Here is a 55465-nt window from a genome sequence, read left to right on the forward strand (position 1 = left end):
TTTTTCCGTACTCGGTTTTTCCGTACCCGGATTTTTAGGGGATGGTTCTTCTGTACTTTCTTTTGGTATTACAACAGATTCAATATAATAAAGGTTTCTTGAGAATTGCCCTTTTTCATTTTTTTGTTTTTCTATATTGATGTAACCTTTAGTGATTAGTTGTTTACGATATTTATAATAAGTATCTTCGCTCATGCCTAAGTCTTTACATTGAATGTCTACACTTGGAAATGCTGTACGTTCTTCATTTGTATTCCCCCAAGCGTAACTACATAAGTAAGCATATATTAATTTTGCATTCTTATGTAATGAACGATCTCTCATGACATGCTGTGCTAATAAACCAAATCCTTTTTCGTAAACTGTTCCTCTCATTTGTATAACTGAATCTAACATAAAAAATCCTCCAATTTTTTTACCCCGACCAAAAAATGGGTGCAAGAAATTAGAGGATTGTAGTTCACATTTTTAAAAGTATATGCTATCATAGACGTAGCGATACACATTTAAATACGTTAATACAAACCTCGTTTTCTAATTTTCATCGGTTACTGTAGTCGGCCAAACCACTGAACCTTTGAAAATTCCGTCGGGGTTTTTTATTTTTTTAAATTTATATATTGTTTAAAGTTTAAATTCACATTTGCAATTTATGTATCTACTTCTTTATGATAGCAAAGATTTGTTAAAAAAAGAAGAGTAAAAGAGAAGACCGTCGTTTGATGGTCTTTTTTGTTATACTAAAACAAAAAGGGGATGTAATATATGCATATTTTTTTTGACAGTATTCTAATGTATTTAGAACACTATAATATTCCGTGTACATTTGTATTGAACAATGGAAAATCATTAAAGGGAAAAATAGTGGGCAGAGAACAATATATGATTTATGTTGAAACAGATGAGAAACAGCACTTTCTATTTAAATCTAATATTATGGACATCATTCCAAAAGAGAAGTTAGATTTACAAAAGGTAAAGGAATCAGTAAAAAATCATATATCAAAGAAAAAAGAGTCTGTTGTGAAGTAATACATAGAAAAAACAAGTTTTTTAAGGGTAGTTACACTTAATATGATAAACTATATGTAACTGTATATTGTGAGGGCGGGAGGTTGCTATCCTTTCTCTGATTTTAGAGAGAAGGGAGGTGACCGAATGGATTCTTTATTTAATTTATTGTATGACGCTGCTAAGGTATTCCTTACAGTATTTGCAACAGCTTGTGCGAATGAGCTTGCAAAAAAGATTAGCAATAAAAGAAATAAAAATACCGCCCCGAATGCCGGCAAGCGTAAGGGCGGTACTAAACGAAAATAACTATTAGCAACCGACCACCTTGCGGTATCAGTTACTGGAAGAGATGTTAGCGAATCTCTTCTTTTATTTTATGCGATACAGTTAGAAGTCATACTCTAATGACATCATAACAAATAATCAGAAAAAAGAAAAGACACTCAAATGAGTGCCGTTCTTCGACTTGATAACCACTTCAATTTTAATAATACACATACGAACTGGCGTCCAATAATAATTTTAACACATTTCCCGAAAATTGAGAGCGCATTCCTTAACTTACTTGATTACTTTGTCCATAACTTCTTTATATTTGTTAAATTGAGCATCTTCCATATCACCGTTCATTTGAATTAGGAAATTACCTTTTGCGTAAGTGTGAGAGAATAACATTTGATTGCCGTTACCTAAATCGTCATAGTACTTCTTAGCTTTTTCAAGATCTTCTTTGTTTTTAAACTCAAATACTCTCCCACCACTATCTTCACCTAATGCTGGTACAAGAATGCGTTTTGCTTCTTTTCTAGTATTTCCAAATTCTTTTTCTGGTAAATCACTAGGATTTTCAGCGTCTAATCCTGCAGCTTTAAATTCTTCAATCACCTTACCAACTGTAACATTACTTGTCATTGATTTAACGCTGTCACAAGCAGTTAAACCGAATAATAATAAAGCACCCATAAGTAATACTGCAAATCTTTTAAACATATTTGTTCGTTCCTCCTAATGTAAATAAATCCTTAGACATGATAACAAATTATTTATCTATATATTGTCATATATTGTCGAACGGAAGATAAAAAAGACGTTCACTTGAACATCTTTTTTATTTTTGGATTATAAGAGTACTCTTACATTTACGACAAGATATCTTCTTTTCTTTAGAAATTAATAGGTTTTCGGCATTACATCCTGGGCATACTGCTGCAAATGGTGTTTTTATATTCATATAGCATAAGATCGAAATAACTGCTAGGATCAGAGCAGGTACAAAAAGCATCATAATTAAGAAAAGAATTGCACAAATGCCTGTAATTATACAAAGTGGCTTCATTAGTTTTCTAGCAAAAGAATTTGCTTTGTTATCTTTTATAGTAAAAGGAGTCACTTTAAAAGTTTGAACATCTTTTTTTACGGAAGTTTTTGGTCTTGTATATGATTGTTCATTAGAACTAACAGCTTTTGACTTTTGGTTAGCTGATCTATTTGTGCTTTGTTTAGGCCCTTTTTTTCCTATACGTTGTTCATATGAGATTCCGGTGCCGGGTAAAGAAGTTGTAATTCGTGATTCGGATGGACCAGTACTAATACGCGCACCTTTTACACCAGCGGAAACACCGATACCTTTGTGAGTAACGTTAACTTTTACGCCAGGTGCAACTTTAATACCTTTGCGAAATTTAAACCCCATAATATCGTATCCTCTCTACATAAATAATCAGAATCCTTCACCAATTATAACAAATAATCAATCTTAATATTTTTATATAACGTAAAATAGAGTAAATAAAAAAGAAGAATGTTATTTTTAATAAACTAAAAAGTTCTCTTGTTTGTTTTTTGTTCTAAATGTTCAATAATAACCTTTTCTTTGCTTCCTATTAATTCCCCTATTAATTTATTATTCTCAACAAGAATACGATTAAAAACAGGGACATTAGTCAATTGAATAGCATTTGCTTTATTTTGTTTTTTTCTTCTAAAATCATCTAAGTTTATAAGCATTTATGATAAGCCTTCTTTCTTCAAGAATATACGTTCGATTGTTAGTTAAAAATAAAAAATCCAGAGAGGACTAAATTAAACAACCTTTTATTTTTTGATACTTTAAAAGTAATAAGTCCTCTGGAATTTTTGTGTGATGTGCTATTGCGTCGATAGTTTTAAATTCCTTTGCATAAACATGCCAATATTCATCAGGCATCAACAATTCGATTGCAAATAAGTTTGCTTGTTGTTCCAATTTCCCGACAGAGAAAAATGTATTTCTTCTTAAATGCGGCGTATTATCTCTTGTGTGCATAATTGCATGACCTAATTCATGGCAACATGTAATTTCTTTTTCTTTTTCACTAGCATTAGCATTCAAGATTATCCATTTATTATTTTGTTCATATTTATAAAACCCTAGTATATCAGGATGTAGATCCCATTCGACAACATTGATGTTGAGAAAATAAGCTAATTCATAGGGATTGTTAGTTTTGTGTTTTTTTACTAAGTTGTTTGCTAAGTCTTTTTCAAAGTATCCCATGTAGTATATTCTCTCCGTTCCTTTATTCTTTGTTACGATATTTTTTAGGGGTATATTTTTTATTAATAATTTTGGTTTGGGTAACAATGAATTCCATAGCTGACATTAAAGATTCCGTAGCTTCCTCGCTCATAGGTTCACCAGAAAACATTAAACCATCTGAATTCATCAAATCAGCTTTGATTTCCTCCATACGTTTCGCTATATCTTTTTGATCTTTTTGAGACAGGGTAGATATTACTGCTACTGTTGAATCATCTTCATTTAATAAGTAATCAACGGTAACACCGAAATAATTAGCTATCTTTTTTAGTTTATCAGCAGATGGATATGCTTTAGCCCATTTTCTAATTGTTCCGTTTCCAAAACCTAGTTCTTTTTCTAATGTAGATACATTTGTTTTCCTTTGCTCGCATAGATATCTAACCTTTTGTAATAAGTTCATAGTTATCACCTTTCGAAGCCGGTTAAATCTTTTTAGAATAAAATCTAATTAAAACGTTGACTTTTAGACTTTAGTCTATTATGATTTAGCCATAAGCTGTTTTATCAGCGGAAATGTCAGCAACAAATTAGCCTTTTCAAAAGCCAATACTCGCTGGGGGGCGCTAGTATTAATGGTTTTAGTTGCGGCTTATTCCGTATGCTTAAATATTAGCATACAGTCTAAATCTTAGTCAATAAATTAGCGAAAATTTTCTCTTTTTCTGTTGGAGGTGATTTTTTATGGAAAATAAGCAAAAACAGTTTCGAGTTAAGGTGCAGACAGCACTAGTTTTAAAAGAAACGACATTAACAGAACTTGCTAAACGTATGGGGATTTCAGTCTCGTATCTTTCTGACATTGTTAGAGGACATCGAGAAGGGAAGAAATACAAAGCTAAGATCGCGGAATTGTTAGATTTTACTTATGAAGAAAAGAAGGAGGTTTCATGAAAATGGATCAAATACAAACTATCCCAAAACCTGTTAGTGATTTTGTATTCATTGAAGGGAATAGGATAGTAACGGACAGTTTAACAGTTGCTCAAATGTTTGGTAAACGTCATGACCATGTAATGAGGGATATTGAAATTCAAATCGAAAAGTTAATAGAAGCAGGTGAACAAAAATGGGGTATCACCAACTTTGGGGAGACCCAATATCAACATCCTCAAAATAAACAATGGTATGACAAGTACAACTTAACAGAGGATGCATTCGCAATTGTAGCGATGAGTTACGTAACTCCTGAAGCGATGAAAATGAAAGTGAAATTCATCAAAGAATTCAAGCGTATGAAGGAACATCTTCAAAAGAAAACACCTTCATCAAGAGAACAGTTTTTAGCGACGATGCAGTTAGGGTTACAACATGAAGAAGACTTAAAACAGTTGAAAACTGATGTAGAGCAAATAAAAAATGATATTAACGAAAGAATGACTGTTGATTACAGTCAACAAACAGCGATTAGAAATGCTGTAAATCGTAGAGTGTATAAGCTTTGGAATGATGGAATTGTAAATAGAAATATCCATGATACCAGACGAAAAGTGTTTTCCGCACTTTGGAAAGATATTTACGCTTCATTTGCTGTTAATAGCTATCACAATATACGACAAAGAGATTTTGATGAAGTAATAGATTACATAAAGGTTTGGCGACCGCGTTTAGTGTAAAACGAAATAAAAATAGCATAGGAGAGAAAGAACATGTCGGATCAAAAATATTTAGTGATTAACCATAGCGGATTTGGTCCTACTTATGTCTATGAGTTTGAAACGTTGGATGGAGTAAGAGAAAAAGTAACTGAACTAATTGAGAACGGAGAAAGTCCTAGTTCAATCCGTGTGACACAAGAAATTCCAGTAAACATTAAAGTTAAAGTTGATGTCGATTTTTTATAAAACAAAGTATTTAGATGGGAGGTTTTACAAGTGAATATTGATTTAAATAGTTTAGCAGATGGTGCAGTTGCAGAGAAAGTGGATGCAGAGTTTCAACGTGTATTAAAAAATATGGCCGATCCAAACACAGATCCTACAAAGGCAAGATCAATTACATTGACACTTACTTTTAAGGGGAATAAAAATCGTGAAATTTGGGATTGTACTGCGAAAGTCTCATCGAAACTAGTAGCTGCAAAAGAAGTAGAATCTACATTCATAGTTGGTAGGGATAACGCTGGTGATATCGTTGGTCGAGAACTAAATTCTGGTGTTAAGGGTCAAATGTACATAGATGGTGATGGAGATGTGGCTACTGATGTAGGCGAAAAAGTACTTACAGAGGAAAAAACTAAAGAAATAGAACCCGCTCAAATTGTAGATTGGCGCAAACAAAAAACTAACTAATAACCGCAAAGGGGAACTTAAAATGATTGAAAAAGACGCTTTAAAATACGTAGTTGAATTAGGAAATGTAAAAACACAGGATATTAATGGTCAAATATTTTCAACGCAGCCATTACATGTAGTAGAAGAACCAACAGCAAGATCGTTTACTGTTCGTAGCCTATCAGGGCTAGTAGATTATGTGAAATCTGGATTTGATGTTAATGAGCCATTAATGATTCATGTAGCAAGCCCAACGTTAGTAACTTGCTTTACTGCTATCAACGGTAATTACAGTCGTAGCACTTTCGTTAGGACAGAAGCGTTAGTACCAGAATTTGATTTTGGGCATTGGTACAAGGTAGAAAAGTTTATTATTAGCCTTCAATCAGCGTTTGTTAAAAATGATGATCGTGATGTGATGTTAAGGGTTGTAGGAAATATAACAGAAGAAAATGTTAAGACATATGGTGATGATGGAGTATCGCAAAGTGTAGTGGCTAAAAGTGGTGTTGCAACAGTTGCAGAAGTTGCTGTTCCAAATCCAGTATCACTTAAACCATATCGCACATTCACGGAAGTAGATCAGCCAGAGAGTGATTTTGTATTCCGTATGCAGGATGGGCCTAGTTGTTCAATCCATGAAGCGGATGGTGGTGCTTGGAAGTTAGAAGCGATTGGGAATATCAAAAAATACTTAGTTGAGAACTTATCAGAAGAAATTGAAAGCAAAAAAGTATTTATTATTGCGTAACAGCAATTCATATATCTTTCAGCTGCATCCTTATCGATGTAGCTAAAATTGAGGTGAAATGAATGGGATTAGCTGATAGAGTGCTTCCAGAACATATACAGAGAGCTGGGAAGTTAGAAAACAAACTGCGTGAGTATATGAAAAATCGTAAAATCTTGCTGCGTCAATGCGATAGAGCTATGAGCGATGGCGAAATAACAGCTGCAAGAGAATTGAAGGCATTATGTAATCAACAAGCTGAAGAAGCAGCTGCAGTTGAAAAAGAACTAATTGAATTATACATGCAAAAACAGAAACAAGATCAATATCGTAGAAATAAAGAGCGGAACGATGTGCTTGGCGTAGCGGATCATCTTGTAGAAATAGGTGGGAATCCGGAAGTGGTTGAACAAATACGCAAAAATGCATAAAAAAAGACCCATCGCGAAGACGGGTACTCAATAAGGATTTTCGAAATAAATTTACATTTGCAAGTATATCACAATATATGCACAAGCGGCCATTTAAAAAGTGCGTATATAAAAATATAAAGATTAATAAATTTTAACTATAAAAAATAAAGTGGTAAGGAGTTGGAAGTAATGCATCATTCTTGGCTTGATAGCGGGGATTGGTGTGATATTTGTGGGAATACCATTCCTGCTTCTGATGTGAAAAATATGTATATCGACGGGTGCGGGAAAACGCTTTGTAAAAGCTGTCGCGGCGAAATAGAAAGTAAATTAAAAGTAGTTGATACATTAGTGCTTAAAGATATGCTAACGCTGATTACAAAAAAGTACGGGCAGCATAAAGTACGACAGTTTAATTTGGTTAAAGCAGAACAATATGTAAAAGAAAATAACATTTCTCTGGAGATTGAAAAGCGCGGTGGTAAATTCAATCAAGAAAAATTAGGTGTATTTGTAAAACTGTCTAACGATGAAGTTTTGTCGATTCTGCAATTCTTACAAAGAAAGATTGGTGGGCACTTGTGGATGCATGCAGCAATGGGGGCTTTGTTAGATAAACAGCTTGTATATACATTGCAATTAAAAGAAGGTGATCAACGTGACAGAGCAACTGACGATTTTTTCGGAGAATTTGTTTATTGATACACCCGTTATAACAAATATAAAAGATACAAAAGTTGTGATGCGCGGAGGACCTTTTGATATCAAGCAAGCTCACATAAAACATCGTCCGGGACATCCGGACTTTGTAGACGTCCTGGTGATTGTTCCTTGCGATGTGTGGAGTGCGGACGAGCTGCCGCGCTCGGTAAGACAGGATAATCACTTTGATATGTATATCGATTATGTAACAGCTATATGGCGTTATAACAGAGCGCACAATAGTAATTTTGATTGGGAAGCAGCAGAAGAACTTTGCAGGAAAGCAAGAGAATCCCAGGAGCCACAACAGATACGAATTTTCTTAGATAGTACGGGATTTAAACCGCAATTTGTAATTGAGTATTTATAAAATGGAGGAATTCGAAATGAAAATAGCATTAGCAGCCATTCCAGTACCGGTATTTATTAAAACGCCTTTTGAATTAGGTGATTGGGTAGCGTTTGAGTGCGAAGATTACACAACATTCGCGAGAGTTAAGTGCTTAGATATAGATTCAAAAACAGGAAGAATTAAGGTATATGGCGTTTGGGGAAATACAAACGTAATGAACGCAGGAGATAAAGGCTGGCAATATGCTGATCAATGTCGACTAGCAACAGAAGACGAACAGTATTGGGAAGAGCGCCGCAGAGTCTTCGCTTCCAAAAATAGAAGAAATAATGAATTCCATTCTGGTGATTATGTTAGTGATGATGTAAATGCTTCGGTAGTATTACATCAAGATAAGGAGACAGGGAAGGTTTCTATTATGATTATCAATTCTGGTAAACGATATGAAGTGGACCCGGATGAGTTAGAAATATTATTTTTCAACGAAGATAGAGCGGGTTAAATTGATATGAATCCGGATACGTTAATTATTTTTGTAATATTGGGAATTTTGTCCGCTATAGCAATTAGAGTATTCAATAAGATTCGGAAATGAAATGTGATGCAGGTGAAATAAGTAATTGCAGAAACAAGAGTTAATCGATCTGTTAATAGATTTGGAATGTTATAGAACGGAAGACCGTCAATTATGGGAATTGGACGAGCTAGAATTGGCGGTCTTATTGATTGTAACAATAATGAACAGGAGGAAATGTGATGAAAAGTCTGTATAAATTCCGTGTTTCTACAATTTTTCCACAATGGCGTTGTGAGCATATTGTAGAAAAAGAAAATGAAACAATGGCTAAATATCACTACTATAAACAAATGAAAAAGCTAGGTTATATAGATATGCCTTTCGAAATGTTTAAACGATTTATCGTTTGTGAATACAAGGATGTCGTTGATATTAGTACGCTTTTTGGTAAAGAAGAGACCTTTCGAAAAATGTGCCGTTACAGAAAAATCCATTTTGCTAAACGAGGGATGCGCGTTGAGGTACAAGGGAAAATGGGGACGATTGTTGGGAATTGTAAAAACGATTTATTTATTGTATTAGACGGAAATCCTCATAAGTTTAGATTTCATCCGTACTGGGAGATCGTTTATTTTGATGAACAAGGTAACATTATTAAAGACTTTCGTAAGGGAGTATATGCACAATGAGACATATATCAAATTTGCACGTTATCACCAAAGAAGAGATGGAACAAACTTTTGATATTACGGAACTGATTGAAATGCAAAAAGAACTAGACAAGCGTATTGCTTATAAAGGTACTGACAAATTAGATATGTTATTCCGTGCGTTGGTAGTAGAGATTAGTGAAGCATGGAATGAAACAAGAGCATTCAAAATGTGGAGTGTAGAATTCGGAACACCAAAGCAAGGTCTTCTTGAAGAATTGATAGATGGGTTTCACTTTCTTATGAATATTGTTATTGAGTTAGACCGGTATACATTGAAACGCAGAATTGTACCGCACTTTTGTTATCGACACATTATGAAAAATAATGTATCGAATGTCAATTTATTGTTCGAATGGTACATACAAGATACATTGGCTGCTAAGAAAGCCTGGTGTTACTACAAAAATCTTAATGTAGCAATGGATCGTTTGAGCAGAGCGTTCGGCATTTTCTTCCGTCTTTGCTACTTATATGGATATAAATACGAAGATATTGTGCGTGCTTATAAAGAAAAAAATAAAGAAAACTTTGTGCGTCAATCGAGTGGGTATTGAGATGTATCTATTTGTAGTTACATATGAGATTCCACCGATGAGCGGTGAGTTAAATGTAGATATCAATGCAAAAGATGAACATGAAGCATTATATCTTGTTAGAAACTTTTTACCGCGTGCTGCAGTAGTGCGCGGTGCACAACCAAAGTAAGTTTAAATGGGAGCAGAAAGCGGTGGGCATGACAAATGAGCGATACGAAGTGGATTACGCTAGTTTGGATAATCACTATTGCAGTGTGGTGGTTTGAATGAGAAAGAAGGATTTTGCAGTCATAGCGATAGCGTGGTTAATTATCACGCTCGCTATGTATCTCTTAAAGTTTGTGTTCAAAGTGGATTTGTAAAGGTTATACAATTTGAATTTTGTAAGAAAAGGAGCGATTAGAGTGAGTAATTCAATTGAAGTGGGAAAATGGATGATTAATGAACATGCAGATGGTATTTGGAGTGGTCCTTACTTTAATACAAGGGAAGAAGCAATTGAAGAAGGTAAAAAAGAGTATTTCAAATCTAGGGAAACGTTTTATGTAGGACAGGTTTCAAAAGAGGAAATCGCTATTGGCATTAATGTAGATTCAGTTTTGGATGACATTGTTATAAATGTGCAAGAGCAAGTCGGTGAAGTAGCTGACGATTACTTGAATCATGTTGATAAAGAGGATTATCAAGTATTAGAAGAACGACTTTTGGAAGTAGTGCAATCTTGGATGAAAGAGAGAGATTACGAGCCATCTTATTTTAAGATCGTTAACACGGAATGCATTGATAAATAAAACCGAACAAAAGCGTTATTTGAATGCAAAAAGGGGGAAATGGAAAATGGAATACATTGAAAAAGCAACTAAAGATATTAGAGAGAATTGGTTTGGAAATCATGTAGCTGAAATTCAAGGCGAAGAAGGATTACAGGTTATTTATTGGGGCAAGCCTGGAACAAACATGTATCGTACTAAATTTGTTCTTGCAGGATATAACGTATTTATTTCAGGTGATATTGGCGAAGCGGTGTATAGCCTTACATGTCCAGCGACATTAGAAAATATTAAAGGATTCAATTTAGGGTATTTCACTGAAAAGTTAACGGCTTTTTGTGAAGAACGTTGGAATTTTGATGAAGAAAAGGCAAAAAGGGAACTTGATGAATATTGGAAGGAATACGATATAAACGAAACAAGAGAAGACGGACAGGAAGTATATGATCGTATTATTTCAGCAATTGATGAGAGTTCATCTATGGAAGGTTACCATTTTTGGTTAAGTGACGTTTATCATAGCAGCTCATTAGATTCTGACAAGTTGGAAGACATTTGGAATTTCGGTAAAAGGTTTCCACGTCGTTTAATTGGTTACTGGTTAGGATTGCAAATGGCAATTGAACAATTAGAGAAAAGCAAACCTGCAGCAGAAGCAGTGACTTTATAACAAAATAGTTATTTTGGAGAAGGAGAGGAAAAGAAATGAATACAGTAACAGTTAATATTCAAGCAACGATTATTAAAGGAGCATTAACAGGAGTTTCTGGAAGAGTTGTAGGTTTTGATAGTGAGATGGATATGGTGAGCATTGAGGTTGATGAAGATACATTTATTGAAACTAAATCAGGGAACATTAAGCAAAATTAGTACAAAATTCTTATTTTGGAGGGAAAGAGAAATGGTTAATTTAACGCCTTTTATGTATAAACGACATTATCCTGAGACAGCTGAACCGTATCTAGTTTATTCGGTTGGTTGTGATAATCCAGAAAAAACTAGTGGTTGGATGCAAGGATATTGGGAATGCACTCATTGTGGGGAAGGTAGTCAATTTAGATTTTATGATGATACTTATTGGCCTAAATACGTAGCGAAGTGTCCGAAGTGCGACAAAGAGTTTATTGCAATTGATGATACTGATTACGATGACTAATTTATAACAAAATCCTTATTGGGGGTAGCGTCAGGAAAATGCGGATTTACAACGCTAAGATCACTCCCAAGATTAATAACCCGATTTTAACAACGATACGTGGAGGATTGGTATTTATTTTATCTGACATTGGATGAACTTGTTCCACGTTGATAGGGCTTGCTTTTCACCTCGTTATTCACAATTGACTGGATTTCATTCTATAACTAAGGATTCAATAAATATCTCGATTGCTTTTGTATAAAATTCAACTCTTGGAGTTATAAGTGAAAAATTTCGTGAGATTGGAAACCCATTTATATCAAGTAACTTCACTTTACCAAGTTCTAGTTCGTTTTTTATTGACGCGTGTGAGAGTATAGAAATTCCTAGACCAGCTTCAATAGATTCCTTAATAACTTGCGTACTCCCAAATGTCATATACTTCTTCGGAGAAAACCCCAATTGTTTAAATCCCTTTTCTTGCATTTCTCTCGTTCCAGAACCTTCTTCACGAACTAACCAAGTCTCTAGGTTTAATAACAAGGGGTCTATTTCCTTTTGTTCTGCTAAATGGTGATTTGAAGGGACTGTAATTGATAACTCGTCAAGAGAAAATGGTATAACCTTTATATTTTCATTATTAGCCTCTCCTTCGATTATCCCAACATCTACCTCGTGTTTCTTTATTAAATCTATAATTTCATTAGAATTTTTTATAGTAATGATTGGATTTAATAATGGATAGGATTTAAGCAAACTGGCAATTTTATGAGGAAGAATGTATTCTCCGAAAGTATAACTTGCACCAATAGAAAGAGGACCACTTGCAGTATGTTTTAAATCATCAATGAGTCTTTCCATTCGAGTATAGAGACCTAAGATGTCCTTGGCGTGATGAAATACTATTTCTCCAGCCTTGGTAAGTCGAACATATTTGTTTGTCCTCTCTAACAATTTTATCCCCATGTTTTTTTCTAACGTTTGTATATAATTGCTGACTGCTGGTTGTGTCATATGGAGAAGTTCAGCTGCTCGAGTAAAGTTCTTTTGTTCTGCAACTGTAGTAAATACAAGTAAAGATTGATCCATTATGAGTCTTCCTCCTTAGAATAAAATGGGGTCTAAGAAACTTCAATGATAAGTAATTTTATATTACAGCTATAATTATAATCTATTTTACTTATTATCAAAACAAATATACTCTTAATACAAGGAAGCAAATATAGGAGTTGTTAAAATGAATACATCATTAGCAAAACATAAAAAATCATCCTCGAGAGGACTTTGGTTCGGTGGTGTTGGATTTACCTTTATTATTGCATTAGTTGGTTTTGGATTATCACAAATACCCGGGTTAGATCATGTTGGTCAGCTCGCCTGTGCAATCATCATTGCAGTAGTTTATCGACAAATTTGGGGATATCCTGAGAAATTCCGTACTGGAATCCAATTCTCTGCCAAAAGGTTGTTAAGGCTTGCTATTATCCTTTTTGGGTTAAAACTAAACATTGATGTTGTTTTTCATCAAGGGTTAGGTTTGCTTGCAAGAGATGTTGGAACCATCGTTTTTTCAATCCTTCTTACAATGTTGCTTGCAAAACTATTCAAAGCGAATTCTTCCTTATCCTTGTTATTAGGAATTGGAACAGGGGTGTGTGGCGCTGCTGCAATTGCAGCCGTTTCACCCATTTTGAAAGCAAAGGATGAAGATACTGCTATTGGGGCAGGTATAATTGCTTTAGTTGGTACCATTTTCGCCATAACATACACTATCTTACGTCCGTTTCTCCCTTTGACAGACCTTCAATACGGTGTTTGGTCAGGTGTAGGTCTACACGAAATTGCTCATGTTGCCTTAGCAGGAGCGCCTGCTGGTCCAGATGGACTTGCTATTGCTTTGTTAGCGAAACTAGGTCGTGTTTTCTTACTCGTTCCACTTAGTTTTATTCTTATGTACTGGATGAAACGAAAAAATAAAGTTGAATCAGATTCTGATGCTAAAATTGAATTTCCATGGTTTCTCATAGGTTTTATTATCATGAGCTTATTTGGAAGTTATGTCCTTGGTCATTTGATTACCGTCCCAACTAGTGTCATGAATAGCATCTCTTTCTTCACTTCCTTTATCCTAACTATGGCTATGATTGGATTAGGTTTAAATGTTAGTCTAAAAGACCTTAGAACGAAAGCGTTAAGACCACTTCTAGCAATGGCTATTACATCTGTTTTGTTATCTGTTATCACATACTTCACAATGTAATTAATTGTAAATCAGGAGGTTTCTTAAATGAATAAAATATTATTTCCTACTGATGGTTCGGCTTATTCTGAACATGCCGCAAGAATGACAGGGGAGTTCTTGGAAGCTTGGCCAAATGCAACAGGTGTTGTGCTTTACGTCACGGTTAAAGAAAATTACGCCTATGATTTTGCAACTGAAGCAGTGGATCGATACGAAAAAGAACTTAGTAAACATATTGAAAAGAAAATTATGGAAGGAGTCCTTCAACCTTGGAAGGATCGTCTTGAATATAATCATCAAATAAGTCACCAAAGTCAAACCATTTGTCATGTTGCCCAAACAGAGGAAGTAGATCTTATTATATTGGGTAGTCATGGAAGAGGTGTTTTTGATCGAGTATTGGTGGGCAGTGTTGCTCAAGGGGTGTTACACCGGTCCGAAATTCCTGTCTTGATTGTTAAGAAGTAATTCTTCAAATTAATGGCTTACCATAAGGTAAAGCCCTTAATACTCCTATAATCCTTTAATTCTTTAATCCTTTTCATGTTTCAGATAATTTTCTATATAAAGAAGCTCTAGATACATTTGTAATTTCACAAATTTGATTTACAGTCATTCCTCCTTCTTTATATAGTTTAACTGCATAATTCATACCTGCGTGATTTTTATGATATTTCTTTAATCGACCTTTAAACTTTCCTTCTTTCTTTGCTAGCTCAATCCCTTCACGCTGACGCATACGAATAAGATCTCGCTCTAATTGGTTAACGCCAGCCATTACCGTAATTAAGAATTGGCTGTATGGATTATCTTCTGATAAATCTAACCATGTATCCTTGAGTGATTTTAAGTTTGCCATTTTACTGCGTATTAAATCAATCATTTCAAATAAATTCTGCGTACTTCGAGTGATCCGAGTTAAGTCTGTAACATAAATAATGTCACCTTCCTGTAAATCCTCTAACATTTTTTGAAGTTGCTCACGATCCTTTGTTGCTCCAGAAACTTTTTCTTCAAAAATGATATCCATTCCGATTTCGTTCAATTGCTGAAATTGCCTTGAAGGATTCTGGCTAGTTGAACTGACACGTATATAACCGATTTTTCGCATCATACCACCTCGTTTTTGATACAAGTCTTATGAGACACTCCCTACTATGATTTTATCTGTCTACTACACTTGTATCAATAGAGTACACTCTATTGATATATAATTGAACTAATAAATTGAAAAATACAGAAATGGGATGATATTGAATGAAAATTGCGAGAGGTAGAGAATTGCTTACACCGGAACAGAGACAGTCTTTTATGCAAATCCCTGAAGATGAATGGATATTGGGGACCTACTTCACTTTTTCCAATCGTGATTTAGAAATAGTTAATAAGCGAAGGAGGGAAGAAAACCGTTTAGGGTTTGCCGTTCAATTAGCTGTTCTTCGGTATCCCGGTTGGCCATACACTCATATCAAAAGCATCCCAGATTTGGTCATACAATATATATCGAAACAGATTGGTGCTAGTCCATCCTCGCTTGATCATTATCCTCAAAGGGAAAATACACTTTGGGATCATTTGAAAGAAATTCGAAGTGAATATGACTTTGTAACTTTTACCCTGAGTGAATATCGAATGACGTTTAAGTACCTTCATCAATTAGCTTTGGAAAATGGTGATACTATTCATCTACTGCATGAATGCATAGATTTTCTAAGAAAAAACAAAATTATACTGCCTGCTATCACTACACTTGAAAGAATGGTGTGGGAAGCAAGGGCGATGGCTGAAAAGAAGCTATTTAATACAGTTAGTAGATCTCTTACAAATGAGCAAAAAGAAAAACTTGAAGAGATTATTACTTCGCAGCATCCATCCGAATCCAATAAAACGATATTGGGTTGGTTAAAGGAACCACCGGGTCATCCTTCACCCGAAACTTTTCTAAAAGTAATAGAACGACTTGAATACCTACGAGAAATGGAATTAGAAACAGTGCAAATTAGCCATTTGCATCGTAATCGTCTATTACAGCTTTCTCGCTTAGGTTCAAGATACGAACCGTATGCGTTCCGTGACTTTCAAGAAAATAAACGTTATTCGATATTAGCCGTCTATTTATTACAACTTACTCAGGAGCTAACAGATAAAGCGTTTGAAATTCATGATAGGCAAATACTTAGTTTGTTATCAAAAGGCCGTAAGGCTCAAGAGGAAATCCAGAAACAAAACGGTAAAAAGCTAAATGAGAAAGTTATACACTTTACGAACATCGGACAAGCATTAATTAAAGCAAGAGAGGAAAAACTAGACGTTTTTAAGGTTTTAGAATCAGTTATTGAATGGAATACCTTTGTCTGTTCAGTAGAAGAGGCTCAGGAGCTTGCACGTCCTGCCGACTATGATTATTTGGACTTACTGCAAAAACGATTTTATTCACTTAGAAAATATACGCCAACGCTATTAAGGGTACTGGAATTTCATTCTACAAAGGCAAATGAACCACTTTTACAAGCCGTAGAGATTATTCGAGGAATGAACGAATCCGGAAAGCGAAAAGTGCCTGATGACTCACCCGTGGATTTTATTTCAAAACGATGGAAAAAGCATTTATATGAGGATGATGGTACAACAATTAATCGTCATTACTATGAAATGGCTGTTTTAACAGAACTTCGGGAGCATGTTCGTGCAGGAGATGTTTCCATTGTTGGCAGTAGACAATATAGGGATTTTGAGGAATATTTGTTTTCGGAAGATACATGGAATCAATCGAAGGGGAATACGAGATTATCAGTTAATTTATCATTCGAAGATTATATAACGGAGAGAACCAGCAGCCTTAATGAAAGGTTAAAATGGTTAGCTGCCAATTCCAACAAGTTGGATGGAGTTTCTCTTGAAAAAGGAAAACTGTCACTTGCACGCTTAGAAAAAGATGTTCCAGAAGAAGCAAAAAAGTTTAGTGCAAGCCTTTATCAGATGCTACCAAGAATAAAATTAACCGATTTACTCATGGATGTTGCTCATATAACAGGATTTCATGAGCAATTCACCCATGCTTCCAATAATCGAAAACCAGATAAAGAAGAAACAATCATTATCATGGCTGCCCTTTTAGGGATGGGAATGAATATTGGCTTGAGCAAGATGGCCGAAGCCACACCCGGACTTACATATAAGCAACTAGCTAATGTATCTCAATGGCGCATGTATGAAGATGCAATGAATAAAGCCCAAGCCATTTTAGTAAATTTTCATCATAAATTACAGTTGTCCTCCTATTGGGGCGACGGTACAACATCCTCGTCAGATGGTATGAGAATGCAGCTAGGTGTTTCATCACTGCATGCAGATGCAAACCCACATTACGGGACTGGAAAAGGAGCAACTATCTACCGTTTTACTAGTGATCAATTCTCTTCTTATTACACAAAGATTATACATACAAATTCAAGGGATGCTATTCATGTTTTGGATGGATTGTTGCACCACGAGACGGATCTAAATATAGAAGAGCATTATACAGACACAGCTGGTTACACAGACCAAATATTCGGACTGACTCATTTATTAGGATTTAAATTTGCTCCTAGAATAAGAGATTTATCAGACTCGAAATTATTTACAATAGATAAAGCAAGTGAGTATCCAAAATTAGAAGCCATTTTACGTGGACAAATAAATAAAAAGGTCATTAAAGAAAATTATGAGGATGTTTTGCGATTAGCTCATTCTATAAGGGAGGGAACAGTTTCAGCCTCCCTTATAATGGGGAAACTAGGTTCCTATTCAAGACAAAACAGCTTAGCTACCGCCTTACGTGAGATGGGCCGAATAGAAAAAACGATCTTTATTTTGAATTACATTTCAGATGAATCATTAAGAAGAAAAATACAAAGAGGATTGAATAAAGGAGAAGCCATGAATGGATTAGCAAGGGCTATTTTCTTTGGAAAACAAGGTGAGCTTAGAGAACGAACCATACAGCATCAATTGCAAAGGGCCAGTGCCTTAAACATAATCATTAATGCCATCAGTATCTGGAATACCTTACATCTAACAAAAGCAGTTGAATATCAAAAACAGTCTGGTAGTTTTAATGAAGAATTATTGCACCATATATCGCCTCTAGGTTGGGAACATATTAATTTACTAGGAGAATACCATTTTAATTCCGAGAAAATAGTCTCGTTAGATTCTTTAAGACCATTGAAATTTTCTTAACGTTGTTAAAAATGGGGGAATCGTCTCGAAAATGTGCTTAGCGTTGTAAATCCGCATTTTCCTGACGGGACCCCTATTGTAAAACAGAAAGGAAAATGACAAATGGCAGAATATGATTCTTTTGAAAATTTACGAGATGCGTTGCGGTGTTTAGATGATTATTTTACTGATAAATATGACACGTCTATTAATGTGTTAGTTGATAAGAAAATAGGTGAGGTGGCTATAACGGATAATCCGGCAAGCGTAATTCAACAATGGATAGAAGATTATGACTTTGATATGGATTGTGTCAATCACTTTGAAGTTTATCGATATAGAAAAGTTGAAAGACATGAAAACTGGGTCAGAGAGTTCAAATTATGGAAAAAGAGCTGTATTAAAGGATATATCAGAAGAAGTAGTAATATTGACGCCAATTTTGAATTAACAGTGAACGTTAGCTAATAAAATCGTTATTTGGGAGGAAAGGGGAATAGATATGAGTACAGTTACAAATCATGTACTAAGTCAGATTAATGAAGAATGGCAGCAACAGGGGAATGACGCTTATGCGTTTTTAACAAACGTTCACCTGTGTCCGTTTCTATACAAACAGCTTGAAGATGAGGGGATTTTAGAAAAACAAACAGATCAAGACGAAGAGTGGTTTGTTTTTAATCCGAATGAGTTTAATAGCATTGAGAATGGAAATTACTTTGAGATATTAATCTACAAGGAAGAGATAGACGGGCTAATATCTTATGAATTTGAGTGATTTCTAACAAAAACGCTATTTTATTAGAAAAGGAGAATGAAAATGGAAGAGATCTTAGTGCAAGGATTCATAACTGAAGATTTAAAAAGATTAGGGGTTAATGCTACGAGAACATACGGAAATGAAGAAACGTATTACCAAGTATATGAATTGTCCGATAAAGAATTTGAGAAACTTAGTGTCCTATGTATGAACGAAGATGATAATGATGAACATTGGCAAAATGGTGGATGGCGTTGGTGTAAAGGAAGTAATCAACCTATTCCAACCGATAAAGCGGAGGTCAATCATCAAGAATTAGTATGCTGGGTAGAAACATTGAATGATGGTGAAGAGACATATCGGAATGACTGGCATGTGAACTTACTAGAATATCTCGATATTGAAATGGGATGCACTGCTTTCACAAATGTATGTGCGGTAGCTAAAGACTTAGCAAAATACAACAATATGACAATGGCTGAGTTATTCCAAAAGTATCAGGGGTAATTCAAATAAAAACTTCATTTTAGTAGAAAAGGGGAGTTGAGTAATGAGTGTCATAACGAGTTCAAAGGAATACGTCGTTTATAAAGGCGAATCGCTCATATGTATTGGGACCATGATGGAATGCGCTCAACATATGGGCGTACTTCCTGAAACAATATACTTTTATACGACACAGGCATATCAACGGAGACTAGCAAAGAGAAAGAATCCTAGAAATTGTTTAACTGTTACGGAACTTGAGGAGGATGAAGAATGAGAGTTGATAAAACCTTATCCGAGTTATGGCATCTTAGAGGAAATACAGATTATTCATTGACTCGTGAAGAGTACGAAAAAGAAGCGCAAGATATTGCTTTTATGGCAATAAACACAATTAAAAAGCTGCAAAGGAGAATAAGTGAACTGGAATTAGAAAACGTTAAATTGAAGTGTAAAAATAAGTTTTCTTAATAAAAATTTCATTTTGTAGAAAAGGGGAATGGATATGGAAAAGTGGCCAGAGGAAAGAATCGAAGCTTATAAACGCTATGCAGAACAATCAATAAAAAATATTGATGACTACGAACGGAAAGCATCATATCACAAAAGGGAACATCAAATGTATTTAAAATTAGTCGCTGATCAAGAAGGAAGTTTATCTAAAGAACTTGGGCGATTAAAGGAGCAAGGCTGGGAATTGCGTGGTGGAGAATGGGTGCAAACAGAATAAAGAGCAGCTAGCAAAAGCTAACCGCTCGGTTCTCCAAGGGGGAACAAGGAGAAAGGATTATCATGGTATCTACAGTATTGACGGAATATTGAGTTTTATTCAAGGGAGGAAGGGAAATGGTTCGAATTTGTCCGATGTGCAATAAGGAAACGGTTGATCCAAATAATGAAGAAATTGATGTGGATTTCTGTGATAAATGCATGACAGCAGCAATTGAAGGGGTGGCATTGCCTATAGGTCTTCCTAATAGCGCAAATGCTTCCTTACCAATAGTAAGAGAGAAAATAACGATAAACTCATACGGTCATTTACATGAAGTTTATAAAGATGATTGGATGAGAGAGTTTAATAAGGAACGGGGATTTGGAATTCAGTCATTGAGAAATACAACAAAATAATCCTTTTGTATAAGAAAACAGTAATAACGAACGATAGAAAGAGGGAAAATCATGGGGTATGCAAATAGAGGGATGGCATTTGAACATCTATTAAACATTACAAATCGAATGTATAAATCAGCAATGGTAGCAGTAATTAATAAACGACCTACACCTGTAAAAGTATTAAAAACAAATAAGTTAGGACAAATAACGAAAAGCCGTTGGCAAGATAAATCTACAGTAGATTACGATGGTGTATATAACGGAAGAGCAATCTATTTCGAAGCAAAGTCTACTAAGGAAACAAGTAGATTTCCACTGGAAAATATTCATAGACATCAGATTGATTTTTTAAGGGATACGCATGAGAGAGGGGCTATTTGCTTCTTTTTAATAGAATTCAGAACAGACCAGGTTATTTATTTTACTCCTATCGAATTGGTAGCAGAATACTATGAAGCTATGCTATATGATAATGGTCGTAAATCTATCCCACGAGAAGAATTTGAAAAAAGAGCATATGTAGTGAAACGAACAAATCGAGCGCTAGTTGATTACCTGCAGCAAGTAGAAAAATTAAAATGGCCAATATGTGGTTGATGGAGGAAATCGGAAAATGGATAAGAAGGAAATCCGTATAAAGATTTTAAACCTACAGGACGAGCATTGTGCAAATTGTAAACAGCATGCAAATACAAAATATTGTTTAACAGTTTGTGAGATAGGGAAACGAATTAATAAGCTAGGAACTCATATAGGTGGTACATATGCAGTGGATGCTCCAAAGAGAAGAACAAAAGAAGAGTGGGATAAATTATGTGTAATGGCTTTATCAATGAGAGAAGAAGGATTAACCTATGCAGAGATTGCAAGAAAGATAGGCGTTAACAGTGGTGGGTATGTAATCGAGCAACTGCAGAAAAGAAATTTAAAATAAAAAAATTTCACATACCATACTATAAGGATAAATATAAAAAATGAAGTTAATAGTCCGGATTTAGAGGGCGTTGATTGTATATAGGAATGTAATTTTTCCTATTTATAATTCAGCGTCCTCTTTTTTATTTAAAAGGAGGAAATAGACCATGAAAATGAAAGAATTAATGAAAGAATACAGAGAAACATTGAAACAATTAGAGAAAGCGAAGGAGGATGCTGTAGAAGCAGATGTAAAAGTAATTAAAGAAATGATTAGTGATATAGAATATGCCTTGGAATGGATGCGTACAGCAAAGCAACCAGGAGCGAAAAGGGGTATTGAACGTAGAGCGGCATATGAGCGTGAAACAGCATGCGATCCGCTGTTAATGCAAAGATATTTCCGTAGTACGCCAACAAAATACGAATGGGATAAAGAAGAAAAAGAAAATGTAATTTCTGAATGGGAGCGAATCATGTTAGATGATGCGTTATCTACATTATCGGAGTCAGAGAGGGAAATATATATCATGTTTAAAGGATATTGTTTTTCTATGGGGGAAATTTCCATATTGATGAATAAATCGAAGTCTACTGTTCAAACGGTATTACGAAGAGCAGATGAAAAAATAGGAAAACAAATTAAAGAAAGTCTCTTCTGCATGGTAGGTTGAGACTTTTTATTTAAAAAACACTATTTTTGTCATACGAATGCCCATTATATATGAAGGGTTTCCGAAACCTTATATCTCTTGTTGGTTACTGATGGAGTAAACCCAGTTGCTTCATGAATTGACAGTTGTTTTTTAATACTAGAAGGCAATAAGATATAAAAAATCTCGTTGTTTTCCTGATTTCCTAGTATGTTTGTACACTCTTTAATTCTCATTAATTTAAATGGTCTAAACAGGAGAGCTTTTGGCTCTTCTTTGAGCTGATACGCCTACCTTATAGTGTCGGTTCAAAGAGGTGCGCAAAAACACCTCAAGAGATTACTCTTTGCCATTTGTTTTCTCTTTTTCTCCCATCCCCTTGAAAGCTGTCACTTCGGTGATGGCTTTTTTGTTATAATTGATGTAAAAAGGATGGTGATTATAGTGAAGGTGAAGTTAATTGAAGAGAAATTTACACATTCGTATAACGCCGGAGCGAATGCGATAGCTATTGATGCGGATGATAAGAAAATTAAGAAATATATACTAGAACATGCTAATTTGCATTATCTTGGAACTGGACTAGGCGATCCAGGATGTGATTGTGAAGATGGTGATTTCGAACAATACGAAATGTTGAGTATTCGAAATGAAGTGACGCCGGTTGACATATTAAGTGATGAATGGATTACAGTAACTATAGATGAAGAATTATATGCAGTACATAAACCATTTTTAGATATCATATATGATGGTGATATAGAATTGATTAAAAAAGAAATAGAAGAAAATTATGATGATTTTGTAGGATTTACTGTTGTTCGCTGCCCTAAGTGTAAAATATGGTCAGTATGTGATTGAGTCAAATATTTAAGATTAAGCATCCATAACGGGTGCTTTTTTCTTTGTTATATAGAAATTACACATTAACGAATGAATCAAACGTCTAATTAGGAAGGGTGATAAGAAATGAGTAAAGATAAGCTAGAACAATTAGAAACGTTAGCAAAACCTTTAGTCAACTTGTTAAGAGAGCAATATAATCCACACTGTCAGATTATCATCGAGAGCGACAGAGTACGCATTGTAGAGGATATAGTTAGCGTTCCAGTGAAAGAAAATGATTAAACCAATAGCAATTATAGCAGGTGCTGCCATGATCTTGGTGGCGTCTTGTTTGTTGTTAAGGAAAGATAAGAGCAAACGTGATGCGTTAAATAAAACAAACTCAACACAAACCAAATATTGTAAATAAGATTCAAAAACCATCTAATGTAACACATCATATATTTTGTTACATTAGATTTATAAAGAGAAATGCTGTTATATCAACGTTTTTGTCTATTTGTAAAAATAACTACCATATTTTATGTAACATATTGTATAATAAAGATACATTTAATGTAACATAACGTATGGAGGGGTAAGGAATGAAGTTTGTGCAACCAATTCGAGATAAGAAAAAATTAGAAGAAGTGAAAGAAGTTTTACGTCGTCAATCTTATCGTGATTTATTTTTATTTGAAATGGGAATCAATACAGGTCTAAGAATTAGTGACTTATTAAAGTTACATGTAAATGATGTGAAAGAAAGAACTCATATTGTTATTAAAGAACAAAAGACGGGAAAAGATAAACGTTTCATTATCAATACAGCGTTAAGAGAAAAAATAAATGAGTATGTAAGTGGAATGAACGAAACAGAATGTTTATTTGCTTCTAAAAAGACGGGAAAACCGATCACAAGAATTCAAGCTTATCGAATCATGAATGCCGCTGCTGAAAAAGTAGGGCTTGATGAAATTGGAACGCATACACTTAGAAAAACTTTTGGATACCATTATTATCAAAAGACAAAAGATGTAGTAATGCTACAAACAATCTTTAATCATTCTGCTCCATCTATTACATTACGTTATATAGGAATCCAACAAGATGAGATAGATAAATCATTAGAAGATTTCAGTTTATGATAAAAGCGAAGGTGATGAAATGCTAGTTTATACTGTAATGATGTATTTTCATGCCGATACCGATATAATGTTAGCGACTATTGATAAAGAACAAGCGTTAAAAGAATTCAAATCAGATTCCATGTATTCTTTGCAATGGGGAATTACTTATTGAATTATGGTGTAGAGAGCATTCTACACACTCCTGTACATATGAATCTAGTCGGGACTTAAACAGATACCCTGAAAAGGGGCAGCAGTTATTCAAAGAAATAGTAGATGCATTAAAGTAGCGAATCCGCTGCTTTTTTATTTTGTAAAGCGATTAGCGTGAGGTGGTGTAAGTGAAGTTACTATTATTTTGGATTAAAGAAATGGTAGAAGTGAAAAAGCACTATGCAAATGGACTTCTTTCTTATTTTATGCATAAATTAGGGGTTATTATAAGCCCGTCGCTGATTATTTTTGGAAGAGGAATAGATACATACAAATATGATTATTATCTATGCATTGAGTGTTTAGAGAAGGAAGCGCAAACAATTGGATAAGGGGGCAGGTGTTATGTAATTATGGCCAGACAACGAAGTCCAGACCGTAACAAAGCATATGAAATATTTAAAGAACATAACGGTGATATTACGAATCGTAAAATTGCTGAGTTATTGTCTACATCCGAAAAAACTGTAAGTGAAAAAACGGTTGGAGGATGGAAATCCAAAGATGGATGGATAGACAAATTAAATGGAGTACTCCATAAAAATGAACGGAGTACTCCAAAGAAAGATACGGAGTACTCCAAAAAGAAACCAGGAGCACCCAAAGGTAATAAGAATGCTGTAAATAATCGTGGTGGAGCCAAAAAGGGCAATAAAAATGCTGTTGGTAATTCCGGTGGCGCTGCTCCATTACGTAATAGTAATGCAGCTACCCATGGTTTATATAGAAAGTATTTACCGCAAGAAATATTTGATTTAAAAGAAGAATTAATAGAAGTAATTAATAATGATCCTTTAGCAATCATATGGGAAAGTATTATGCTGCAGTACACTCAAATCATTCATGCTCAACGTATTATGTTCGTTAGAGACAACGAAGACATGACCAAAGAACTGCGGAAAAATAAACTTACCGAAAGTGGTTTCGAAGAAGAGTGGGAGATTCAATTCGCTTGGGATAAACAAGCTAGTTTCTTGAATGCTCAATCGAAAGCAATGTCAACGCTAGTAAATCTAATTGAAAAATACGATAGATTAGCTAATACAGAAGAACAAAAACTACGAATTGAGAAACTCAAGAAAGAAATCGCTGCTATTAAAGTTGATGGTGATACTAATCAGAATACAGAAGACTGGAAAGAGTCTCTTATGAAGATAGCAGAGCGCAGACGTAAACAAAAGGAAGCTGAAGCTAATGAGTAATACAGCTTTTAGTGAATTTATGGAGATTATCGATGTTTATTGGGATGATCCAGTTGCGTTTGCCGAGGATATGCTGGGTTTTTATCCGGACGAATGGCAGAGGAAAGTTCTTATGGATTTGGCACAAAGTCCAAAGGTTTCTGTCCGTTCGGGTCAAGGTGTTGGTAAAACAGGACTTGAATCAGTAGTAGTTATTTGGTTTCTTTGTTGCCGACCAAATCCAAAAGTTATATGTACAGCACCTACAAAGGAGCAGTTATTTACTGTACTTTGGGCTGAAATAGCAAAGTGGTTAGAAGGCAGCGCAGTTAAAAATCTTCTTAAATGGACGAAAACGCGAGTATACATGATTGGTAGTGAAGAACGTTGGTTTGCTACCGCTAGAACAGCAACGAAGCCGGAGAATATGCAAGGTTTTCACGAAGACTATATGTTATTTGTATGTGATGAAGCTTCTGGTATAGCAGATCCCATTATGGAAGCTATACTTGGTACTTTATCTGGTGCAGAAAATAAATTGTTTTTATGCGGAAACCCGACAAGAACAAGCGGTGTATTTTATGATTCTCATAATCGTGACAGAGATCTATATAAAATACATAAAGTATCTAGCTTAGATAGCCCTCGAACCAGTAAAGACAATATAGAAGTGTTGAAAAAGAAATATGGTGAGGGTTCAGATGTTTGGCGTGTACGTGTACTTGGTGAATTTCCTAAAGCAGAAGCAGACGCTTTTATTCCGCTAGAAATTGTAGAGCAAGCAGCATCTTGTAAAGTGGAACCGACTGGTGAAACACTTGACTTAGGTGTTGACGTTGCTCGATTTGGTGATGATGAAACTGTAATTGCTCCAAGGATAGGGAATAAAGTCTTTAAATTATTAACTCAATATAAACAAGATACAATGGAAACTGCTGGCCATGTATTAAAATTAGCTAAGGAATACATGGCAAAGTACAAGCAGTTAAGAAGAGTTGATATAAAAGTCGATGATAGTGGCGTTGGTGGTGGTGTTACGGACAGATTGAAAGAAGTTATTAAATCTGAACGATTACCATTCAAGGTATATCCTGTTGTGAATAACGGGAAACCGCTTGATGATGAGCACTATGATAATGCAGGTGCGGAAGGTTGGGCCGTTGTAAGAGATTTACTTGAAGAAAATATGAAAGCATTTATACAGGGGGAAGAACCTACAATGGAGATTCCAAATGACGAAAAAATGATCTCTCAATTTTCTAGCCGGAAATATAGAATAACAAGTAGAGGTAAGATTGCTTTAGAGCGAAAAGAAGAAATGAAAAAACGCGGATTACAATCACCCGATAGAGCAGATGCAATAGTTCTAGCATTCTATAAACCAAGAGTAGTTATGGGTGGGAAAGTTAAAAGAGTGTAGTCGGACATTTATTGTTCGGCTATTTCTTTTGCTCTTTATTAATAGAAGAAAGGAGGACATACAGACGATATGTGCGATAAAAAAGCTATAAAGAATGTAAAAGTATTTAGTATTAATAAAGCTGCAGATGATCCGAAGAATAAGGTAGATAATAGCAAACAAATGACAGTTGACCCATTCGCGCAAATATATGGCGATAAGGGATTGGTTAAACCACCTTATGATATGAAAGCGTTGCTGGATATAAAGGAAAGTAATCCTATTCATTCTGCTTGTATTAGCGCAAAAGTAGATGATATTGCAGGTGTTGGTTTTGACTTTGCTCCTTTTGAAGAAGTGAAAGAAGCAAACCAGGAACAATATAAAATGTTAAAAAACTTTATGCGGAATTGTAATCCAGAAATGACAAGTTCTGAAATTATAAGAGCTGTATGGGAGGATTATGAAACAGTTGGATGGGGTATCATTGAAGTCGTTCGTAATAACAAAGGTGAACCGTCAGAATTATACCATATTCCAGCTCATACAGTTCGTGCCCATAAAGATAAGGTACGCTTTGCACAAATTGTAAATAATAAAGAACGTTGGTTTAAGAAGTTCGGTTATCCTGATGAATTTCGTCTTGCTGATGGTAGGCCGTTAAACGCAGAGGATATTGCAGAAAACGGAACAGAAAAAGCGGGGGAAGTAATTGTTATTCGTAAATTCGGTTCACGTTCCTCTTATTATGGGATACCAAATTATGTGAGTTCTATCGGTTCTATAGTTGGTTCGCAGGCGGTAAGAGATTACAACATTAACTATTTCACTGGAAAAACCATACCGGATGCTCTGCTATTTATTGAGGGTGTTGATGAAATAGATGATTCAGTAGAAAAAGAATTACAAGCGTTTTTTTCTGTTGAGGCAAAAGGTGAACACCATAAGTTAGCGGTTGTTCCAGTTCCACCAGGAGCACAAGCTAGGCTGGAAAAATTAAGTCCAGATGTTAAAGAAGGTAGTTTCCGTTTATATAAACAAGATAATGCAATGGAGATATGCGTAGCTCATCGTGTACCGCCTTACCGTATTGGTTGGGCTATGACAGGTTCATTAGGGCAAACAACTGCTGCAGAAATGAACGAAATGTATAAGCGTTCTATTATTGAACCCGGCCAAGAAATATTGGAGCATCGATTAAATACACAATTATTCCGTGTATTTTCCGAAAAACTAGGCGGTTTAGATTGGCAGTTCAAATTAAACGAAATTGATACGGATGATCGTGAAGCTGATATGCAATATGCAGCAGACGGTTATGAAAAACGTATATTAACACTTAATGAATCAAGAAAAGTAGTAGGTTATGAACCTGTAAAAAATGGTGATACATTCTTTGAAGGTGGAACAATTGATTCGCAATTCGAACCTATTGCAAAATCTGCAGACAATGAGCAAGAGAACATAATTGCTATTAATGCATTTAGGGAAAAACATGAAGAAGTAGAGAAGGCTATGCAAAAGAAGGTAGCTGATTTTTTTCCGAACAGGGAAATAGGCTCTTAAACCTACTTCCCGTAATTCGTATTAATAAAGCAGATGAAGACATTGATCTTGCAATTGCAGAAGCGGAAGTTGATGAATTTCTAGATAGTGTGGATTGGGATGAAGAACGACAAATGTTTGTCGATGAAGTCACGGACACATTGCAGGATAATGTGACAGAATTCATTCAAAGCGCTATAGCAACAAATGGATTAACCTGGATGGTATTAGATCCTATTGGTGACGTTGCTGCAAAATGGGTAGCTGCTTATGCATTCGAATTAGCAAAAGGGATCCATGAAACCACTAAGAGTAGACTAAGAGAAGTCATGCTAAAGAATCTTAGTGAGGGAATGGGTGTCGATGCATTAAGTGTATCCATTGCAGACGTAATGGCAGAGGCTAGTAATTACAGAGCGATGATGATTGCACGAACAGAAACAACATATGCAATGAATTATGGTAATTTAATCGCGTATAAAGGTGCAAATAGAAACAAAAAGACGTGGCTTACAGGTCATGATGAGCGTGTTTGTAATGAGTGTGGTGGTTTAAATGGTGAAACGGTAGATATTGACGAACCATTTAGTAATGGGAAGATGTGTCCGCCAGCTCATCCGCATTGCCGCTGTACTATGATTTCACAAGAATAAATATTCCTATAAGTTGGGGTTTCATCGTCAAAACGTATACGGTCGTGTACTTGGCTGCTATGCGTTTTGACACTGGAACCCCAATATTTATGGGAAAGGAGGTAAAACGATGGGGTACGAACTAAGAAACGCCAATATTAGCTATGTTTCATTAGTTGCAAAGGGCGCTAATGGTCGTCAATTTGCCATTATGAAAAGTGAATCTACTAAACAACCAAATATATCTAAACAAGTTCCAATCCTTAAAACAGAGGAAGAGAAGCAGCTTGTTACAGGTGTTGTATATGAACCACTAGTTGAAGATAGTCATGGGGATATGATGACTGCAGAGGAAATTGAAAAGGCTGCATATACTTTTATGGAAAATTACCAGCACATCGATAAACAGCATGATGAAATTGCTGGGAAAGGTACAGTTGTTGAAAATTGGATTGCTAAAAGTGATATGACGGTAGGCGATCAAGAAGTAAAAGCAGGAACATGGCTTATGACTGTACGTGTTGATGATGCGGACACCTGGGAAGAAATTAAAAAAGGTGAAGTAACTGGCTTTTCAATGGGTGGATTTGGTGAACGTGTAGAAATCACGAAAGCAGATGATTTTACTCATGAAGAGAAGGGGTTCATTCGTAAAATGATCGGTTATTTCAAAGGTGAAAAACACGATATTAAAAAAGGTGAAGTAAAAGATCGTTTTGTAGACGAAAGACAGAACCGTGATTTACGTGCTGTTTTTAATTTGTTCGAAGATGTGTTCTATTGGGAAATTTGGGAGAACAATCCCGATATCGACCGAATGACAGCTGCTCTTGATGATATGAAGGAAATTCTTGCTTCTATTAAAGGTGGTTATACCATCACGAAATCAGAAGATAATGTACAAGCAGAAAGAATTGTATTAGAAAGTATTAAAAAAGCTGGGAAAGTATTATCCCAAAAGAATCATGCAAAATTAGATGAAGCATTAGCTTTAATTAACGAAATAAAAGAAGATGCTTCACCACAGGAGGAAGATGAAATGAAAGCAGAAGAATTTGCAGATATTGTTAAACAAGCGGTAGAACCGTTAGCTACTAAGTTAGATAAGATTGAAAAACAGGTAAATGGTGAGGAGGTAGAACCAACACCAGAAGAACAAACGGACGAAGAGAAAGCTGCGGCAGTTATCCAGAAAGCGCTAGAACCAATTGCTAAACGTCTTGAAAACCTTGAAAATGCTGCTTCTATTCGTAAATCATTGGATCCAGATGATGATCCAGTACTTGGGCAACAAAAAATTAAGAAATCTAAATGGGCAGGATTAAACCTGTAAGAGGAGGACTACAAATATGCCAATGAATAATACAGAATTATTAAATCGTTTATCTAAAATTGAAAAGACTATCTCGACTGGATCCATTTCTTCTGGATTATTAAATCCGGAACAAAGTAAAGAATTCTTTAGAATGGCATTCGAATCAACTCCATTCTCACAGCTGCATCGAAAAGAAATGCGTAAGGCAAAACAAGGCGTAATTGATAAAATCGCTATTGGCGGGCGTATTTTGCGTAAGAAAACAGAAGATAAGGATGACGAGTACCGTGCAGGTGTGAAAACATCAAATGTTCCATATAATACAAAAGCAATCCGTCTACCTTGGGAAATTACAGAAGAAACTCTCCGCGAGAACATTGAAGGGGAAGGCTTTGAGGATACTGTAATGACTCTTATGGCAACTCAAACGGGTATTGATTTAGAGGATTTACATTGGAATGGCGATGAAGAATCATCCGACCCATTTTTATCAATTAACGATGGTTGGTTAAAGAAAATTTTAAAGTCAAAGGAATCACATATTGTTGACCACGCTAAACTAGTAACTGGTACAGGGGAAGCAGCGGCAGCTAATGGATTTGGTAAAGGTTCCCTCTTTGCGTTGTCTGGTGCAATGCCTAATAAATATAAGAATAGCAATCTACGTTGGATTATGTCACCGAATCGCAGAGAGAAGTGGATTGAATATTTAACAAATCGTCCAACAGGTGCTGGTGACGCTGCATTACTTGGGGCAGGAGATCAAGTTAATAAACCAATGGGATATGCAATCGCTACTGTTCCTTCTTTAACAGATGACGTAATTATTCTTGCTGATCCACGCAACTTCATCGCTGTAAATACTTATGAAACTCGTGTTCGTAAAACAACAGAAGGTAAATCTGCAGTAATGGAAGATAAACGATTCTATGTAATCCATTTTGATGATGATGCTATCATTCAAGAAATGGATGCAGTTGCTATCCTTACAAATATTCCTGATACGTTCGGTGCCTAATGGCCGGGCGTATTTTTATGGATTGAGGTGTAACTTATGAAAGTAATTAACCTTCTTTGGGGTGGTACTTATACTGCTTACGGGCAAACATTTAAGAATGGCCAAGAGGAAACAGTAGCAAATGATAAAGCTGATTATCTTGTAAGTACTGGTCATTTTGAACTTATAAGAGAAATCGATAAGAAAGAGAAGGATAAATAATGGATATTACCGTGCAGGATATCAAAAACCGCGTAAATGTGCAGAAAATGCCCGATACGGTTATTCAAGAACTAATAGATTACTATGCAGTTATTACAAGAAAATATTTAAGAGTCAAGCCAGCTAATCCGATGAAAGAAATCATCCGGACAAGCAAACTAGCTTGGCTTTCTTTCCCTGCTGAATCTGTAGAAAAAGTAACTCATGTCAGTTCTAAACAAGATATGACCGATTCTATTACTGTAAATGGACGTATTGTTTATGGTTTATCCGAAAATCAATTATATGAATTCGAATATAAGATACAAGATTATGATGATCTGCAGGTACTTATGAGGAAATGTATTATTGATTTGGTTATTTCTGCAGTAGTTCGTGCTAACTTACAGCGAAAGGGTATGAAGACTTCGGAAAGTATTGGGGATTATTCGTACCAGATTAGCCCAGAAACATTAGATGAACCTGCTACGAATAATAAGATACTCAATGCTTTAAAAGGGTTTAGAGCAAGAGTTAAGCCGGTGATGGCTACATGAATATGTACTTTGATGATGGTAGTATGGATGATTTATACATTCATGAAGTAGTTGTAAAACGAAAAACAAAAAAGAAACAATCCTCTGGTAATTATGCAGAAGCAGAAGAGGACATTTACGAGAATATGATTTGCCGTGTAACTACTAATTCTGCTACTGATAACGAGAGATTTAAGCGTGATAAGCAAAATTTCGATACAACTTTTAAGATTTATGCACCTGCTTCTTACAAAATTAAACCTAATGATCGTATTTATTTCAAAAACGAAGAATTAGGCGTTGATTATACGTTTGAAGTAAAAGGGGAACCACGTAACCCTGCATTTCTGAATCATCACATTGAAATTTATTGCGAAAAGGTATGATTCTATATGGCTAATTCAGTAGAAATTGAGTTTTCTAGTAATATGGAGCAAGTGAGAACACAAATTAATGCTATGTGTGTCCAAAAAGTCACCTCTGCATCGATTCACTTACAAAATCAAGTGAAGAAAACTCTTACAGGAAGCCGTAGCGGTAAACAGTACAAAATACCACATACAAGCCGGAAATATACCGCTTCTAAACCAGGTGAAGCTCCCGCTGTTCGTATTGGTGATTTATTGAACTCGATTAAATACAACATCAAAAGATCGCAATCAGAAGTGATAGGAGCAGTTGGCAGTGATTTAAAGAAATCAATTTGGCTTGAAAATGGAACAAGTAATATGCAAGCCCGTCCATTCTTGTTAAAAACGTTTGAAAAAGAACGTATGGAATTAAAAAGAATGATGGGAGGATAATTGTATGTCTAATGCTATTGCAGTTATTAGAAATATTGTAGAAAACGATAAAATAATACAGGCTAATCTATCGGAATATGGTGAAGAAGAGGACAAAGGTCCTGCTCTTACATTTCAAACTGCACAAGATGACATGGAAATGCCTTATGTCGTTATGAGAATTGAAGCAAATAATCCGGATGATGTTGAAATTATAGATCGAATAATTCTAAATTTCGATGTGTACTGTGATAACGGGAATTATGATAAGGCAAAGTTGATAGCTGCACGTATTGAAAAATTGCTAGATAGAGAAGTTGGTTTAAAGGATGATGGGATACTTTCTATACATCGTGCAGGTAGTCTTCCTGTACCAGATGAAGACCCGTCTATCATTCATATAAATGTAAAATTCCTTGTCCGAACCATACGAACGGACTTGTATTAGGGGGTAGAGCAAATGAGTTGGAAAATGATTAATGGTGTTCGCGAAGGAACAACCGATAATTTTGTCATTGGACCTGGTGTAATCTATAAAGGTTTTAAGAGTGTAAAAGATTTAGGCCAACTTTTAGGAGCGACCACAGGCGGTACAAAGGTCGGTTTTGATCGAGAGTATTATGATGCTGATATCGATGGATTGCTTGGTAAGATGGTCCGCGGTAAATGGCTTTTAAAAGATGAACCGCATGTAGAAACAACATTAGTTGAATTTACAAGAGAGAATCTACAATTAGCTTTACCTGGTATGGTAATAGACAGTGAAACGGATGCAGATTATGATATCGCTCAACCTACTAACGATATTCCAGATTCAAATTACAATGATATCGCTTTAGTTGGTACGATTTCCGGTAGCGATTTACCAGTAATTTTTGTAATTCGTAATGCCATGGTAGTTTCGTCTATTGAAGTAGATCTAAAAGACGGTAAAGGAACTGTCGGATTGAAGTGTAAATTTATCGGTCATTATAGTGAATCTGCACCAACCACACCACCATATGAAATTTATTTACCGAAGAAAAAGAAAACAGCAGCAATAACTAAAGCACCGGCTACCGCATAAAAGGTAGTCGGTTTTCTATTACATAAAACAGGCTAAATGCTAAAAGGAGAGAACAAAATGGCTTCTATTTTAGAAAAAATGATGAATAACGGTACAGAAATTACAATCATGGGCGAAACAGTAACAATGCGACGATTAAATGTAACGGACGTTTGGCGATTCGCTAAGATCATTTCAAAAGTCGGACGCAGCGCAATGGCTAACTTTGCTGATTTCGGTAAGGATAAACAAGAAATGGATGAACTAACTAAAGCTGCTGAATCCCTTCCAGAAGAAGAAAAACAAGTGCAATTAGCTGCGATTAAAGAGAAGCAGCAACAAAAAGGATTAGAGTTTGCTTTCCGTGTTTTAACAATGATTCCTGCTTGTGAGGATGATTTTACAGAGTTCTTTGCTAGTTTATTAAAAGTAAAAGCAGATGAGTTTCGTCAATTCCCTCCAGAAGCAATGGTTGCTGTTATAAAAGGCTTATTAGAAAGTGAAGACTTAATGACTTTTTTCAACCAAGTCAAGGGGCTCGTGAAAATCCAAAGCGAGAAATGGAGCAAGTCAGCAGTAGCTCCAATCCAATCATAAACGAGGATACAGATGAATATTTAGAGGAAGCTGAGCAAAATATGCTGCGTGCTTTCGATAAGATTCAAAAACGGTATGGATGGACAGATGAATATGTCTTATCTATACCGTTTTCGCGTTTAATGGACCTATTTTCTTTCATCACAAAAGAAGAGCAACGAGAAGAGCTGAATGAGTGGAAGAAGATGGCGTTCATTGGATTTCAAACTCGTCAACTTGAAGAAGGTACCACTTTTAATGATTACCTTCAAGCTTTTGGACTCACAGATACTCTTGACGATGAAAATCAATCTGCTGAAATCGCAGAAGTATGGTCAAAAGAACAATGTATCGAACATGCTAATAAACTAATCGCTCAATTCCAAGAGGAAGAAGATGAAGAGTGATAGCCTCATCGAAGGGAGGTGCGTAAATGTTAGCAGAAATATTCCAGTTGTTCGGAACAATTGGTATTAAAGCTGAGGGTGCATATAAAGAATTACAGCAATTTGAAGATCGTGTGCAAAAAACAGCGAATGGAATGCATGATAAATTCCAAAAGGCAGGGGAATCCATTAGTAAAGTTGGTAACAAGATGAAAGATGTTGGTACTAACATGACTACTGGTCTTTCTTTACCTTTAGCTGGTATCGGGGCAGCTGCTGTTAAAGTAGCTTCTGATTTCGATACTTCACAGAGGAATATCCAATCTTCACTTGGTCTCAGCGCAAAGGGTGCGGAAAACCTTGGTAAGATTGCAAAGGATACATGGAAAGATGGGTTCGGACAAAGTCTTGAAGAGGTAGATCAGTCTTTGATAAAAGTCTATCAGAACATGAAGGACGTTCCTTATGATGAATTAGAAAGTGCCACAAAAAGTGCCATGACACTGGGGAAAACATTCGACACTGATATCAATGAGGTAACACGTGGTGCAGGTCAACTGATGAACCAATTTGGTATTGAATCAAAAGAAGCGTTTGATTTATTTGCCGCAGCAGGACAAGAGGGGCTTAATTTTTCTAACGAAATGTTTGATAATGTAGCTGAATATGCGCCGCTATATAAACAGGCAGGATTCTCAGCACAAGAAATGTTCACCATAATGGCGAATGGAACCCGTGATGGAAGCTACAATCTTGACTACATTAATGACCTTGTGAAAGAGTTTGGTATCCGTGTACAAGACGGATCGAAAGGTGTAGCTGATGCTTTTGCTGAAATGTCACCAGAAACACAAAAAATATGGGACAACTTCAATAAAGGTAAAGCTACAGCTGCTGATGTGTTCAATGCTGTACTTGGTGATTTAGGTAAAATGGACGACAAAGTTAAAGCTAATCAGCTTGGAGTTGCTGTGTTTGGTACTAAGTGGGAAGATATGGGCGCAGAAGCTGTACTTGGTCTTAATAATGCTGGTGGCGCTTTACAAAATGTTGACGGTGCGATGAAAGATATGCAAAAAACGCAACAAGAAGCATTTGGCGTTCGTTGGCAAAAACTAGTTCGTACTACAACAGCATCATTAGAGCCGCTTGGACAAGCGATTATTGATATTGCAGAAGTAGCACTTCCCCCAATTATCAAAGCCGTAGAATGGGCAGCCAAAGCCTTTAGTGCAATTCCGAAACCAATTCAAATTGGGATTGTAGCAATTTTAGGTATGGTTGCAGTACTAGGACCATTAGTCGCCATGCTTGGCTTTATGACAAGTGGAGTCGGAGCATTTGTTGGCTCGTTCAGATTTCTTGTGCCAGTACTAACGAAAGTACCAATGCTATTTACAGGAATGCTAAAACTTGGACCTAGATTAATAGGTATGTTCGGAATGATAGGAAGAGCAGTATCTTTTCTAGGTAGTGCTGCATTTGCAGGACTTTTAAAGATAGGACCTAAACTTATTGGTATGTTTGGTGCGATAGGAAAAGCATTAGCTTTACTTGGTAGATCTGCTATGACATTACTCATGAATCCCTGGACAATTGCTATCTTAGCTATTGTTGGATTAGTATATTTAATTTATAAAAATTGGGATTCTGTTGTTAAATATACGAAACAAGCAGTTAAATGGATAGGTGACGCATGCTCTAAGGGGTGGGATGCAACCGTAAAAGGTGCGAAATCCGCTTGGAATGGTTTGTCTAAGTTCTTTTCTGGATTTTGGGAAGGTACGAAAAAAGTCTTCCATGCTTCTGTATCATTTATAGGAAAAATACTCGAAGCAGCTTGGCGCGGTTATCTTGCAGTTATAAAGTTCTATATTAATTTTTGGAAAAAGGCATTCGAAATTGGATGGAATGCTATAAAATTCATTTTTAATGCTGCTTTAAATATTTTAAAAAGCGTTATTAAAATTGCCTTAGAATTCATAAAAAACGTAATATCTTTTTATATAAAAATATGGCAAACGATTTTTAGAGTTGGATGGAATATCATAAAGACGATATTTACCACTGTCCTCAACTTCTTGAAATCGTTTGTTCGTGCTGCATTCGATTTTATTAAAAATATCATTTCTACTGTAATGAATGTGATAAAAACAATTATCTCAGTAGCATGGAATTTCATTAAAACAGTATTTGTTACTGTATTGAATTTCATTAAGAATACTGTTCAATCTGCATTCAACACTATAAAAAATATAATCAACACCGTTATGAATGTGGTAAAGAATATTATTCAAACTGCATGGAATTTCATTAAAGATACAATTATTAGTGCAGTTCGTACCTTTGTTAATTTCGTAGTTGATAATTTTAACAAAATTAAAAATACAATGTTTAGCGTTGTAGGGGCTATTAAAGATTTCATAGTAAATAATTTCTCTACAATCAAAAAGGCTATTACTGGAACCTTTACAGGAATTGTGGATACAGTAAAAGATGTATTTAGTAAAGTAGGATCTATTGTCAAAAACGTGGCAAAGGATGCATTAAGTTGGGGAAAAGATATAATCGCTGGTATCGGCAAAGGGATGGCATCAATGGCTGGTTGGGTAGCTGACAAAGCTAAAGGTGTTGTAAGTGGAATTCCTAAAGCTGTAAAAAAATTCTTTGGTATTCGAAGTCCCTCACGTCTAATGATGGAATTTGGTGGATTTATTACAGAAGGTCTAGGTATAGGGATGGAAAAAATGATTCCCGTAGTAGATAGGGCTTCTGAACTATTGAATAAAGCTGTTGTTCCACCTAAACCAATGAAACTAGTAACTGATGTATCTACTCAAATCGGACAAATGGGCGCACATTCTGCAGATCTAATTGGTAAAACTGCACATCCATTTGCTGGACAAACCCACGTTGAGAAGAAAACAGATAATGGCGTAACAATTCAAAATGCAACATTCAAAGTTGCTGTTGAAAAATTACAATCTGCAGAGGACTTTGTAAAAATGCGTAAACTGCTACAAAACGTAGTTGCTGACGATCTAATGGGAATGGCGGTGAGAAATGTATGAGTATCACAAAAACATTGCATAGAAGAGGTGGTTCATACCACCTCTTATTTGATGCTACAGAGTTAAAAACTACAATTCGATATACTATTGATTTTTCATGGCCAGGGACATATAACTTTTCTTTCATGTCCCAAGTCCCTATTGGTTCTGATGGTATACTGCCAGATAAGTATTTTATTGTTCGGGTAAATGGGATTGAAAAATTCAGAGCGAGAGGGGCTTACGCTTGGGAATCGAGAGAGATTTTTGTTGGAGCAGGGCCACAAACTATCGAATTTACTACAAGTGGTTATGGATCAGCAGATGTAGCTTATATACGTGATGTTCATTATTACGCTTTTGGTCATGTTCCGAATATCGCAATGATTGAGCAGACAAAACTTCCGAAATCTCTTGATGGGCTCAAATCATTCAATATAATGCATGGCTATCCTCGTTTCCAAAGTTCCGGAAATAAAGGCTGTGAAGTTGAATTTAATGTTTTATTTAATCGAATAGAACATTGGCGTGATTTTATGAGAGAAATCTATCGCCCTCATATCATCACCGGTGATTATGGAACATACGGCGGTATTATTCCGCCAAATGAAGTAGATGCAATACGAAAAGGAACGCTAGTAATAGCAAAATGCAAATTAATATCTATGTCACAAGCAGGTATTGGGGTTGATGGAATGTGAGAGAAGGATCTATTTCTTTAATTAGAATGTTGGGGAGCTATTTTCAAATTGGGAATAACTCCCCTAATTTAATTGTTTATATGAAAAGAAGGGACTCTTCTTCTTATGTACAAGTCCAGCACCGTGTAACGGGCTTAGAAGTGCAGGAAAACGCAGAACAGTTTGCTAGTACATTTACTATTACCTTTGCGAATGAATACGGTCAAATGGCCCCTGATAACTGGTATGGTAAGTTCTCTTCTATTCAAGAATGGTTTTATAACAGTGAGGTAACAAATACAAACCAGCTATATCCGCAGACTGAATTTAAGGTGTCTATCGGCTATGGTAATGAAGCTTTACCGTATATACATGGTTTTGTATCTGATGTTAAGGTAAATGCCGAAAGCGGTACAATTTCAGTAACCTGTACAACATCATATAAAAAGGTTTTGCATAAGTCAGTTATTCCAACACCAGGATCTGATGAAATTGTAGCGCCAACCGGTAATGTTTATGATGTGGTTAAATTCTTCTTTGAAAAAGCAGGAGTTCAATTACATGGAAGCAGAGTAAACATTCCTGGGACCAATCAAAGTTGGATTGTTGAAGGAGCAACCGGTAAGAGATTCCAAAAGTGGGATGAAATTGTTCGCGATATTATAGATACAACGTTCCATTATATAAAACATGAACCGGATGGAAGTTGCACATTTATGAAAATTCCGGACTATGCAATTAACGAACCTGCAAAGTTTAATTTTACAGAAGGAGAAAACCTTATCTCATTAGATATGCAACTAACAGATCAAGATATTAGTAATAGCATAGTTGTGAAATGCGGCGATTATGCAAATGGGTTCATTAACCCATTTCTATTAAAAAATGTTTCGAAGGGTGATTTACGAGAGGAAATGATAGAGGTTCCTTGGGCGACAACGTTCTTTGCAAGAAGAGCAGTTGCTGCAGCTTATCATTTAAAAGCAATTCAAAAGTTTAGAACATTAACTGTAGCAGTTGTTGGCGATCCGCGGATTCAACTATTCGATGTCATCTCCGTATATAACAGAGATTCTGGCCAACAATGGAATTACTTCGTTAAAGGGATTAATACGATGATATCTGCAGATGATGGATTCTATCAAACTTTAGATTTAACAGTTAACTATGGATATGAGCCTGCGCCATATACGGATATTCCAGGTATTACAGTAAACGTTGATACAATACGTTTAAAACTATGGGATTGGAACATAGAAGACGGGGACTTGGTGAATATCTATTGCGGAGATAAATTAGTAGAAGAAAATTACTTTCTTCGTAACGATCCTACATATGTTGATATTCCACTTGAATATGGAGTTAACACGATTATATTTGAAGCTGTTCGAAATCCAAAAGGTATATTTACAGGAAGCATACAAGTGCTTGATACAAAAAATAATATCTTATTTGACTATGGTACATTACCAGATTTAACATTTCCTCGTGTAAATCAAGATGAAAATCATTATTATATCCAAAAACCAGCAAAAACATGGTCCGTCACAAGGGTAAATTAGGGGTGATCCTATGATAATGCAAAAGAATTTATATGATCCAATCATGTATATGATGAAAGGATTGATAGATAGAGAATTTTATAGTGGCGGCAAACCGATGCCTGGAAATGATCCAAATGATGTATTTAAAGAAGGAATGACAGAAGGTTATACACTTATTCGAGATGGATCACGTTTATCTGAGGTAGATGGAGATAAATATTTACATTATGATTTAGTTTTTGATAAACAAGGTCTGCTTAATAAAGTATTACTCTCCCATAAAGTAACCGGTAAAGTGATGGAGATACAATTAATCTATAATACACAAAAACAATTAGAACGAGTACAACCGCGAATTTTAAATAAAGGCAATGGCATGCTATCTGATTTGCCAATTCCCGATGTACCTTAATAACTTGGGGATTTTTTACAAAAAGGGGCGTGTTTTATGTTTACTACATCTTATTTAGCTGGCGGGAGATTAGATCCACCTTTCTACCCAACAAAAACAAAGCCATTTGTCCCTGGCTTCATCATGGATTCTGCATCATTTACTACAGAAGAATTTAAATATACATTACCTGCTGATATGGAATTCTACGCAATTAGTGTCAGTTGCTCGGTATATGAACTAGACGACAAATGGGATCTACTTGTTAATGGGGAGTATTTCTGTAAAAACATTTATACCAAGAAGCTTCCCGAAGGTATGCATTTTATGGTTTATGAGCAATTAACTGCAGGTGATGAAATTATATTTCGATTCTATAACCAAGGAATTATCGATAAAACAGTATGGTTCGAATTGCACTGTTTAAAGTAGAGGGGTGGTTTTATGAGTTTCGCTGTCAATTATATGGCCGGCGGAAGATTTGATGCACCTTATTTTCCTACGAAGACCAAGCCATATATAGAAGGCCGAAGAATAGGTATAGATGATGCTGTGAGTATAGATAAGTTTTCTTTAGATTTCGAAACTGAAATGATTGCTTTTTCTATAGCTGCATCACAATATGACGATCGTGATTATTGGAACTTGTTTATTAACGATGAGCAAGTATTTAAAAGTATTTATGTGAAAGATGTCCCGGAAGGATTTAATTTTTCTATTATTAAACCTATACCCGCTAATACCATATTAAAGTTTGAATATCACAATCAATCTGGTAAACGTAAGGTTGTGAAACTGAATTATCAACTATTAAGAGATTAGGAGCGTGAAATAGATGGCATATATTGAAAAAATAGTGACAGAAGCCGAATTCCATAATGAGTTAGTCAGTACAATGATTCAAAACGGATGGAAAAGGGCTCAAACATTTTACAAATGCGTTTACAAAATGAAAGATGGGGAAACTCCGTTGCATAATTATTGGGCTGCAAAACATGTGGTTCTAAAAAATAGTGATGGTGGCATGTACGGAATCATGCAAACTTGGATATGGTCCGCGAAAAGCAAATTAGATATAGATTTTTCTACAGAAGAAGGGGAATCTGAGTTCAAGTCATACTTAGAAAATAACCCACGTTATAAAGATCGCTCTCGTATGTACTTATATATGCTTGAAAAGCTTCCAAACTATGCAGACAATAGCATTATCTTTATGGGTGCAGAAGATGGAAAGGAATTTAAATCAATTTCAGATGTCGAATTAGCTAAAGTTAATAGAATTCCTCATACAGAAATAGGTACGAATGGCAAACCTTACGTTTATTACACTTACGATTACACTGATACACCGGAACTTATGATGTCCCCATTAGTAAAAGTGACTCTAAGAAATCCAAATTTACAGAGTGTAAATGTAGATACAAACTGGTGGCCCGATTCATTGGTTCGAATTACAGGACAAATTGATGAGTATAGAGTCGTTCTATTAATTCAAGCAGATAGAACGCCTGCATTTGAAAACAACTCGGTTCCGGTCTTACCTGTATATATGGGGCAATTAGAGAGCTATGGAAAAGATGATGAAATTGCTGACGCATTATGGGCTGGTACTGCTTACGAAGGATCTGAAGTATATTCTCATTTATATAATTTTGAGAGTAATACTCCATTAATAGATGTGACGAATTATATGCCAAGAACAAAGACATACCCAAAATCTCCAGGTAATGGAATTGATAACGTAATCATCAAACGTTCCAGATTTGGTGCAAGATACCAAGCGCATTATATCGCATGGAGTGTTCCGAGTAACATGATGCCACCAGACAGAAAAGGAGTAAACGGGGGGCAATATCCTTCCGCATGGCAAAGTCATGACAATGATGAATATAAATATCAATTCAACCCATCTTTATATAGTGGTAGAGTGCATACTTCGCGCGCTTATATCGTACACCCGGATGAAGGGGTTCGTGGTTATATGCCTTACATGGTTCTTTTATCACCATTAGGCTTACTGGATGGAGATAAATTGAAAGTCCGTAAGCAAACATGTCCGGATTCCTATGATATTTATCGTTTCTTTACTGTAGATGCTATTTCGCCAATTACAAAAATGCCAGCTACAGCATATAGACCTGCCGGATTAGGAATATATGAAAAATCAATGTAAAAGGGGATACTCAAAATGTGGTTCGATAAAATTGTTAATCTACAAACGTTACCAACAGATTTAGAAAAACTATATCAAAAGAACGGTTGGAAAAGAGATCTATTCTTTCGTATTCGCAACGGTACTAGTAAATACATCGATGTACGATTGTTTGAATCATTAGGTAGTGATTTGGAACGTAGACGTTTTGGATTTGCTATGGCCTATGATACAGCAGATTCCGATTTTGCAGACGCACGATATGTTTCAACTGAATCTCGTTTAGGAAATTTCGGTATAGGGGATGGGACCACAACAGAATTTCAAATCCCTACATCGCCAATTGTTCCAACTTCATTATTACTCTATGTAAATAGCGAATTACAAGATAAGAGCACCTATTCTATTGATGGAAAGAAAGGGAAAATAAAATTTAATTCTCCTGTTCCTAAAGGTGGTAAAGTAACTGGCGAATATCGTCTTGCAAATGATGCGTATGAACCAACAAATGATATGATTTTCTTCACGTACACTCGTTATTTTATCGAAAAAGAAGTGAATAGTACTGATGCAGTTGCTGATTTAGGGAATGGGAACGGAACAAAAACAACATTTAATTTGCCTTTTACCGACTTTGATGAAAGTCGTTTTTTTGTTTATAAAAACAAGAATGTTGTAGATTCAAGTGAATATACGTTTACAAGTAAATCGATTGAATTCAAATCTGCCCCTTCTAGTTCAGAGAACATTACAATTTCGGGAACTAGATTATTAGAACCTAATGAAAACGGAGAATTATCAGAAGTACTCCTTGCTCAAACATCTTTTGATGTCCAAAATACAATAAGTGTCATGACTGAAATTTTCACATCTATCAATTTTATTAACGCATCACCTTTCACTGTATTAAGCTTTACACCCGAACAACGATTTACGAAAGATTGGAAGCGTGATTCTGTTGTGTATATGTACGGTAATGCGAATAAAGACCGGATTGTTATGTTTATGCGTATTGATCCAACGCCGAGCCCAGTTCGCGCATTGTTTGTTCCGCTTTATATTGGTAAGATGCATACCTTCGATAAAAAACCACAGAAAAACTTACTAATTATGAGCGGTTGTCGTAAAGGTGAACAATTCTCTAATTCTATAAAACAAATTGGAAAAACGAATGTTGATTATGGCGAAAATACGTCAGGAGGAAACTTAGCTCCGATGTTAGCTCAATCATTAACTGGATCTATGTATCAGAAGCATTATCTTGCATTTATTACACATCATCAAGATATTGATAGCGGCCAAGGAAGATTCAACCCATCTATGTACAGTGGTAAATATCACTTATCACAGATGTATATTGTCCATCCGAATGATGGATATGTAGGGAAACTAGATGATGTGTATGCAGTTCATCCAAAAAACATTCAACAAGCTGACGAATTAGAAATTGAAAAAACAGTTGTGAATGAAGTTCTCGGAGATGGGGATGGAGTCAGAAAAATATATCATTTAGAGCATAAACCGCAGGGGAGCACTTTAAGTGTTTATGTGGACTGCAAAGAAGTCCCTAAAACAGACTATGAATATAACGCTGATGAAAAAACAGTCATTTTTAAAGAGTTTCCGATAGGTGAAATTACCGCAAGTTATAAAATGGCACAACTTTATCGTTATACATTGCCGACAACAGAAGTTTCACCATTCACAACTTCCAATTCGCCATTTAACCCAATTGGATTAGCTATATATAAAGAAGATCTTTAAGGAAAGGGGGAAAGCACTGGATGAAAGATAAAATTTATTCTATCGCTGCCCCTTCTTTATCTTTAGACGAAAAAAGTTTCACCGTTTCTCTTATTCCAGATTCATCTTTAGAAAAAACGTATTGTATATCATTATCTGTTTCGAATCCTTTTGGAAAAAACGAACATGACTATCCTGTAAGTATGCCATCTAATTCGAGATATAAAGCGATTAAAGAAGATAATGCCGGTGTTTTTGCTACAAAAACCTATAGAATAAAAGGCGTATTGTCTGATGTTTTCAGTCGCGCTATACGGGAGATCGAAGTTGAAGCCAATATTTTATCTGCAGAGGGCGCACTTTTCGAAAGGGTTATAGGAGCACATGTATCTTCCGCCCAAACATTTCAACATTCTCGGGATTTTTCGATGGAAATATCCCGAACGCAAGAGTTTAATCAATTAAGATGTTTTAATACAGACATATATATTGATCAAGGATTCGTACAACATAACCGTACTTTTGGTATGAATCATATTGCAGAAGAAAATACAGCTCGCAGAATTACAGATGAATACGAAATGGCTGCACCTATCACTGAAGAAATGTTGTTAAAGAAAGTTCGGCAGTTTGCTGCCGATGTTGTAGAACTTCCGGAATGGATTAAAATAGCTCGCATTTTGTATGGTGAGCGTTTTTATGAACATGTAATGGCCGAACGGACCAAAAGAGAATTAAATGAAATAAATCTAACGGACGACACAGGTGATCTTGTAGTAAAAGAATGGAATGCAGTTCCTACTGATGATATAGAAACAGCAGACCGAAAAATCCGTGAGATTAATAGTTCTTATGAAGAATATGATTTATTTGATGGACAAGGTATACCGGTTTATTTACCCGATTATGATTTATTCGCTCGAATCCAAAGAGAATTACCTACTATCTATACACGGCTAGATACAGCGGATAGAGATATATTAAAAGTTACTGGTGAATTTGATTCCTATGAAATTGTTGATCGCTCTACATTAGAAGTTACTAGCATATATGTAAATTCTGATAAACACGTACGGAAAAAGTCGTATATAGAAACCGCCGATACTGATTTCGATTATTTTAGTCGAACTATGAATATATTCGCTGCAATCCCTGGTTCAAACCATGAATATGCCGTAAGAACACATTCATACCATGCCGCCGAAATAACAGATGATAATCACGCTAATAAGACTACTAATGAATATGCGGTCAACTCTATTGTCGATGCAGAATTAATGAACAATCGTAATCGCGAACATGATGTTAATATGTCTGATATTTTGTGCGGAATAGGTATAGGTCGTGAATTCATTATAGAGAATATGGAAACTGATATCGGAAATCGTGAATACAACGAATATATCACTATAATTAATAATGAAATATCTGCGGATAAAACAATCGATGAGATTACTACCAGTTGCATAAAGATAGAACATGTTAATCGATTAGCAAAAAATATTGTTACAGACATTATAGAAAATGAGTTAAGTGATCGAAGAAACAAAGAAATAACAGTTTTAGAAGAAAGACTTCAATTGTTCATTAGAAATAGAATGCAAATCAATGCAACTAGGGAAGAATATGATTTATTTGAAGGACAGGGCCTACCGGTTTATTTACCTGATTATGATTTATTCGCTCGAATCCAAAGAGAATTAGATACAGAAATGATTCTATCTAAAAAAATGACACGTTCAGAAATCAATATCCTCTCAAAACTTATTGATACTATGGACTCAAAACGGTTTATATCGGATATTACAACGAATATATCTGAAATAATCAATACTGAAAGAACAGTATTAGAAATACAAACAGAAAACATAACTTATGATGTTTTAGCAGAAACACCAGCTAAAAAAACCTTAATACATGAGCAGGATATATTCGATGTTTCTCGTCAATTTAGAGCTGATTACATAGAATCTCATACATTTGATAGAGATAATACTTTAAAAACGATTGTGAACGAATCTGAGCGGTTTGATAGACCTTTTCTGATTGAAAGTTCAATCGAAGAAACAGATATCTTTAAAATAGACATGACATTTCATGCGAATTGTATAAAATTCGATGACTTTATCGTTAATAATATATACAATGCCGATGTTATTGAAGTTACTGAAAACAAAGTGACCGCGCAGGAACAACCAAAGTTTTGGTTACGACATAGCCGTCAATCTTGGTGGACGAATGCAAATTGGAAAAAAACAAGGTAGGAGAAAAAAATGACCGTTGCTTCTTTATACGAAAAAGAAAGTGGAAAAATATTCATAGATGAATTCAATTCTATGAAGCCCGATTGGATACTAACACCATCGGGTTCTTTTGATATTGCTGCAAGGAAAGGATTCTTACGAATGGAACATGCAGCTGATACAGATACTATGCTATTAATTGCTAAACCAGAGGGAGATGTTGCAATACAAGTAATTGCAGATTATGAGCCAGATGTTGACGGAGATAGAGGTGGATTACTTATTTATCAAAATAAAGATAATAAGGTCGAATTCTTAGAATCTCATTCTACAAACCGGTTAAAAAGTAATAAAGAATGGATGGCTGTCTCTCACGGCGATCAGTGGGACTTTTACAGTAAAACAGATTCTCTTTTTGATTACATTGATAGCGATAAAATCACTGCTAATAAAATAGGAGTTCTCTTAAAGAAAGGAATAGATGCTGCATATAAACCGATTGATATCGATAAAATTATCATTACAAGGGGAAATAAGCTGCACCTTCGTCAACTGTTCCCTAACAGTAAAGTTATATTAAAAAATGCTACTGGAGTCATCATATCTATAAATTTAATAGATTCTTTGAATACAGGTATCGATATCCCTTTACCATCATTGGAGTTTGATGGAGTAATTGAGATATTAAATGATAAAGGAGAACTAATTACAGAAAAAAAAGCTACTTTTTACGGCGGTGATGTATACAATATTGGTTCCCCTATAAAAATATTAATGGATTCAAACGAATTAAATGAAACGGATCCTACATCCCTTGGACAAATGGTAGAAGGACAACGCATTATAAAAATGATTGTTCAGAACGAGAATGTAACCCCTGTTCATAACCTAAAAATCTCTATCGAACAATATATGGAAAAGGTAGGGTATACGTGGGCTAATATTTCACTAGATAATTCTACTTGGTCAAATAAAATAACGATAGATACATTAGGAGCTCAAAGTAATAGTGAGTTTTGGGTAAAAATCATGAAAGATTGGGATTATGTAGGTTTCGAGCCTATTTATTTCAATATTAGATTACAACATGAGTGAGGTATGCGAATGGGTACAGAAATGAAAATAAATCGATATAAAGAAATTGCAGGTGATACTTCATCGCCCGTCCTTATCGAAAAGAAAGAGCAAATACTGGTACAAAATGGGCAGTCACAATATTTGGCTATTAACATGGAATATAACAAATTTGATTTAAGAACTCTGCACGTAACGAATGATAAAGATATCGAATCTGTCATTACAATCTTTGATAAAAAGCAAGGTGGATTACAAATATATAAGAGTCTACAAGAGAAGAAAACTTACGATATATTAGCAATCCCTTGTGAGGATAAGGACGCAAGCAGTACTGCTCATATTTTCATTGAAAACAAAGGAACGGAACCTGCTTTATTTACAGTAATCGTTAAAGCTATAAGCCTAAAATAACAGGAGGATACTTTTATGTCAGAATACATTTTCAAAAGACTTACACCGTTTAAAAAAGAAATATTCGATATTGTAATCAATGAGATGCTTCGGGTTGGTTGGAAACAATTAAACGAAGGGAAAGAAAATGCAAATGATGTCTATGTTATGTACTCAGATGGAAATGATGGAAAAAAGAACATTTATATCGAACTTATACCATATGATGGTAGAAACATGGAAATTTCGTCAGAAAGGTTAAAATTTGATGTGAGATCAACCGTATATTCAGATGCTTTCTTTAAATTCTGTACAGGTTATAACAATGCTACGGGGCGCGGGAATAGTCCAGATGAATCTTGGCCTACTAGTTGGTTCCGGGGTAGAGACTACAACGCTGGTGTAAGTTCAAATGGTCCTAAAATAAATCCTGATATAAAATTTGAGTTTTATTTATTTATAGATAAAGAAAAAATTATTACATGTACAATTCCACCTATAAGTATCAACCTTACTCCTGCTGTATCTTATATTGGTGTATTAGATGATTTAATGTTAGATGAAGAACATAAACCATATACAAGAGCATTAACTTGGTATTCAAGTGCTTATAGTGGTAATTGGAGTACCTCTAATCAAGGATTAACATTTAATAGACCTAAAAATTCCGATTGGACAGTCCCAAGTGCTTCATATCGAAGTACATGGCTATCGATTTCTGCAATTAGAAATCCAAATATAGATAATAAATTTTTGTTATTACCTTTCTATATCTTAACAAATGAATATGGGGTACGTGGAAAATTGGGTGGAATATATTATACCTCTGGTGACGGAATCGTAAATAAAGATATCATCGAAATAGATATTGATGGTGTTATTCAGAAATACAAATATGTAAATGCAGTAGGTAGTTATGGTTCTTTACCATCTTCATTAGTATTTCGAATTGAGTGAGGTGATTACCATTAATACTTTTAAAGGTGTTATTTTCGACCCAAAACCCTTGATAGCAACCAGAAATATTATTTCAAGAAATGGGAAAATGATTGATGACATATTCTTAATCGGAAATAGGAAACCGTTAAATAGAAGTGGATTGATTTTCGCTGAAACTTTAATTGTTCAAAATGATTCAAATAAAAGTATAAAATCTCCACGACAAGAGCCATTAGAACATTCTTGGAAGAAATTAAATATGTAAAATGCAAGCGTGCTGTAGCAGGCTTTTTTTATTTTGGTCAAAATTTGAAAGGAGGTGAGAACTTGGAAAGAATTCACGAGCTCATCAAATCGTTAAATATAAGTGATGTTATTACAAGTAATCAATTTAAAGTAGGTGGCGCAATAAGTGGCGGGTTGGGCACAGTAGTTAATTTGCTATATGGTAAAGCAAATTTGATTTGGGTGATGATTTTTGGATGGATCATCGTGCTAGACTGGATTACCGGTAGTAAAGCTTCAAAGATAGACGGTACATATTCATCACAATATGGAATTGAAGGCATCACAAGAACTGTGGTGCTTTTATCTTTACCTGCACTTGCACATTTATTTGATATAGCTCTGAAACTACCAGATTTCTTTTTCTTTATGGTAATAGGTGGATTGAGTTATCACATTTTTAATAGTTTCGCTGCAAACTGTGCAAGAATTGGCTGGGAAAAATGGATCCCTGCATGGTTATTAGAAAGTGTTGCTTCTGAAATTGAAGCAAAGATACGACGAGCAGATTCAAGAAAGAAAAAGGAGAAAACACAATGAAACAAAAATTGAACAATTACGGCCTATGGGTAGCCTTATTTGCCCTGTTAGGGATGGTACTAATGGATACTATCCCTAATTTTAATTTTGGAAGATACCAAGAGTATGTGGATGCTATTTTATGCCTTTTAATTGCCGCGGGTGTTGTTTCTAATCCGTCTGCGGGTAAATGGTTTTTTGATAAAGAAAAAGAACAAAAACAAGGAGATGTTGAATAATGGGGTACATTGTAGATTTATCAAAATGGAATAATCAAATAAATTGGCCAATTGCAGCACCGCAAATTGAATTAGCAATTTGTCGTGTTCAGTATGGTTCGAATCTAGTAGATCATTTATATAATGATCATGTAACAAATTTAGAACGATATGGTATTCCTCATGGGGCGTATGCTTATGGATGTTTTGTATCTGTAGCAGATGCAATTGTAGAAGCAAAGGATTTTATGAACAGAGTAAGCCCAAATGCAAAATTTCTAGCATTAGATGTGGAAACAGATACTGTTAAATCTATGGATAGTAAAGGTAACTTAGGGGACTTAGCAGCCGCATCCCAAGCTTTCATTGATACATGTAAAGCTGCTGGGTGGAAGGTAGGCTTTTATGTAAGCCATGAATTATATACTAAATATAATTTACAAAGTGTACAAGCTGATTTCATTTGGTTACCACGATACGGAACAAATGATGGCCGTCCACAAAAGAAACCGTCTTACCCTTGTGATATCTGGCAATATACTGATAATGGTTACATTGATGGAATTGGGAAAGTTGATATTAATTTATTGCAAGGTGACAAAACATTAGATTGGTATTTAAATAGAGGTGATTCTGTAGTGGATGATGGAAGACGAGCAATAAAAACAGGTGGATTAGGATACGACGCTATCAAAGAAGTAATAGAAGTAATGTGTACTAAAGATATCAAAGGGTCTATTGTTGTTCCTGGTGGTAATGACTCCCCTTATGTTCTTACCGAAAAGATGGGTAATCCTTACTTAGATGATTTTACTGCTTGGTTAGACAACAAGGAATGGCATTACGATTATATTCAATAATACAAAGGGTCTGCCCAACTTTGAGCAGACCCTTTTTTTGTTATATCCTTAGAATAAGCACAAAAAATTAGAAAAACATAGTATTTAATCAAAATTTTAGTTATTTTCAGTTGACTAACGTCAACATAAGTGGTATAATAAGAGTATAAAGAAGAGGAGGTGAACATAGTGGACTGGTTGATAATCTTAGGAAAAATCACAGCGGTCATAACAATATACGCTCAACTTTCTTCCGGTGTTAAAAACACAATTGATATTTACTACAAAATCAAGGAAGAAAGAGAAAAGAGTCGCTCCCGCCAAGAAGACGACTCTGAGTAACCCAACAAGGGAGGGAAACCTCCCTTGTATCTAAGATTATTATAACACATTCCACTTTATGTTATGAAAAAAATCATTTTTAGCAACCTACCAGTTATTGTTATTCTAGGATACATCTTGTCTCGAATTGATTATGATAATTTGAGAACAAGCGATTACATTTTCATTACATTATGCATATTAGTTTTTATAGCGATGGTTTTTAATTTAGCGACCACTTATATTAAGGAGAAAAAAGATGTATAAATTCGAGACAAAAGAGGACTTAATTCGTTTCATTAATGAGGAAATCGTTAACACCTCAGAAGCCTTAGAAATATTAGGATGTTCTCGACAAAATTTAAACAAGATGATTCAAAAAGAAAAAGTAAATCCTATAAGAGAGTTTCCTAAAGATCGTTTATATTTTAAAGAAGATATTTTTAAAGCAAAAGAACAAATGAGGAAGTAATAAAGAAGGGGTATCCCAATTTGGGTACCCCTAAAAATATGATTATTTTTGTTAGGCCGGACTAACAAAGAAATACACTAAATTATGCAGGATATAGGGACTTAGATTTGTACGCTGAAGTTTGGGTGAAAACTGCATGGTTATTTTTTCTTAAAACCCACATGGTACAAGGCATTATATAGCACTCAAAATTGTTAGGCCGTACTACTATTTTCAGCCTAACAAAATCCCCTCATGTATTTATCTCCTATTAGGGGTTAAATCTCTAGAACTTTTGCGTTTGGATTGCGCACAGGGAACTGTATCAAATTTAATGTTTTTTCAGCTTCTTCATACGTTTCAAATTCTAACTCTTTTTCTTCTTTTCCTGGTTCACAATCCATTAAAGTTTAATTATGCTTTTGTACGACTATAAAAAAAGAGCCATCCTCATAGAAGATGGCCCAGTATACCCGAAATTTATTATATCATATCTTCATTTAGGGCCATATTAAATTAGAAACGACATATGTAGCAGCAGGAAGAAAAAACATAAGAAAGATTGTTCCGTAGTACCAAATGCGGTCACTTTTACATTCATCAATTCCAAACCAATTATTTAATCGATTATAGTGATTTCTAAATAAGCACCGGAACAATTCCTTTTCGCTACGTTTTTGTGGTAGAATAGGTTCGCTAGTTGTTAATTTGATAAGGGTATTTGACATTGTTCAATCATCCTTTCAGATTTTCATAGTGTAGAGAACGCTCTTTCGTTGCCGGCAAGCTGTGGAGAGCGTTCTCTTTTTATTTAATTAGAAATCCATTTCTTCTTTATCAGATTCATCAATTCCGCCTTCAATTACCTCGGCTTCCACAACTGTTCCTTCTGATAAAGTCGGTTCGTTACTTTGTGTTTCTACTTGTTTTTTTGCTTCTGGTTTCATAACAATAGAACCATCCTTCATTTCCTCTAAGGTAGATTCTATACTGTTTAACTTGTCCATTAGCATACGGATAAGTTGTTGATCTCTGTTTTGATTCTGGACTAAATCAACCACATATTCAGTTAAATTCCGTTTGGAAGACTTTTCATCCAAAATCTCATAAACATCATCGGGCATATTCTTGCAGATTAACTGCATCTTTTTGCGTTTTTCCATCTAAAACACACCTTATGCTTCTACTTTTTTTGTTTCATCAATACTGCGTAACTCCAAAGCATTTAAATTGATTGTACGAGCTGTTGGAGCGAAGACTTCGTTATCTTCTTCCTCAATAATGTCATTTAAGAAGAAATGATTACTTTGAGCAGCTTCTTCACTCATATGTTTTAATAAATTTTCTTTGATGTAAGGCTCTAAAATAGGTGCTTCGCCACCGAAGTAAACGAATTTCAACACTTCATCGCTAGAATCTGGAATAAATTCATTTAATACTTGCGTTACAAGTAATCCAGCATACTCATTTAACATTTCTGTAATTTGAGCTGTTAAATCAGTTTCTACACCAGTGTTTTCATTTTTAAGTTTGTATGTCTTTTTGTTGTAATGCTTCACAATAAAGTTTTCAAATGAACGCAGGCTACTGAATTGCTCCAATAACTTCTCTGTACGGAACTCTTCAATGTGTCCTAAATACGGCTTAATATCAATTACTTTGAATGAATCACGACTAGTTGGAGTTGTTAATCCAACACCTAATCCAACTGCATCCGTTGAACCGCCACCGATATCAACTAATACCACTTTTGAATTTTCGAATTGAACTGCAGATTTACGTTTTTCAATAGCAATTGCCTTTGCGTTATCATCTTTTTTAACCATTCTATATTTAATAGAATGACGGGCAATTTCTGATTCAATTCTGCATTTCGCTTGTTTCACTTTAATTTTTAATGTGCGTTCCATTCCTGGTGTATGTACTGTCACAACGTGCTCTTTTAAGAAGCGATCCGCCATTTTATTTTGAGCAACACTGAATTTAGACTCTCGTTTTAACAACCAAATTGGTAGCATCATGCTCATGTAATCAATTTCAATCTCGTTACTATCCTTATTTCCTTTTAGCGCGTGATAATAAGCCACGGCACTTAAAAATGATACATAAGGGATTGGGCTTTTAATTTTGTCATGCATACGTTTCACATGCACGTTTGATATTGTTTGCGAAACTGCTGCTTCACCTACTAAGAAATACTGTTCTTCTCCATCAATTGTTGTAGAAATAAGCATTTTCTTTAAAAGATCTTTAGGCTCTTTAACAGAGTCTACAAAATACGTTTCCGCTTTTTGTTTACTAATTGGCGCAACGTTTGTTGGCATCTCAAAATAGTAACCATTCACCATAAAATTGTTATTACTATTACCAAAGTCACCATTAAATCTAGAGATATTCAAGACATTTGATACATTCATTTTTCTTCCTCCTAACAACAAGTGGTGTTTAACCACTACTTATAATTTAATTCTACCATAGTTTACTAGAAATTCAATAAAAATCACTCAACAAACACTACTTAAACACCACTAATCTATAAAACTAGTGAAATAAGCACCATTTAAACACGACTAAACTTAAGACAATAAAAAAAGAAGTCATAGCAGGGCTACTTTAGCCAAAACTGCCACCACTTCTTTTTTTGTGTTGCTGCTGTTTCTAATAAAACACGCTTTTCTTCCTGCATCTCACGTATAGCACTCATAAGCTGCTGATCTCGTCTTTCTAATCTCTCATCAATGTAACGTTGTTGCTCATCCATTTTTCTAACCATTTGCTTTAACATTTCATTTTGTTGCTGGATCATTCCCTTCAACTCGTCATATCGCTCGCCATGCTGCTCATTTTCTGTTATAACGTTCGTATCAACATCTGACATATCTTTTCCTTTAACCCATGTCATTATTGCGTTACAAGCCTGTTTTAACGTCATATCAGGATGTGATTTAATTTCAATTAACTTCCGCAGTGTTATAACATCGTTATCCATAAATCCACGATGTCCGTGCTCATTCTTATGAAAGTGGTATCCATGTTCCTCGAGCATGATACAGTACTTTCTCAAAGTGGACTCCTGGATCTTGAGCATCATCGCTACGTCTTTGCTGATATATATAGATTGAGAGCTGTCTTTTTTGCTTGTCATAGCATCATCCCCTCGTGTTATAACATTCGTTATGGTAGAGGGGAAATCCTTGTCTTCGTCGAAATGTTACGCTATTCCCTAAAAATCATTATTTATTTTATTATTTGATATATAGTACGTGAAATTTTTAATAAATATCCCTCTTTATGTTAAAAAAAGAGGAGTTACATTTCATATAACAAGCCTTTATTTTTTAATTGGAGTACAATTTCATTGTAAAAAGGTACACATTCATTCACTTTATAAGTAACTTTATAGTTAACTCGCCTAATTACGTTCTGTATACCTAATCTTGTATATAATTCTTTAATAATTTCGTCTTCACGTTTTCTCTTCAAACAAAGGTATTGACGCAAGTCTTCTCGTTCACAATTATTTACATGCATAAAATGATTTTCTAACTCTATTATTTGTTCAGGTGTCGCTCTTGCTAAAGTTAACCGAAAATGGCTAAAAGCATGGCATTTAGCACATAACAGCTGAATATCTTGCAGACAACATACTAATTTATCTAGATCATATTCCTCAACTTCATGTGCATGCAGTTTCCTGGAATTTTCTTTTAATTCATTATGATTACAAATACAACATGTAAAGTTATGAGATT

82 protein-coding genes (1 of these 82 cut by a window edge) are annotated in these 55465 nt (G+C 35.2%); 68 read left to right on the forward strand and 14 right to left on the reverse strand.

Annotated elements, in window-relative coordinates:
• The coding region (locus tag MR056_RS18015; RefSeq protein WP_242136599.1) for a helix-turn-helix domain-containing protein at positions 1–396 on the reverse strand (396 nt) is incomplete at its 3' end.
• 369 nt (positions 397–765) lie between these two features.
• On the opposite strand from MR056_RS18015, the gene MR056_RS18020 reads away from it, so the two are divergent.
• Both MR056_RS18020 and MR056_RS18025 read left to right on the forward strand, forming a co-directional pair.
• Positions 766–1032, forward strand: a complete 267-nt coding sequence (locus tag MR056_RS18020; protein ID WP_087099685.1) for an RNA chaperone Hfq — start codon at positions 766–768, stop codon at positions 1030–1032.
• 126 nt (positions 1033–1158) lie between these two features.
• Complete coding sequence (locus MR056_RS18025) at positions 1159–1320, forward strand: hypothetical protein (protein ID WP_176371967.1); 162 nt, start codon at positions 1159–1161, stop codon at positions 1318–1320.
• Positions 1321–1575: 255 nt separating this feature from the next.
• Here MR056_RS18025 and MR056_RS18030 read toward each other — a convergent pair whose 3' ends face one another.
• The 5 genes from MR056_RS18030 to MR056_RS18050 form a co-directional block, all read right to left on the reverse strand.
• Complete coding sequence (locus MR056_RS18030; protein ID WP_087099684.1) at positions 1576–2004, reverse strand: stress protein; 429 nt, start codon at positions 2002–2004, stop codon at positions 1576–1578.
• A gap of 118 nt (positions 2005–2122) precedes the next feature.
• Positions 2123–2707: a DUF4236 domain-containing protein gene (locus MR056_RS18035; RefSeq protein WP_087099682.1), complete on the reverse strand. Its 585-nt coding sequence runs from the start codon at positions 2705–2707 to the stop codon at positions 2123–2125.
• Positions 2708–2832: 125 nt separating this feature from the next.
• On the reverse strand, positions 2833–3021 hold the full coding sequence (locus MR056_RS18040; protein ID WP_087099680.1) for a hypothetical protein: 189 nt from the start codon (positions 3019–3021) through the stop codon (positions 2833–2835).
• A 70-nt stretch (positions 3022–3091) separates the two neighbouring features.
• Positions 3092–3550: an ImmA/IrrE family metallo-endopeptidase gene (locus MR056_RS18045; RefSeq protein ID WP_087099678.1), complete on the reverse strand. Its 459-nt coding sequence runs from the start codon at positions 3548–3550 to the stop codon at positions 3092–3094.
• A gap of 22 nt (positions 3551–3572) precedes the next feature.
• The gene (locus tag MR056_RS18050; RefSeq protein ID WP_087099676.1) at positions 3573–3995 is read right to left on the reverse strand and encodes a helix-turn-helix domain-containing protein; all 423 of its coding nucleotides are present in this window, start codon (positions 3993–3995) and stop codon (positions 3573–3575) included.
• A 281-nt stretch (positions 3996–4276) separates the two neighbouring features.
• Here MR056_RS18050 and MR056_RS18055 point away from each other — a divergent pair, with 281 nt between their 5' ends.
• From MR056_RS18055 to MR056_RS18135, 17 genes are all read left to right on the forward strand, one after another.
• Positions 4277–4486, forward strand: coding sequence for a helix-turn-helix domain-containing protein (locus MR056_RS18055; RefSeq protein ID WP_087099674.1), 210 nt, complete (start codon positions 4277–4279; stop codon positions 4484–4486).
• Between the two features lie 2 nt (positions 4487–4488).
• Positions 4489–5208, forward strand: coding sequence for a Rha family transcriptional regulator (locus tag MR056_RS18060; RefSeq protein ID WP_087099704.1), 720 nt, complete (start codon positions 4489–4491; stop codon positions 5206–5208).
• Between the two features lie 33 nt (positions 5209–5241).
• A complete protein-coding gene (locus MR056_RS18065; protein WP_087099672.1) occupies positions 5242–5436 on the forward strand; it encodes a hypothetical protein in 195 nt (64 codons plus the stop codon).
• A 30-nt stretch (positions 5437–5466) separates the two neighbouring features.
• A complete protein-coding gene (locus MR056_RS18070; RefSeq protein WP_087099670.1) occupies positions 5467–5883 on the forward strand; it encodes a replication terminator protein in 417 nt (138 codons plus the stop codon).
• 22 nt (positions 5884–5905) lie between these two features.
• Positions 5906–6616 carry a hypothetical protein gene (locus MR056_RS18075; RefSeq protein WP_087099668.1) on the forward strand — a complete coding sequence of 237 codons (711 nt, stop codon included), beginning with the start codon at positions 5906–5908 and terminating at the stop codon, positions 6614–6616.
• Positions 6617–6678: 62 nt separating this feature from the next.
• Complete coding sequence (locus MR056_RS18080; protein WP_087099666.1) at positions 6679–7026, forward strand: hypothetical protein; 348 nt, start codon at positions 6679–6681, stop codon at positions 7024–7026.
• Between the two features lie 171 nt (positions 7027–7197).
• Positions 7198–7710: a hypothetical protein gene (locus MR056_RS18085; RefSeq protein ID WP_087099664.1), complete on the forward strand. Its 513-nt coding sequence runs from the start codon at positions 7198–7200 to the stop codon at positions 7708–7710.
• A complete protein-coding gene (locus MR056_RS18090; RefSeq protein WP_087099663.1) occupies positions 7667–8080 on the forward strand; it encodes a cell division protein SepF in 414 nt (137 codons plus the stop codon). Before MR056_RS18085 ends, MR056_RS18090 begins: the two co-directional genes overlap by 44 nt.
• A gap of 16 nt (positions 8081–8096) precedes the next feature.
• The gene (locus tag MR056_RS18095) at positions 8097–8564 is read left to right on the forward strand and encodes a hypothetical protein (RefSeq protein WP_087099661.1); all 468 of its coding nucleotides are present in this window, start codon (positions 8097–8099) and stop codon (positions 8562–8564) included.
• A 118-nt stretch (positions 8565–8682) separates the two neighbouring features.
• The gene (locus MR056_RS18100) at positions 8683–8835 is read left to right on the forward strand and encodes a Fur-regulated basic protein FbpA (RefSeq protein ID WP_242136600.1); all 153 of its coding nucleotides are present in this window, start codon (positions 8683–8685) and stop codon (positions 8833–8835) included.
• Complete coding sequence (locus MR056_RS18105) at positions 8819–9268, forward strand: hypothetical protein (RefSeq protein WP_242136601.1); 450 nt, start codon at positions 8819–8821, stop codon at positions 9266–9268. The genes MR056_RS18100 and MR056_RS18105 overlap by 17 nt, the downstream gene beginning before the upstream one ends.
• 5 nt (positions 9269–9273) lie before the next feature.
• Positions 9274–9846, forward strand: a complete 573-nt coding sequence (locus MR056_RS18110) for a dUTP diphosphatase (RefSeq protein ID WP_242136631.1) — start codon at positions 9274–9276, stop codon at positions 9844–9846.
• Position 9847: 1 nt separating this feature from the next.
• Positions 9848–9997, forward strand: a complete 150-nt coding sequence (locus MR056_RS18115; RefSeq protein ID WP_242136602.1) for a hypothetical protein — start codon at positions 9848–9850, stop codon at positions 9995–9997.
• 235 nt (positions 9998–10232) lie between these two features.
• Complete coding sequence (locus MR056_RS18120; RefSeq protein WP_242136603.1) at positions 10233–10619, forward strand: hypothetical protein; 387 nt, start codon at positions 10233–10235, stop codon at positions 10617–10619.
• 46 nt (positions 10620–10665) lie between these two features.
• Positions 10666–11268, forward strand: a complete 603-nt coding sequence (locus tag MR056_RS18125) for a hypothetical protein (protein ID WP_242136604.1) — start codon at positions 10666–10668, stop codon at positions 11266–11268.
• Between the two features lie 35 nt (positions 11269–11303).
• The gene (locus tag MR056_RS18130; RefSeq protein WP_242136605.1) at positions 11304–11468 is read left to right on the forward strand and encodes a hypothetical protein; all 165 of its coding nucleotides are present in this window, start codon (positions 11304–11306) and stop codon (positions 11466–11468) included.
• On the forward strand, positions 11434–11754 hold the full coding sequence (locus MR056_RS18135) for a phage terminase large subunit family protein (RefSeq protein ID WP_242136606.1): 321 nt from the start codon (positions 11434–11436) through the stop codon (positions 11752–11754). Before MR056_RS18130 ends, MR056_RS18135 begins: the two co-directional genes overlap by 35 nt.
• A gap of 195 nt (positions 11755–11949) precedes the next feature.
• On the opposite strand, the gene MR056_RS18140 is transcribed toward MR056_RS18135, so the two are convergent.
• The gene (locus tag MR056_RS18140) at positions 11950–12825 is read right to left on the reverse strand and encodes a LysR family transcriptional regulator (RefSeq protein WP_017815738.1); all 876 of its coding nucleotides are present in this window, start codon (positions 12823–12825) and stop codon (positions 11950–11952) included.
• 148 nt (positions 12826–12973) lie between these two features.
• Between MR056_RS18140 and MR056_RS18145 the strand changes: the two genes are divergently transcribed.
• Together MR056_RS18145 and MR056_RS18150 are read left to right on the forward strand one after the other, a co-directional pair.
• Entirely contained in the window at positions 12974–13996 is a 1023-nt protein-coding gene (locus MR056_RS18145) for a YeiH family protein (protein WP_242136607.1), read from the forward strand.
• 27 nt (positions 13997–14023) lie between these two features.
• Positions 14024–14446, forward strand: coding sequence for a universal stress protein (locus tag MR056_RS18150; RefSeq protein ID WP_017815736.1), 423 nt, complete (start codon positions 14024–14026; stop codon positions 14444–14446).
• A gap of 73 nt (positions 14447–14519) precedes the next feature.
• On the opposite strand, the gene MR056_RS18155 is transcribed toward MR056_RS18150, so the two are convergent.
• The gene (locus MR056_RS18155; RefSeq protein WP_017815735.1) at positions 14520–15089 is read right to left on the reverse strand and encodes a recombinase family protein; all 570 of its coding nucleotides are present in this window, start codon (positions 15087–15089) and stop codon (positions 14520–14522) included.
• A gap of 146 nt (positions 15090–15235) precedes the next feature.
• On the opposite strand from MR056_RS18155, the gene MR056_RS18160 reads away from it, so the two are divergent.
• The 47 genes from MR056_RS18160 to MR056_RS18390 all read left to right on the forward strand — a co-directional run bounded on the left by MR056_RS18160 (position 15236) and on the right by MR056_RS18390 (position 51734).
• Complete coding sequence (locus MR056_RS18160) at positions 15236–18202, forward strand: Tn3 family transposase (RefSeq protein WP_017474138.1); 2967 nt, start codon at positions 15236–15238, stop codon at positions 18200–18202.
• A gap of 102 nt (positions 18203–18304) precedes the next feature.
• Complete coding sequence (locus tag MR056_RS18165; RefSeq protein ID WP_242136608.1) at positions 18305–18649, forward strand: hypothetical protein; 345 nt, start codon at positions 18305–18307, stop codon at positions 18647–18649.
• 34 nt (positions 18650–18683) lie between these two features.
• Positions 18684–18959 (forward strand): hypothetical protein, encoded by a 276-nt coding sequence (locus MR056_RS18170; RefSeq protein WP_229182029.1) that lies wholly within the window; start codon positions 18684–18686, stop codon positions 18957–18959.
• Between the two features lie 42 nt (positions 18960–19001).
• Positions 19002–19448, forward strand: coding sequence for a hypothetical protein (locus MR056_RS18175; RefSeq protein WP_242136609.1), 447 nt, complete (start codon positions 19002–19004; stop codon positions 19446–19448).
• 43 nt (positions 19449–19491) lie between these two features.
• Complete coding sequence (locus MR056_RS18180) at positions 19492–19704, forward strand: hypothetical protein (protein ID WP_242136610.1); 213 nt, start codon at positions 19492–19494, stop codon at positions 19702–19704.
• Positions 19701–19898, forward strand: coding sequence for a hypothetical protein (locus tag MR056_RS18185; RefSeq protein WP_242136611.1), 198 nt, complete (start codon positions 19701–19703; stop codon positions 19896–19898). The genes MR056_RS18180 and MR056_RS18185 overlap by 4 nt, the downstream gene beginning before the upstream one ends.
• Positions 19899–19932: 34 nt before the next feature.
• On the forward strand, positions 19933–20157 hold the full coding sequence (locus MR056_RS18190; RefSeq protein ID WP_242136612.1) for a hypothetical protein: 225 nt from the start codon (positions 19933–19935) through the stop codon (positions 20155–20157).
• A gap of 116 nt (positions 20158–20273) precedes the next feature.
• A complete protein-coding gene (locus tag MR056_RS18195) occupies positions 20274–20555 on the forward strand; it encodes a hypothetical protein (RefSeq protein WP_242136613.1) in 282 nt (93 codons plus the stop codon).
• A gap of 51 nt (positions 20556–20606) precedes the next feature.
• Positions 20607–21137 (forward strand): Holliday junction resolvase RecU, encoded by a 531-nt coding sequence (locus MR056_RS18200; protein WP_242136614.1) that lies wholly within the window; start codon positions 20607–20609, stop codon positions 21135–21137.
• Positions 21138–21153: 16 nt separating this feature from the next.
• Positions 21154–21474 (forward strand): zinc-finger domain-containing protein, encoded by a 321-nt coding sequence (locus tag MR056_RS18205; RefSeq protein WP_242136615.1) that lies wholly within the window; start codon positions 21154–21156, stop codon positions 21472–21474.
• 154 nt (positions 21475–21628) lie between these two features.
• Positions 21629–22129: a sigma factor-like helix-turn-helix DNA-binding protein gene (locus MR056_RS18210; RefSeq protein WP_242136632.1), complete on the forward strand. Its 501-nt coding sequence runs from the start codon at positions 21629–21631 to the stop codon at positions 22127–22129.
• 423 nt (positions 22130–22552) lie between these two features.
• Complete coding sequence (locus MR056_RS18215; protein WP_242136616.1) at positions 22553–22969, forward strand: hypothetical protein; 417 nt, start codon at positions 22553–22555, stop codon at positions 22967–22969.
• Between the two features lie 108 nt (positions 22970–23077).
• Entirely contained in the window at positions 23078–23236 is a 159-nt protein-coding gene (locus MR056_RS18220; protein ID WP_242136617.1) for a hypothetical protein, read from the forward strand.
• A 302-nt stretch (positions 23237–23538) separates the two neighbouring features.
• Complete coding sequence (locus tag MR056_RS18225) at positions 23539–24081, forward strand: site-specific integrase (RefSeq protein ID WP_151522114.1); 543 nt, start codon at positions 23539–23541, stop codon at positions 24079–24081.
• 19 nt (positions 24082–24100) lie between these two features.
• Positions 24101–24235: a hypothetical protein gene (locus MR056_RS22470; RefSeq protein WP_309244630.1), complete on the forward strand. Its 135-nt coding sequence runs from the start codon at positions 24101–24103 to the stop codon at positions 24233–24235.
• Positions 24236–24404: 169 nt separating this feature from the next.
• Positions 24405–24608 carry a hypothetical protein gene (locus tag MR056_RS18235; protein WP_242136618.1) on the forward strand — a complete coding sequence of 68 codons (204 nt, stop codon included), beginning with the start codon at positions 24405–24407 and terminating at the stop codon, positions 24606–24608.
• A gap of 21 nt (positions 24609–24629) precedes the next feature.
• Positions 24630–25478, forward strand: coding sequence for a phage terminase small subunit (gene terS, locus MR056_RS18240; protein ID WP_242136619.1), 849 nt, complete (start codon positions 24630–24632; stop codon positions 25476–25478).
• Entirely contained in the window at positions 25471–26877 is a 1407-nt protein-coding gene (locus MR056_RS18245) for a DEAD/DEAH box helicase family protein (RefSeq protein ID WP_242136620.1), read from the forward strand. The genes terS and MR056_RS18245 overlap by 8 nt, the downstream gene beginning before the upstream one ends.
• Positions 26878–26946: 69 nt before the next feature.
• Positions 26947–28422 carry a phage portal protein gene (locus tag MR056_RS18250; RefSeq protein WP_242136621.1) on the forward strand — a complete coding sequence of 492 codons (1476 nt, stop codon included), beginning with the start codon at positions 26947–26949 and terminating at the stop codon, positions 28420–28422.
• 113 nt (positions 28423–28535) lie between these two features.
• The gene (locus tag MR056_RS18255) at positions 28536–29054 is read left to right on the forward strand and encodes a phage head morphogenesis protein (RefSeq protein WP_242136622.1); all 519 of its coding nucleotides are present in this window, start codon (positions 28536–28538) and stop codon (positions 29052–29054) included.
• Positions 29055–29163: 109 nt separating this feature from the next.
• Positions 29164–30366 carry an XkdF-like putative serine protease domain-containing protein gene (locus MR056_RS18260; protein ID WP_087099775.1) on the forward strand — a complete coding sequence of 401 codons (1203 nt, stop codon included), beginning with the start codon at positions 29164–29166 and terminating at the stop codon, positions 30364–30366.
• A 16-nt stretch (positions 30367–30382) separates the two neighbouring features.
• A complete protein-coding gene (locus tag MR056_RS18265; RefSeq protein ID WP_087099773.1) occupies positions 30383–31366 on the forward strand; it encodes a phage major capsid protein in 984 nt (327 codons plus the stop codon).
• Positions 31367–31402: 36 nt separating this feature from the next.
• The gene (locus tag MR056_RS18270; RefSeq protein WP_087099771.1) at positions 31403–31567 is read left to right on the forward strand and encodes a YqbF domain-containing protein; all 165 of its coding nucleotides are present in this window, start codon (positions 31403–31405) and stop codon (positions 31565–31567) included.
• Positions 31567–32103 carry a hypothetical protein gene (locus MR056_RS18275; protein WP_087099769.1) on the forward strand — a complete coding sequence of 179 codons (537 nt, stop codon included), beginning with the start codon at positions 31567–31569 and terminating at the stop codon, positions 32101–32103. Before MR056_RS18270 ends, MR056_RS18275 begins: the two co-directional genes overlap by 1 nt.
• On the forward strand, positions 32100–32468 hold the full coding sequence (locus tag MR056_RS18280; RefSeq protein WP_087099767.1) for a hypothetical protein: 369 nt from the start codon (positions 32100–32102) through the stop codon (positions 32466–32468). The genes MR056_RS18275 and MR056_RS18280 overlap by 4 nt, the downstream gene beginning before the upstream one ends.
• Positions 32469–32474: 6 nt before the next feature.
• Positions 32475–32885, forward strand: coding sequence for an HK97-gp10 family putative phage morphogenesis protein (locus MR056_RS18285; RefSeq protein WP_087099765.1), 411 nt, complete (start codon positions 32475–32477; stop codon positions 32883–32885).
• Positions 32886–32889: 4 nt separating this feature from the next.
• Entirely contained in the window at positions 32890–33312 is a 423-nt protein-coding gene (locus MR056_RS18290) for a hypothetical protein (protein WP_087099763.1), read from the forward strand.
• Positions 33313–33324: 12 nt separating this feature from the next.
• Positions 33325–33930 (forward strand): hypothetical protein, encoded by a 606-nt coding sequence (locus MR056_RS18295; protein WP_087099761.1) that lies wholly within the window; start codon positions 33325–33327, stop codon positions 33928–33930.
• 57 nt (positions 33931–33987) lie between these two features.
• A complete protein-coding gene (locus tag MR056_RS18300; protein ID WP_087099759.1) occupies positions 33988–34506 on the forward strand; it encodes a hypothetical protein in 519 nt (172 codons plus the stop codon).
• Positions 34470–34892 carry a hypothetical protein gene (locus tag MR056_RS18305; RefSeq protein ID WP_087099757.1) on the forward strand — a complete coding sequence of 141 codons (423 nt, stop codon included), beginning with the start codon at positions 34470–34472 and terminating at the stop codon, positions 34890–34892. The genes MR056_RS18300 and MR056_RS18305 overlap by 37 nt, the downstream gene beginning before the upstream one ends.
• Positions 34893–34918: 26 nt before the next feature.
• On the forward strand, positions 34919–37942 hold the full coding sequence (locus tag MR056_RS18310; protein WP_087099755.1) for a phage tail tape measure protein: 3024 nt from the start codon (positions 34919–34921) through the stop codon (positions 37940–37942).
• Positions 37939–38622 carry a hypothetical protein gene (locus MR056_RS18315; RefSeq protein ID WP_087099753.1) on the forward strand — a complete coding sequence of 228 codons (684 nt, stop codon included), beginning with the start codon at positions 37939–37941 and terminating at the stop codon, positions 38620–38622. The genes MR056_RS18310 and MR056_RS18315 overlap by 4 nt, the downstream gene beginning before the upstream one ends.
• Positions 38619–40163 carry a hypothetical protein gene (locus MR056_RS18320; protein WP_087099751.1) on the forward strand — a complete coding sequence of 515 codons (1545 nt, stop codon included), beginning with the start codon at positions 38619–38621 and terminating at the stop codon, positions 40161–40163. Before MR056_RS18315 ends, MR056_RS18320 begins: the two co-directional genes overlap by 4 nt.
• Before the next feature lie 10 nt (positions 40164–40173).
• A complete protein-coding gene (locus MR056_RS18325; RefSeq protein ID WP_087099749.1) occupies positions 40174–40557 on the forward strand; it encodes a hypothetical protein in 384 nt (127 codons plus the stop codon).
• Between the two features lie 36 nt (positions 40558–40593).
• Positions 40594–40968 carry a Low copy number virion structural protein gene (locus MR056_RS18330; protein ID WP_087099747.1) on the forward strand — a complete coding sequence of 125 codons (375 nt, stop codon included), beginning with the start codon at positions 40594–40596 and terminating at the stop codon, positions 40966–40968.
• A 12-nt stretch (positions 40969–40980) separates the two neighbouring features.
• Positions 40981–41358: a Low copy number virion structural protein gene (locus tag MR056_RS18335; RefSeq protein ID WP_242136623.1), complete on the forward strand. Its 378-nt coding sequence runs from the start codon at positions 40981–40983 to the stop codon at positions 41356–41358.
• A gap of 13 nt (positions 41359–41371) precedes the next feature.
• Entirely contained in the window at positions 41372–42709 is a 1338-nt protein-coding gene (locus MR056_RS18340) for a hypothetical protein (RefSeq protein ID WP_242136624.1), read from the forward strand.
• Between the two features lie 15 nt (positions 42710–42724).
• Positions 42725–44452, forward strand: coding sequence for a DUF2460 domain-containing protein (locus tag MR056_RS18345; protein ID WP_242136625.1), 1728 nt, complete (start codon positions 42725–42727; stop codon positions 44450–44452).
• Positions 44453–44472: 20 nt separating this feature from the next.
• Positions 44473–46695 carry a hypothetical protein gene (locus MR056_RS18350; protein WP_242136626.1) on the forward strand — a complete coding sequence of 741 codons (2223 nt, stop codon included), beginning with the start codon at positions 44473–44475 and terminating at the stop codon, positions 46693–46695.
• Between the two features lie 9 nt (positions 46696–46704).
• Complete coding sequence (locus MR056_RS18355) at positions 46705–47769, forward strand: cell adhesion protein (protein ID WP_242136627.1); 1065 nt, start codon at positions 46705–46707, stop codon at positions 47767–47769.
• Positions 47770–47778: 9 nt separating this feature from the next.
• Positions 47779–48162 carry a hypothetical protein gene (locus MR056_RS18360; protein ID WP_242136628.1) on the forward strand — a complete coding sequence of 128 codons (384 nt, stop codon included), beginning with the start codon at positions 47779–47781 and terminating at the stop codon, positions 48160–48162.
• Positions 48163–48177: 15 nt separating this feature from the next.
• A complete protein-coding gene (locus MR056_RS18365) occupies positions 48178–49098 on the forward strand; it encodes a hypothetical protein (RefSeq protein ID WP_242136629.1) in 921 nt (306 codons plus the stop codon).
• A gap of 309 nt (positions 49099–49407) precedes the next feature.
• The gene (locus tag MR056_RS18370; RefSeq protein WP_087099793.1) at positions 49408–49905 is read left to right on the forward strand and encodes a phage holin family protein; all 498 of its coding nucleotides are present in this window, start codon (positions 49408–49410) and stop codon (positions 49903–49905) included.
• On the forward strand, positions 49902–50123 hold the full coding sequence (locus MR056_RS18375; RefSeq protein ID WP_087099729.1) for a hypothetical protein: 222 nt from the start codon (positions 49902–49904) through the stop codon (positions 50121–50123). The genes MR056_RS18370 and MR056_RS18375 overlap by 4 nt, the downstream gene beginning before the upstream one ends.
• Entirely contained in the window at positions 50123–50962 is an 840-nt protein-coding gene (locus MR056_RS18380; protein WP_210368465.1) for a GH25 family lysozyme, read from the forward strand. Before MR056_RS18375 ends, MR056_RS18380 begins: the two co-directional genes overlap by 1 nt.
• Positions 50963–51130: 168 nt before the next feature.
• Positions 51131–51283 (forward strand): hypothetical protein, encoded by a 153-nt coding sequence (locus MR056_RS18385; RefSeq protein ID WP_176371969.1) that lies wholly within the window; start codon positions 51131–51133, stop codon positions 51281–51283.
• Positions 51284–51521: 238 nt separating this feature from the next.
• Complete coding sequence (locus MR056_RS18390; protein WP_087099699.1) at positions 51522–51734, forward strand: DNA-binding protein; 213 nt, start codon at positions 51522–51524, stop codon at positions 51732–51734.
• Positions 51735–51991: 257 nt separating this feature from the next.
• Here MR056_RS18390 and MR056_RS22310 read toward each other — a convergent pair whose 3' ends face one another.
• The 6 genes from MR056_RS22310 to MR056_RS18415 form a co-directional block, all read right to left on the reverse strand.
• Positions 51992–52117: a hypothetical protein gene (locus MR056_RS22310; protein ID WP_255816273.1), complete on the reverse strand. Its 126-nt coding sequence runs from the start codon at positions 52115–52117 to the stop codon at positions 51992–51994.
• Between the two features lie 96 nt (positions 52118–52213).
• The gene (locus MR056_RS18395; RefSeq protein WP_087099697.1) at positions 52214–52441 is read right to left on the reverse strand and encodes a hypothetical protein; all 228 of its coding nucleotides are present in this window, start codon (positions 52439–52441) and stop codon (positions 52214–52216) included.
• 87 nt (positions 52442–52528) lie between these two features.
• Complete coding sequence (locus MR056_RS18400; protein ID WP_087099695.1) at positions 52529–52876, reverse strand: hypothetical protein; 348 nt, start codon at positions 52874–52876, stop codon at positions 52529–52531.
• A 12-nt stretch (positions 52877–52888) separates the two neighbouring features.
• The gene (locus MR056_RS18405; RefSeq protein ID WP_087099706.1) at positions 52889–54112 is read right to left on the reverse strand and encodes an Alp7A family actin-like protein; all 1224 of its coding nucleotides are present in this window, start codon (positions 54110–54112) and stop codon (positions 52889–52891) included.
• 209 nt (positions 54113–54321) lie between these two features.
• Entirely contained in the window at positions 54322–54777 is a 456-nt protein-coding gene (locus MR056_RS18410) for a DUF3967 domain-containing protein (RefSeq protein ID WP_242136630.1), read from the reverse strand.
• A 245-nt stretch (positions 54778–55022) separates the two neighbouring features.
• A protein-coding gene (locus tag MR056_RS18415; protein WP_087099691.1) for a hypothetical protein crosses the window boundary here: on the reverse strand, positions 55023–55465 show its 3' portion. 124 nt of this gene lie beyond the right edge of the window; the window shows 443 of its 567 coding nt (coding positions 125–567); its start codon lies off the right edge, out of view — the gene reads right to left on this strand; its stop codon occupies positions 55023–55025.

Source organism: Bacillus cereus group sp. BfR-BA-01360 (assembly GCF_022663595.1).
Lineage (GTDB): Bacteria > Bacillota > Bacilli > Bacillales > Bacillaceae_G > Bacillus_A > Bacillus_A cytotoxicus.

Coding starts and splice junctions, on each gene's coding strand:
- MR056_RS18375 (WP_087099729.1), top strand. CDS start 49,902: ATGAAACAAAAATTGAACAATTACGGCCTATGGGTAGCCTTATTTGCC.
- MR056_RS18085 (WP_087099664.1), top strand. CDS start 7,198: ATGCATCATTCTTGGCTTGATAGCGGGGATTGGTGTGATATTTGTGGG.
- MR056_RS18140 (WP_017815738.1), bottom strand. CDS start 12,825: ATGGATCAATCTTTACTTGTATTTACTACAGTTGCAGAACAAAAGAAC.
- MR056_RS18360 (WP_242136628.1), top strand. CDS start 47,779: ATGGGTACAGAAATGAAAATAAATCGATATAAAGAAATTGCAGGTGAT.
- MR056_RS18055 (WP_087099674.1), top strand. CDS start 4,277: ATGGAAAATAAGCAAAAACAGTTTCGAGTTAAGGTGCAGACAGCACTA.
- MR056_RS18050 (WP_087099676.1), bottom strand. CDS start 3,995: ATGAACTTATTACAAAAGGTTAGATATCTATGCGAGCAAAGGAAAACA.
- MR056_RS18280 (WP_087099767.1), top strand. CDS start 32,100: ATGAATATGTACTTTGATGATGGTAGTATGGATGATTTATACATTCAT.
- MR056_RS22310 (WP_255816273.1), bottom strand. CDS start 52,117: ATGGATTGTGAACCAGGAAAAGAAGAAAAAGAGTTAGAATTTGAAACG.
- MR056_RS18270 (WP_087099771.1), top strand. CDS start 31,403: ATGAAAGTAATTAACCTTCTTTGGGGTGGTACTTATACTGCTTACGGG.
- MR056_RS18225 (WP_151522114.1), top strand. CDS start 23,539: ATGAAGTTTGTGCAACCAATTCGAGATAAGAAAAAATTAGAAGAAGTG.
- MR056_RS18350 (WP_242136626.1), top strand. CDS start 44,473: ATGAAAGATAAAATTTATTCTATCGCTGCCCCTTCTTTATCTTTAGAC.
- MR056_RS18170 (WP_229182029.1), top strand. CDS start 18,684: ATGAGTACAGTTACAAATCATGTACTAAGTCAGATTAATGAAGAATGG.
- MR056_RS18275 (WP_087099769.1), top strand. CDS start 31,567: ATGGATATTACCGTGCAGGATATCAAAAACCGCGTAAATGTGCAGAAA.
- MR056_RS18175 (WP_242136609.1), top strand. CDS start 19,002: ATGGAAGAGATCTTAGTGCAAGGATTCATAACTGAAGATTTAAAAAGA.
- MR056_RS18310 (WP_087099755.1), top strand. CDS start 34,919: ATGTTAGCAGAAATATTCCAGTTGTTCGGAACAATTGGTATTAAAGCT.
- MR056_RS18060 (WP_087099704.1), top strand. CDS start 4,489: ATGGATCAAATACAAACTATCCCAAAACCTGTTAGTGATTTTGTATTC.
- MR056_RS18250 (WP_242136621.1), top strand. CDS start 26,947: ATGTGCGATAAAAAAGCTATAAAGAATGTAAAAGTATTTAGTATTAAT.
- MR056_RS18220 (WP_242136617.1), top strand. CDS start 23,078: ATGAGTAAAGATAAGCTAGAACAATTAGAAACGTTAGCAAAACCTTTA.
- MR056_RS18190 (WP_242136612.1), top strand. CDS start 19,933: ATGGAAAAGTGGCCAGAGGAAAGAATCGAAGCTTATAAACGCTATGCA.
- MR056_RS18340 (WP_242136624.1), top strand. CDS start 41,372: ATGGCATATATTGAAAAAATAGTGACAGAAGCCGAATTCCATAATGAG.
- MR056_RS18210 (WP_242136632.1), top strand. CDS start 21,629: ATGAAAGAATTAATGAAAGAATACAGAGAAACATTGAAACAATTAGAG.
- MR056_RS18045 (WP_087099678.1), bottom strand. CDS start 3,550: ATGGGATACTTTGAAAAAGACTTAGCAAACAACTTAGTAAAAAAACAC.
- MR056_RS18290 (WP_087099763.1), top strand. CDS start 32,890: ATGTCTAATGCTATTGCAGTTATTAGAAATATTGTAGAAAACGATAAA.
- MR056_RS18285 (WP_087099765.1), top strand. CDS start 32,475: ATGGCTAATTCAGTAGAAATTGAGTTTTCTAGTAATATGGAGCAAGTG.
- MR056_RS18095 (WP_087099661.1), top strand. CDS start 8,097: ATGAAAATAGCATTAGCAGCCATTCCAGTACCGGTATTTATTAAAACG.
- MR056_RS18155 (WP_017815735.1), bottom strand. CDS start 15,089: ATGCGAAAAATCGGTTATATACGTGTCAGTTCAACTAGCCAGAATCCT.
- MR056_RS18020 (WP_087099685.1), top strand. CDS start 766: ATGCATATTTTTTTTGACAGTATTCTAATGTATTTAGAACACTATAAT.
- MR056_RS22470 (WP_309244630.1), top strand. CDS start 24,101: ATGCTAGTTTATACTGTAATGATGTATTTTCATGCCGATACCGATATA.
- MR056_RS18325 (WP_087099749.1), top strand. CDS start 40,174: ATGATAATGCAAAAGAATTTATATGATCCAATCATGTATATGATGAAA.
- MR056_RS18040 (WP_087099680.1), bottom strand. CDS start 3,021: ATGCTTATAAACTTAGATGATTTTAGAAGAAAAAAACAAAATAAAGCA.
- MR056_RS18245 (WP_242136620.1), top strand. CDS start 25,471: ATGAGTAATACAGCTTTTAGTGAATTTATGGAGATTATCGATGTTTAT.
- MR056_RS18030 (WP_087099684.1), bottom strand. CDS start 2,004: ATGTTTAAAAGATTTGCAGTATTACTTATGGGTGCTTTATTATTATTC.
- MR056_RS18355 (WP_242136627.1), top strand. CDS start 46,705: ATGACCGTTGCTTCTTTATACGAAAAAGAAAGTGGAAAAATATTCATA.
- MR056_RS18265 (WP_087099773.1), top strand. CDS start 30,383: ATGCCAATGAATAATACAGAATTATTAAATCGTTTATCTAAAATTGAA.
- MR056_RS18345 (WP_242136625.1), top strand. CDS start 42,725: ATGTGGTTCGATAAAATTGTTAATCTACAAACGTTACCAACAGATTTA.
- MR056_RS18260 (WP_087099775.1), top strand. CDS start 29,164: ATGGGGTACGAACTAAGAAACGCCAATATTAGCTATGTTTCATTAGTT.
- MR056_RS18380 (WP_210368465.1), top strand. CDS start 50,123: ATGGGGTACATTGTAGATTTATCAAAATGGAATAATCAAATAAATTGG.
- MR056_RS18180 (WP_242136610.1), top strand. CDS start 19,492: ATGAGTGTCATAACGAGTTCAAAGGAATACGTCGTTTATAAAGGCGAA.
- MR056_RS18255 (WP_242136622.1), top strand. CDS start 28,536: ATGTTTGTCGATGAAGTCACGGACACATTGCAGGATAATGTGACAGAA.
- MR056_RS18115 (WP_242136602.1), top strand. CDS start 9,848: ATGTATCTATTTGTAGTTACATATGAGATTCCACCGATGAGCGGTGAG.
- MR056_RS18125 (WP_242136604.1), top strand. CDS start 10,666: ATGGAATACATTGAAAAAGCAACTAAAGATATTAGAGAGAATTGGTTT.
- MR056_RS18035 (WP_087099682.1), bottom strand. CDS start 2,707: ATGGGGTTTAAATTTCGCAAAGGTATTAAAGTTGCACCTGGCGTAAAA.
- MR056_RS18160 (WP_017474138.1), top strand. CDS start 15,236: ATGAAAATTGCGAGAGGTAGAGAATTGCTTACACCGGAACAGAGACAG.
- MR056_RS18130 (WP_242136605.1), top strand. CDS start 11,304: ATGAATACAGTAACAGTTAATATTCAAGCAACGATTATTAAAGGAGCA.
- MR056_RS18080 (WP_087099666.1), top strand. CDS start 6,679: ATGGGATTAGCTGATAGAGTGCTTCCAGAACATATACAGAGAGCTGGG.
- MR056_RS18305 (WP_087099757.1), top strand. CDS start 34,470: ATGGAGCAAGTCAGCAGTAGCTCCAATCCAATCATAAACGAGGATACA.
- MR056_RS18195 (WP_242136613.1), top strand. CDS start 20,274: ATGGTTCGAATTTGTCCGATGTGCAATAAGGAAACGGTTGATCCAAAT.
- MR056_RS18025 (WP_176371967.1), top strand. CDS start 1,159: ATGGATTCTTTATTTAATTTATTGTATGACGCTGCTAAGGTATTCCTT.
- MR056_RS18075 (WP_087099668.1), top strand. CDS start 5,906: ATGATTGAAAAAGACGCTTTAAAATACGTAGTTGAATTAGGAAATGTA.
- MR056_RS18365 (WP_242136629.1), top strand. CDS start 48,178: ATGTCAGAATACATTTTCAAAAGACTTACACCGTTTAAAAAAGAAATA.
- MR056_RS18330 (WP_087099747.1), top strand. CDS start 40,594: ATGTTTACTACATCTTATTTAGCTGGCGGGAGATTAGATCCACCTTTC.
- MR056_RS18295 (WP_087099761.1), top strand. CDS start 33,325: ATGAGTTGGAAAATGATTAATGGTGTTCGCGAAGGAACAACCGATAAT.
- MR056_RS18105 (WP_242136601.1), top strand. CDS start 8,819: ATGAAAAGTCTGTATAAATTCCGTGTTTCTACAATTTTTCCACAATGG.
- MR056_RS18205 (WP_242136615.1), top strand. CDS start 21,154: ATGGATAAGAAGGAAATCCGTATAAAGATTTTAAACCTACAGGACGAG.
- MR056_RS18200 (WP_242136614.1), top strand. CDS start 20,607: ATGGGGTATGCAAATAGAGGGATGGCATTTGAACATCTATTAAACATT.
- MR056_RS18145 (WP_242136607.1), top strand. CDS start 12,974: ATGAATACATCATTAGCAAAACATAAAAAATCATCCTCGAGAGGACTT.
- MR056_RS18150 (WP_017815736.1), top strand. CDS start 14,024: ATGAATAAAATATTATTTCCTACTGATGGTTCGGCTTATTCTGAACAT.
- terS (WP_242136619.1), top strand. CDS start 24,630: ATGGCCAGACAACGAAGTCCAGACCGTAACAAAGCATATGAAATATTT.
- MR056_RS18400 (WP_087099695.1), bottom strand. CDS start 52,876: ATGGAAAAACGCAAAAAGATGCAGTTAATCTGCAAGAATATGCCCGAT.
- MR056_RS18165 (WP_242136608.1), top strand. CDS start 18,305: ATGGCAGAATATGATTCTTTTGAAAATTTACGAGATGCGTTGCGGTGT.
- MR056_RS18185 (WP_242136611.1), top strand. CDS start 19,701: ATGAGAGTTGATAAAACCTTATCCGAGTTATGGCATCTTAGAGGAAAT.
- MR056_RS18390 (WP_087099699.1), top strand. CDS start 51,522: ATGTATAAATTCGAGACAAAAGAGGACTTAATTCGTTTCATTAATGAG.
- MR056_RS18065 (WP_087099672.1), top strand. CDS start 5,242: ATGTCGGATCAAAAATATTTAGTGATTAACCATAGCGGATTTGGTCCT.
- MR056_RS18395 (WP_087099697.1), bottom strand. CDS start 52,441: ATGTCAAATACCCTTATCAAATTAACAACTAGCGAACCTATTCTACCA.
- MR056_RS18315 (WP_087099753.1), top strand. CDS start 37,939: ATGAGTATCACAAAAACATTGCATAGAAGAGGTGGTTCATACCACCTC.
- MR056_RS18300 (WP_087099759.1), top strand. CDS start 33,988: ATGGCTTCTATTTTAGAAAAAATGATGAATAACGGTACAGAAATTACA.
- MR056_RS18335 (WP_242136623.1), top strand. CDS start 40,981: ATGAGTTTCGCTGTCAATTATATGGCCGGCGGAAGATTTGATGCACCT.